Raw genomic sequence first — 55192 nt, forward strand, 5'->3', positions numbered from 1 at the left:
AGTCCGAGATACACAAGCTGCTGCGCAAACTTGCAGCACAAGGTTATGCGGTCATGGTCATCAGCTCAGAGATGCCCGAAGTGATGCACGTCTCTGATCGGATCGTCGCGATGTATTCGGGCCGGGTGATGCGCACCTTCACGTCCGAGGAAGTGACGGAAGACAACCTGATACAGGCCATCTCAGGGATCAGTTCCGGACAGGCTGCCTGATGCTGGCCGATGATGCCAGCTCCGAATGATATCGAACACATCTAATCAATCGAAGGAAACCCCATGAAACTTCTCCGTTACGGTGCCCCCGGATCCGAAAAACCTGGCCTGCTCGACACATCCGGCCGCGTGCGGGATCTGTCACAAGTGGTCCCTGACATCGCTGGTGAAACGCTGCGGCCCGCGGGCCTGAAGGCGCTGCGCGAGATCGACGTTGAAACGCTTCCACTCGTCGACGGCACCCCGCAGGAGAGTTTGCGGCTTGGTGCCTGCGTCGGGGGCATCGGGAAATTCATCTGTATTGGCCTGAATTACGCCGACCACGCCGAGGAAGCGGGTATGGCGATCCCGCCGGAGCCGGTGATTTTCAACAAGTGGACATCGGCTGTCGTCGGCCCGAACGATGCCATTCAGATCCCGCGGGATTCCGTCAAGACTGATTGGGAAGTCGAACTTGGCGTGGTGATCGGAGAACCGGGCACCTACATCGACGAGGCGGATGCCATGAACCACGTCGCAGGCTTTTGTATAATCAACGACGTGTCAGAGCGCGAATTCCAGTTGGAGCGCGCTGGGACATGGGACAAGGGTAAAGGCTGCGACACCTTCGGGCCCACTGGACCATGGCTTGTTACGCCGGACGAAGTGGCCGACCTTAATGATCTGGACATGTGGCTTGATGTTGACGGTAAACGCCAGCAGTCCGGTTCCACTGCGACATTGATCTACAAGGTGCCTCACCTTGTGTCTTATTGCAGCCGCTTCATGAGCCTCCAGCCCGGCGATGTGATCTCGACCGGTACGCCTCCAGGCGTGGGCATGGGCCAGAAGCCGCCCCGATACCTGAAAGGTGGCGAGGTGGTTACACTGGGGATCGCGGGTCTGGGGGAACAACGGTCATCGGTATTGCCCGCCCTTCGCGCGTAAGCGTAATCAGAGGCGCTGTCAGAGCAGAATTGGTTGAGGCGGGGAGAGCTTTGCATTGGCTTCGTGGAACCACAAAAGACACGCCCTTTTTATACGTCGGGAAGAGCCCCAGACATCATCCGCTTGGCTCATTTGATAGGCTTTCCGGCTTTGTTCCGTAATTCTGGGGTTCATTTGTAAGACCGCGGCATGGACCCCAGCCATAAGGCTGTTCAATCTTTGTGGTAAAGACTTGGCCGATTGCTTGTTGCTGTGATCAGCCGCAGACGGATTAATCGAATACGCTCGAAATCAGAGACACGCGTTAAGTTAGCAAACACTTCCTTTAACAAACGCTGCAGGTCATTAAGTATGAAATCTGAAAACTGAAGGGGTTTTAAGTGATTGGTATTTGTTAATAACCCTATGGAAAAGAGTTAAGGCTAATTTTTTTACGGACTGTCTTCCGCCATTACCGGTCTTTGATCAGCGCTGCTCAGCAATGCGTCGGAAACTTGCGATGGACATGACGAACTTATTGACCCGCTTACGGTGCCCCACGGTGCGTTTAAGCGAACTCAACGATGCCTATTTTTTGCGATGGTGCTGGTCTTGCAGCAAGGTCCGTCGCAGATGATCCAGACGTTTTTCTGCGCATCTAGCTCGCCATGTGGTCTTCGCAGAATCTCTGAGCAGTCTCCGCGGCGTTGCGCACGCGATGGCTGCGCTGCCTGTAACGGCCAGCGCAGCGGCTATGCCCTCTAGATCGAAAGCCGTGCGGCGTGGGATCCGCGTTCGCGATAGGGGGTCGTGTCATAATGCGCGCGGTAGCATTTCGAGAAATGCGACGGAGAGGCAAAGCCGCAGGCGAGGGCCACGTTGATCACGCTCATGTCTGTCTGCATCAGCAGGTTGCGGGCTTTTTGCAGCCGCAGTTCCATGTAGTACCGCTTGGGGCTGCGATTCAGATAGCGGCGGAACAGGCGCTCCAACTGGCGGGTCGACATGCCGACAACGCGGGCCAGGGATGACGGGCTGATAGGTTCTTCGATGTTGGCTTCCATCATCTGGATGACCTGGCTCAGCTTGGGGTGCCGCACGCCGATCCGGGTGGGCACGGACAGACGTTGTGTGTCCTGATCTGTCCGGATCGAGCTGTAGATCAGCTGATCTGCGACCGAATTGGCCAGTTCTTCGCCCAAATCGTCGGCAATCAGCTTGAGCATCAGATCAATTGACGATGTGCCGCCCGCCGTCGTCAGGCGGTTGCCATCAACCACAAAGACCGATTTGGTCAGATTCACCTCTTCGAATTCCTCGGAGAAACTATCCTGGTTTTCCCAATGGATCGTCGCTTTCTTGCCGTCCAGCAGACCCGCCTTGGCCAGCGTATAGGCGGCGGTACACAGGCCGCCGACCATGATACCCTTGCGAGCCTCGCGACGCAGCCAGCCCAACAGTTTCTTGGTAGTTGCCCCCTGAACGTCGATGCCGCTGCAGACGATCAGCGTGTCGTCGCGCCGCAAGTCGTCCAGATCGCCGTCCAGCGTGAACTCGGCACCGGCCGAACACCGCACCCGGTCGCCGCCTTCACCGATCAGACGCCAGGCATAGGCTTCGCGGCCCGTCATGCGGTTGGCGATGCGCAGGCATTCCACCGCCGAAGCAAAGCTGAGCATGGTGAAGTTCTCGAGCAAGACAAAGACGAACATGCGCGGCTTGTTGCCATCCATCGGAACGCGTGTGGCAGTACGGTGCTCTGACATCGCTTCACCTTTCGTTTGAACACTTATGCGATTGGCTTGGAACGAAAATATCAAAACCTGACAGAAACTTTGCTCACGGGGCAGGGGCAAGGTCAATAGGGTGAATTTCAGTTCTGGTCACCTGACGCAGGCTTTTGTATACCACAATCTCAAATCTTTGCGCCCTTGACGGGCGTGATGCGTACCTCGGAGGGACAAAATGACCGATTGGACCAAATCAAGCTGGCGCGACAAACCGCGGATCCAGATGCCCGACTATCCAGATCAGGACGCGCTGCACGCGGTCGAGGCCGAGTTGTCCCGCTATCCCCTGTTGGTCTTTGCCGGTGAGGCGCGGCGGCTGAAAAAGCATCTGGCGGCTGCGGGCCGGGGCGAAGCCTTCCTGCTTCAGGGGGGCGATTGCGCGGAAAGCTTTGAACAATTCAGCAGTGACATGATCCGGGATACGTTCAAGGTCATGCTGCAAATGGCGATCGTGCTGACACACGGGGCCAAGGTGCCGGTGATCAAGCTGGGGCGCATGGCGGGCCAGTTTGCCAAGCCGCGTTCAGCCCCGACGGAAATCATTGATGGCGTGGAATTGCCCAGCTACCGCGGCGATATCATCAACGAATTGGACTTTACCCCCGAAGCCCGGATTCCAGACCCGAAGAAAATGCTGCGCGCCTATACGCAAGCGGCTGCGACCCTGAACCTGATCCGCGCCTTTTCGACCGGCGGTTATGCTGACGTGCATCAGGTGCATGGATGGACGCTGGGCTTTACCGAAAGCGAAAAGGCCGAGAAATACCGCGAGATCGCGAACCGTATTTCCGACACGCTGGATTTCATGGCGGCGGCGGGTGTCACGTCTGAAACGGCACATACCCTGCAATCGGTTGAATATTATACAAGCCACGAATCGCTCTTGCTCGAGTATGAGGAAGCGCTTTGCCGTCAGGACAGCCAGACCGGCAAATGGTTGGCGGGTTCGGGTCACATGATCTGGATCGGCGACCGCACGCGGCAGCCCGATGGCGCGCACGTGGAATTCGCCCGCGGCGTGCAAAACCCCATCGGGTTGAAATGCGGCCCGACCATGACCAGCGACGACCTGAAACAGCTGATGAAAACGCTGAACCCGCAAAATGAAGAAGGCCGTCTGACCCTGATCGCGCGGTTCGGTGCTGGCAATGTGGGCGAACACCTGCCGCGCCTGATCAAGACCGTGCAGGAAGAAGGGGCCAACGTGGTTTGGACCTGTGACGCGATGCATGGCAACACGATCAAATCGTCCAGCGGCTACAAGACCCGGCCGTTCGATTCTGTCCTGCGCGAAGTGCGTGAATTCTTTGCTGTTCATGCAGCCGAAGGCACTGTGCCCGGCGGCGTGCATTTCGAGATGACCGGCCAGGATGTGACAGAATGCACTGGTGGCGTACGCGCGGTCCAGGACGAAGACCTGTCCGACCGTTATCACACCGCCTGCGATCCACGTTTGAACGCCAGCCAGTCGCTTGAACTGGCCTTCCTCGTCGCCGAGGAGCTTTCGGGACGTCGGACGGCACATCAGGCGAAGGCCGCCAGCTAAGACGCTGATAAAATTTGAAAAGCCGCGTAACCCACAAGGGCTGCGCGGCTTTTACGTTGGTGTGCTTCGTCCGGCTGGACAGGTTGGTAGGGCGCGTTAGTCTTCTGATTTCACCAGACGCAGATAATGCGGGCGGCGCTTTTTTGCTGCGGCTTCGAAATTCTTTGTCGGTTCGGCAAAGCCCTTTTGCGGGACCGGTTCGGTCGGCACCTCGATGGTCTTGTTCATTTTATCTGCAACAGACGTGATCTGCATCCGCTGGATATCAAAGCGGCATGGCGTGTCGGTCATGTCGCCTTGGGTCATCAGGCAGCCCAACATCCGGCTGGTGTCGCCCATATCGCTTTTCAGCGGCAACAGGATCATCCGCGCGGTCAAATCCCCGACATCGCTTTTCAGGGTCAGCATGGCGGTGGCGGGCAATTCAAAGACTTCTTCCATCATGTCGCTGAACTGGCGGCGCGATGTCGGGGTCAGAAACGCCGTGATCGGCATGCCGCGCACTTCCATGCCCATCAGATCGCTCAGGTGGCTGCCTGCGATGCGCAGACGGGCCACACCCGGGGCGACACGTTCAAGGATAAAGGCGAATTCCAGTGCATTTTCGATGCCACGCGGATCAATATCCGACCGCTTCGGCAGCAATTGATCGCCGCGCAGCGCGTCCCAATAGGCCTCGACCTGCGAAAGTATGGCAAAACTTTGGTCTGGGTTGTAATCTGTCATGCTTACAACATTCTGTGCATTTTTGGTAAAGTTGTCCATCAAACTGCGGTGCCTCTTGTCAATAATCCGTCTGTATCAGACGCAAGCTTAAATCAGTGTCGTGGATTCGCCCACTTGGCGGCACATTCTTGCCTTATTTGTTCTAGTCGACTTCATATATAGTTCTTTTCAAATTTGCAGACAAAATGAATCATCTGGTTAATCTCTTGGCAAGGGCCGGGCGGACGGGCCATCCGGCTTTCGACTTGCCCCAAAATGTGATTTAGCTTTAAAGCCTCGTTATTAGCACATCTGACAGGATAAATCCATGATACGTTCAATGACGGGTTTTGCTTCTGCCAGCGGCGCGCTGGCACCTCATTCGTGGGGATGGGAACTGCGGTCGGTCAATGGCAAGGGGCTGGATTTGCGCCTGCGGGTGCCCGATTGGGTGGACGGGCTCGAGGCCGGGCTGCGCAGCGCGCTTGGTGCGCAGATCGCGCGGGGCAACGTCACCTGCAACCTGCGCATCGCCCGCGACGAAACATCGGGCAGTCTTAGCGTGAACGCGGCGCAGCTGGAAACCGTGCTGGACGCACTGCACCAGATCGAAGCGCGCGCAATGGATGCGGGCGTGTCACTGGCCCCGTCCAAAGCCACCGACATTGTCACCATGCGCGGCGTGTTGGAGCAGGCGACGACCGTGGATAACGTAGAAGCGCTTTCCGCGGCGCTTCTGGCAGAGTTTCCAGCGGTCCTTGCGGACTTCAATGCCATGCGCAGCCGCGAGGGTGCCGCCTTGATGCAGGTGATGATGACGCAGCTGGCCGAGGTCGAAAGCCTGACGGCCCAGGCCGCTGAACTGGCCGAAGCACGCAAGGCCGAGATGGCGACGACCCTTCAGCGCAATCTGGCGCGGGTGCTGGACAACAGCGAAGGCGTAGACGCCGACCGCCTGGCGCAGGAACTTGCCCTGATTGCGGTCAAATCGGACATCACCGAAGAAATCGACCGGCTGATCGCGCATGTCGCCGCGGCGCGCGACCTGTTAAGCCAAGGCGGTGCCGTCGGGCGCAAGCTGGATTTCCTGATGCAGGAATTCAACCGCGAGGCCAATACACTGTGTTCCAAGGCGCAAAACACCGACCTCACACGTGTCGGATTGGCCTTGAAAGCCGTGATCGACCAGATGCGTGAACAAGTACAGAATGTGGAGTAACCCATGAGCGACCGCCGCGGCCTATTGATCATCCTCAGCTCTCCTTCGGGGGCGGGCAAATCGACCCTTGCGCGGAAATTGCGCGACTGGGATGCATCGCTGCAATTTTCCGTATCGGCGACCACCCGCGCGCCCCGTGTGGGCGAAGTCGATGGCAAGGATTACTTTTTCACCGATGAAGAAAAGTTCCGCAACATGGTCAATGACGGCGAGATGCTGGAACATGCGCGGGTCTTTGGGAATTACTACGGCTCACCCAAAGGGCCGGTGCAGAAATCCATCGACAACGGACGCGACGTGCTGTTCGACGTTGATTGGCAAGGCGCACAGCAGATCAGCAACTCGGCCTTGAAACAGCATGTGCTGTCCATCTTTATTCTGCCCCCGTCGATCAGGGAACTGCGCCGCAGGCTCGAGACGCGCGGGCAGGACGACCCCGAAACCATCGCCCTGCGGATGGAGAAAAGCTGGGATGAGATCAGCCATTGGGATGGCTACCATTATGTTCTGATCAACGATGATCTGGTCGATACCGAAGCGCGGCTGAAATCCATTATCACCGCCGAACGCCTGCGCCTGTCCCAACAACCTAAACTGGTGGACCATGTCCGCGCCCTGCAAGCCGAATTCGAGGAGACAAAATGACCCTGTACGCCCTGGCCGATATCGCCCCGACCGTAGACCCTGATGCCTGGGTTGCCCCCGATGCAAATGTGATCGGTAATGTCGTCCTTGAAGCCGACACATCTGTCTGGTTCGGCTGCACCCTGCGCGGCGACAACGAGCCGATCAAGGTTGGCAAGGGCAGCAACGTGCAGGAAAATTCGGTCTTTCACACGGACCCCGGGTGCCCGCTGACGATCGGTAAAAATTGCACCATCGGTCACAAGGTCATGCTGCATGGCTGTACCATCGGGGATAATTCGCTGGTGGGCATGGGCGCTACAATCCTGAACGGGGCCAAGATCGGCAAGAATTGCCTGATCGGGGCCGGGGCGCTGATTACTGAAAACAAGGTGATCCCAGATGGGTCGCTGGTCATGGGCGCGCCGGGCAAGGTCGTGCGTGATCTGGATGCGGCGGCGATTGCCAGTTTGACCGCCAGCGCCAAGCATTACCAGGAAAACGCGCGCCGGTTCCGCAACGATCTGAAACCCGTCTGACCCATGGTGCTTAGGCCGCATTTGCCCGATTTGCTGGCGGCCTTGCCCTTGCCCACGCTGGCGGTAGACCGGGCCGAACGGATCGTGGCGATGAACCCGGCCGCCGAAGCCCTTGTCGGGAAAGGCGCGATCGAGCGTCATTATATCAACGTGCTGCGTCAGCCCACCTTGGTCGATGCCGTGGAGCTGTGCCAGAAGGATGCCACCCCCCGCGAGGCGGATTACCTTGCCAATGACGGCACCAATGACATCACTTACAGGGTGCATGTGCGCAAGGTCGTGGGCATGGATTACGTCCTGCTCAGCTTTATGGATATCACGCAGGTTACCAAGGCAAGCCAGATGCGGCGCGATTTCGTCGCCAACGTCAGCCATGAACTGCGCACGCCTTTGACGGCGTTGATGGGGTTTATCGAAACCCTGCGCGGACCTGCACGCGATGACGCCGCCGCGCGAGACCGTTTTCTGGGCATCATGACGGGCGAGGCCGAGCGGATGAACCGGCTGGTTGGCGATCTGTTGTCGCTGTCGCGCGTGGAATCCGATGAACGGGTCCGGCCCACCGACAAGGTCGATCTGCGATATGTGCTGCAATCTACGCTGCGCAACCTGAACCCTTTGGCGGTCGAGGCGGATGTGACACTGGTGCCGCGCATCGGAGAGGAGCCCTTGCCGTTGATCGGGGATACCGACCAGCTGATGCAGGTGTTCACCAATTTGATCGAAAACGCGATCAAATACGGCGGTTCTGGCAAACCGGTCGACCTTGACGTTGAAACCACCCTGCGCGATCCGTCCCTGCGCGGCCCCGCGGTGCGGATCACGGTAACAGACCACGGCCCCGGCATTGATCCACTGCATCTGCCGCGCCTGACCGAGCGATTCTACCGCGCCGATGACCACCGCAGCCGTGCCTTGGGGGGGACGGGGTTGGGTTTGGCGATCGTGAAACATATCCTGAACAGACACCGCGGTCGGTTGAAAATCACCAGCACCTTGGGGCAGGGCGCGCAATTCACCGTTATTCTGCCCTTTGATACGGCTGAAAACCGCTAGGATCCGATCGTTTTTCGGACGTTGTCATAAAACTGTAATACAACTGTCACAAAAGACCAACGAAGCAGGCCTAGTGCTTGCCCCAAGATCACCATGGGGGTGATCAGAAATTCCAAGCTGACAGGAGACATCATGTCGCTCGTTAAACTCACCACATCCGCCCTGGCCATTTCCGCCGTTTGCGCAACAGCTGCCGTTGCCCGCGATCAGGTTCAGGTTGCCGGTTCCTCTACCGTTCTTCCCTATGCTTCCATCGTTGCCGAAGCGTTTGGCGAAAACTTTGACTTCCCGACGCCTGTCGTTGAATCCGGCGGCTCTTCGGCCGGGCTCAAGCGGTTCTGCGAAGGTGTGGGCGAAAACACCATCGACATCGCGAACGCCTCGCGCAAGATCAAGTCTTCTGAGCAGGAAGTCTGCGCCTCGAACGGCGTGACCGACATCATCGAAGTGCAGATCGGCTATGACGGCATCGTTTTTGCGTCCGACATCGACGGCAACACCTTCGAATTCACCCCCGAAGACTGGTACAAGGCGCTGAGCGCTGAGGTCGTCGTAGACGGTGCCATCGTCGCGAACCCCTACAAGAACTGGTCCGAAGTGAACGCCAGCTTCCCCGACCAGCCGATCCAGGCCTATATCCCCGGCACCAAGCACGGCACCCGTGAAGTGTTCGAAGAAAAGGTGATCCTGGCAGGCTGCGAAGCCACCGGCGATTTCGAAGCCTTCAAAGCCGCCAACGGCGACGACAAGAAAGCCGCTGAAAAAGCCTGCATCGCGCTGCGCACAGATGGCGCGTCGGTCGACATCGACGGTGATTACACCGAAACGCTGGCCCGCATCGAAAGCAACAAGGACGGCATCGGCGTGTTCGGTCTGGCCTTCTACGAAAACAACACCGACAAGCTGTCCGTTGCCACCATGTCCGGTGTGGAACCCACGGTCGAGACAATCTCGACCGGTGATTACCCTGTGTCCCGCCCGTTGTTCTTCTACGTCAAGAAAGCCCACATCGGCGTGATCCCAGGCCTGAAGGAATTCGCAGAATTCTTCGTCGCCGATGAAATCGCAGGTCCGGATGGTCCTTTGGCCGAATACGGTCTGGTGTCCGACCCGGAACTGGCAACGGTTCAGGATACTGTCGCGAACGAAACTGTTCTGGGCAACGGTTCCTAAGCCCTTTAATTTGTCCCGGAGGAGCGTTATGCCTTCTCCGGGGCGTCTGCTGCTGACTGCCACACAGCAAAAGACCGTATTCTGAAAGACGACAAGCCTCTTTTGCAGGGGCACGACTGGGGGCCGCTTGTGGGTAATTTTCTGAATGTGGCACCGACCACGCTGCTGGTGATCGGGGTCCTGATGTTGACCGCACTGGCCTATGTGACGGCGCGCCGCCGGGCCATGACCGCTGCTGGTGGCGATGCGCGTAAACTGCACTCCCTGCCGGGCTACTATGGTTACAATGCCGCGATGCTGACCGCGATCCCGGCCTTTTTCGTACTGGTGATCTGGCTGCTGGTCCAGCCGATGCTGATCCAGAACGCGGTTATTGAAATGATCCCCCAGGACGCGATCAGCGATGGGTCATCGGTAAATCTGGTGATGAGCGATGTGCGCCGTGTCGCCAATGGCCTGACCACCGCCGTTGACGCAGGCGCGCTAAGCGCCGATGCCGCGCGCGATATTTCGGTCACCGATACCGATGTGCGCGGGCTTTTGGCCGATAACGGCGTGGCGCTTGGGTCCGACGTCAATGCCGATGTGCTGGCCGCGGCACAGCGCTACCGCAGCATGCAAACGACGGGGCAATGGCTGATGATCGCGGTGATCGCCGCAGTCGCCCTGGGTGGCGCATTCGTCGCATTGCGCGCCACCACGGTAGATTTCCGCGCCCGCAACATGGTCGAACGCTTTGTGTTGGGGTTGCTGATGATCGCGGCATCGCTGGCCATCCTGACGACCGTTGGCATCGTCTTCTCGATGCTGTTTGAATCGATCAACTTTTTCAAATTGCACCCGTGGCAGGATTTTTTCCTGGGCGACACATGGGCCCCCAATTTCCGTGGTGACAGTGACCTGTCGATCCTGCCGCTGCTGTGGGGAACGCTTTATATCTCGATCATCGCGCTTTTCGTGGCGGTACCCATCGGCCTGTTCGCCGCGATCTACCTGTCGGAATATGCCAACAACAAGGTTCGCGCGCTTGCCAAACCGCTGCTTGAGATCCTTGCCGGTATTCCCACCATCGTCTACGGCCTGTTCGCCTTGCTGACCGTGGGGCCGTTTCTGGTCGATCTGTTCGGACGCGGCGAAGACGGCATTCTGGGCGTGGACTGGATGAGCGGGGCAACTTCGGTTCTGACGGCCGGGTTGGTCATGGGTATCATGCTGATCCCCTTCGTATCCTCGCTTAGTGACGACATCATCAACGCCGTACCGCAGTCAATGCGCGACGGGTCATTCGGCCTTGGGGCGACCCACTCCGAAACCATCCGCCAGGTCGTGCTGCCCGCAGCGCTGCCCGGCATCGTGGGGGCCATCCTGCTGGCGGCCAGCCGTGCGATCGGCGAAACCATGATCGTGGTGTTGGGGGCAGGGGCCATTGCCCGAATATCGCCAAACCCGCTAGAGGCGATGACCACCATCACCACCCGCATCGTCAGCCAGCTGACCGGTGACACAGACTTTGCCAGCCCCGAAACGCTTGTGGCCTTCGCCCTTGGCTTGACGCTGTTCGTGCTGACGCTGGGGCTGAATGTGCTGGCGCTTTATATCGTGCGCAAATACCGGGAGCAGTACGAATGACCGATCACACGACGCCAAAGAATTCCCTGCTGCGTCAAGACGCGCGTACGGTGAAACGCAACCGGGCCGAAACGCGGTTCAAGGCCTACGGGATTGCTGCGATTGCCGTTGGCCTGCTGATGCTTTTGATCTTGCTGACGACCATCATCGGGCGCGGAACCGGCGCGTTTCAGCAGACATTCCTGACGCTGGATGTGCAACTTCTCGAGGCGAAGCTGGACAAGAAAGGCAATCGCGATCTTGAGGATATCAAGAAAGTATCGACCTTCGGCTATGCGCCGCTGATGGCCGCTGCGCTTGAAAAAAAGGTCGCCGACACCGGGATCGAAACCGGGCTGAAGCCCAAGGACATGGCCGCGATCCTGTCGAAAGACGCTGCGGCGCAACTGCGTGACTTCGTGCTGGAGAATACCGATCTGATCGGATCTTCGGTCGAATTCCGCTTTCTGACGAACAGCCGTGTCGACGGGTACCTGAAAGGGCGGGTGACCCGGGAAAGCATTGCTAACGACAAGAACATCAGCACCGCGCAGCTAGATCTGGTCGATGCGCTGATCGCCGATGGCGCGCTGGAAAAGCGCTTTAACCTTGCGTTTATCACCGGTGCCGACGCATCCGACGCCCGCCCCGAAGCCGCCGGCATGGGCGTGTCGATGTTGGGGTCGCTGTTCATGATGCTGGTCGTGTTGGCGCTGGCGCTGCCGATCGGGGTGGCCGCATCGATCTATCTCGAAGAATTCGCGCCGAAAAACTGGATCACCGACATCATCGAGGTGAACATCTCGAACCTTGCTGCGGTACCATCGATCGTGTTCGGTATTCTGGGCCTCGCCGTGTTCATCAACTACATGCATCTGCCCAACTCTGCACCATTGGTTGGCGGGCTGGTGCTGACGTTGATGACGCTGCCCACCATCATCATCTCGACCCGCGCATCCCTGAAATCAGTGCCGCCCAGCATCCGCGACGCGGCTTTGGGGGTCGGGGCGTCAAAGATGCAGTCGGTGTTCCACCATGTGCTGCCCTTGGCTGCGCCCGGCATCCTGACCGGCACCATCATCGGTCTTGCCCAAGCCTTGGGTGAAACTGCGCCGCTCTTGTTGATCGGTATGGTGGGGTTCATCGCGTCAAACCCGCCCGACGGGATCGCGTCCGGCCTGCTGGACCCCAATTCGGCGATGCCGGCACAAATCTACGAATGGGCAAAACGCGCAGACCCCGCCTTTTATGAACGGGCCTGGGGCGGTATCATCATCTTGCTGGTCTTCCTCGTGACCATGAACGCCATCGCCGTCATGCTCCGCCGCCGGTTCGAGAGACGCTGGTAGGAATGGAGACCAAGGCAATGAAAGACAACGTAATATCGGAGACCGACGTGACCACAGACAAGATCAAAATCGCGGCCCGTGACGTACAGGTCTATTATGGCGACAACCACGCCATCAAGGATGTGTCGGTTGATATCCAGGACAAGACCGTCACCGCCTTTATCGGGCCATCCGGCTGCGGCAAGTCCACTTTTCTGCGTTGTATCAACAGGATGAACGACACGATTGATATCTGCCGCGTGCAGGGCGACATCCTGATCGACGGCGAAGACATCTATGACAGCAAGGTCGATCCGGTACAGCTGCGCGCCAAGGTGGGGATGGTTTTCCAAAAGCCCAACCCGTTCCCCAAGTCGATTTATGATAACGTCGCTTACGGCCCGCGCATCCACGGCCTGGCCCGCAACAAGGCCGAGCTGGACGATATCGTGGAACGTGCACTGAAACGCGGTGCGATCTGGAACGAGGTCAAGGACCGCCTGCATGCCCCCGGCACCGGCCTGTCGGGTGGCCAACAGCAGCGTTTGTGCATTGCCCGCGCCGTGGCCACGGAACCCGAAGTGTTGCTGATGGATGAACCCTGTTCGGCGCTTGACCCCATTGCCACGGCCCAGGTCGAGGAATTGATCGACGAACTGCGTCAAAGCTATGCCGTGGTGATCGTGACCCACTCGATGCAGCAGGCTGCGCGGGTCAGCCAGAAAACTGCGTTTTTCCATTTGGGCCATTTGGTCGAATACGGCGAGACGGACAAGATCTTCACCGCGCCCGAGGACCCTCGGACGGAAAGCTATATCACAGGCCGGATTGGATAATATCATGGCAGATCAACACATTGCCTCAGCTTTTGACCGCGATCTGGAAGCAGTTCAGGCGCAAATCATGAAAATGGGCGGGATGGTCGAAGACGCCATCCGGCTTGCCTCGCAATCGCTGGAAACCCGCGATGCGGAACTGGCCGTACAGGTGCGGGCAGGGGACAAGGCCATTGATGCCCTCGAAGAACTGATCAACGAACGCGCCGCCCGCATCATTGCCTTGCGCGCGCCGACCGCCATTGATTTGCGTCTGATCCTGAGTGTGATCAAGATCAGCGCCAGCCTGGAACGTATTGGCGATTATGCAAAAAACATGGCCAAGCGGAATACCGTGCTGGCCCAGCTTCCCGAGGTGAAGGACAGCACCGGGGCCATCCGGCGCATGTGCAAGACGGTCGAATCCATGCTGAAAGATGCACTGGATTGCTATGTTCAGCGCGACGTCGATCTGGCGATGGATGTGATCGCCCGCGATGAAGACGTGGACCAGATGTACAACGCGCTGTTCCGCGAATTCCTGACATTCATGATGGAAGACCCGCGCAACATTACCTCGTGTATGCACCTGCATTTCATTGCGAAAAACGTGGAACGCATGGGTGATCTGGTGACGTCGATCGCCGAACAGGTCGTCTATCTGGTGACTGGCACACAGCCAGACGAGGATCGTCCGAAAGCGGATGACACCTCGACCAAGCTTAAGGGCTAGACCATGTCTGCGGATCAGCCTCAAATCTTGCTGGTTGAAGACGAACCGGCACAACGCGAAGTTCTGGCATACAACCTTGAATCCGAAGGGTATGACGTACGCCGCGCCGAGAATGGCGAAGAAGCGATGCTGCTGGTCGCCGAGGCGCTGCCTGACCTCGTGATCCTGGACTGGATGATGCCGCTGCTTAGCGGGATCGAAGTGTGCCGACAGTTGAAGACCCGCGAAGACACGCGCAACATTCCGGTGATCATGCTTTCCGCCCGTTCCGAAGAGGTGGACGCCGTTCGCGGACTTGAGACGGGGGCCGACGACTATGTGGTCAAACCCTATTCCATGCGCGAGCTGATGGCGCGCGTGCGCACCCAGTTGCGCCGCATACGGCCCGCTGCGACCGGTGGCCAGCTTTGCTATCAGGACATCACGCTGGACCCAGAACGGCACCGCGTCAACCGCGCCACCCAAGAGCTGAAGTTGGGGCCAACCGAATATCGCCTGCTTGTGACCTTGCTAGAACGTCCCGGCCGCGTATTCAGCCGCGATCAGCTTCTGGATCATGTCTGGGGTCGCGATATCTTTGTCGATACGCGGACCGTCGATGTTCACATTGCCCGGCTGCGCAAGGCGCTGACACAGCATGGTGGCGATGATCCAATCCGGACGGTCCGCGGTGCAGGTTATGCATTAGGATAGGGTGCTTAGCCTTTGAAAGATATCACATTTTGCTTCTGATCGCCGATGCCTGAAATGCCCAGTTCCACGACATCTCCGGGCTGTAGATAGACCGGTGGCTTGAAACCCATGCCGACGCCGGGGGGCGTTCCGGTCGCGATCACATCACCGGGCAGCAGCGTCATGAAGCGGCTGAGAAACGAGATGATCTCGGCCACGGAAAACACCATCGTGCTGGTGTTGCCGGTCTGACGCCGGGTCCCGTTCACATCCAGCCACAGGTCCAGGTTCTGTGGATCGGGTACTTCGTCCTTGGTCACCAGCCAAGGGCCGATGGGCGCAAAGGTGTCACAGGACTTGCCCTTGACCCATTGCCCGCCAAATTCGATCTGAAAGGCGCGCTCGGACACGTCGTTAAAGGTGGCATAACCCGCCACATGGGACAGCGCGTCAGCCTCGGACACATGCTGGGCCTTGGTGCCGATGATCACGGCCAGCTCGACCTCCCAATCCGTTTTTTCCGAGTCTTTGGGGATGATGATCGGTTCGTTAGCACCCGTCGCTGCACAAAGCTTGGCGAACAGGATCGGGTGGTCCGGCACGGGCATCCCAGCCTCGGCGGCATGGTCTGAATAATTCAGTCCGATGCACAGGATCCGCCGGATGTCGTTCAGCACAGGGGCGTATTCACCCTCGATCTCGGGCAATGTCTTCGGGTCAATGCGGCGCAAGGCGTCAAGGGCATCCGGGGCCATGCTGGACAATTCAAGGTCAGAGACATGCTCGGACAGATCGCGGTGCTGGCCGTTAGCGTCAAGTATTGCGGGACGAATGCCGGAGGATGTCTTGATACGACAAAGTTTCATCGAAGGTCCTTTGATCAGATATTTTTATGCGCGCTGGTAAACTTTCCAGGTCGTCAGCATATCCCGATGCTGACCCGCATGCCATCAGTTTTCCCGCGCCGTTGACCTGGCAGAACTAGCTTTGCTAACCGATCGGGGCTTGCACATACGGCGCGTAAATATGTGAACTCATGGTGAAGTGCAGTTCTTGATATCTCGTTTTACTCCAACCGGTTCTGTATTTCCATCAGGTTGCTTTCAAAGACCTCAGCGGGCGTCCGGTAGCCAAGGCACTTGCGCGGCGTTGCGTTGAGGCGGTGGCAAATCGACCTCAAATATCGATTTGTCAGCGCCGTCGGTGCGGTTGATCTTGGCAGGTATCGGCGCAGCCTGTTGTTCGTATTCTCAACACTGCCTTTCTGATAGGGCGCTTGCGGGTCACAGAACCAGGCATCCGCACCGATCCCGGCCTTGAGATGCTTCCATGCCGAAAACTCGGTGCCGCGATCAAAGGTGATAGACTGGCGCGCGTCGGCGGGCAGGGGAGCCAACCCGTTGATCAGGGACTCCATGATCGGTTTGGATTGGCGATCTTCATTACGCATCACGACGGCATAGCGGCTGACGCGCTCGACCAATGACGTCACGTTTACCTTCCCATGCTCCTTGCGGAACATCATCAAGTCGCACTCCCAATGGCCGAATTCCAAGCGTTCTGAGACGCGCTCAGGCCTGTGTGACAGGCTTTGAACGTCGAATATGTGGGTTCTGTTGTGCCTGCGGTAACCACGCGGTCGGCGGCGACGGCGATGCTCAGGGAGATGGCGGTAGAACTGTTCCTCGCGACCGTCTTTGGAATAGGCAAAGCGATAGATCGTCTCGTGGCTCACGCGGATCGGGTGCCGTTCGAGCCGCATCCGGCCGGCGATCTGTTCGGGGGACCAGCCAGCCTTCAGGCGGTCTTCGATCGCGGCTTTCAAATCAGGGTGAATGATCATCTTGCGATGGATCGCGCGGCGCTGCTCATATTTGTCCTGAGCGACGAGCGCGTGATACCCATTTAGCTCAGGGAGTTCGTCGTCCGTGTACCGATTACGCTTAATGTCTCGGTAGATCGTGGACGGGTCGCGACCCAGTCGATCCGCGATCTCTGAAATCGGCATTTTGGCTTCAAGCCACTTTGCAAGCTTGCGACGTTCGTCCAGCTTCAGGTGACAGTAGTGGGTTCCCATTCTTCATCCTCCGTGCAACTCTCTGTTTTAGTAAAGAATTTGCACTTCGTTTGTGAATCCACCCATACAAAACCCGTTATTCTCATAATCAACATTATGTAATAAAACGCCCTAGCTAAGTTAGTGTGCTCATCAAGTAGTTTCTGGCTTGTAGTCCTTGATATTCTTAACGAACGTCTCTTTCACTGACTGTATCTTGTCCGGTGTGACAAGCGCACCATTAACAAAGATGACGTTATGCTGCGTGGGCATGTATTCGCTGTCGCGCAAGAACGGGAAGAAACCCAGATCGGCGAACTGGCGTGCCACGTGACTGACGGTCTTCTGACCTTCGAAACGCTCGACTCTTTCAACTTCGGCCATGGCGAAAAGGCATTTGGGTAATGCGGTGTGTGCGCCGGCCAAAAGCTGGCTCAGCGCGCCTTCGACGTCGATCCACAAGGCCGGACGCGCGTCGGCCAGCGATGGCAGGTAGTCTTTGAACGCCGGGTCATGCTCCAGATCGTCAAAGGTAATGCCGGGCACTTCAACGTTTTTCGTCCGGCCGAAATCAAGATTGCGCAGGATGGAATTGGACGTCTTCGTATGCCCGCGTTTGCGGTCCTGGTCTGAATCGCTCAGCACCAGGTCAAGCGGTCCGGTCCGGTCGTTCAGCGCGTAGTTCAGATACAAGACGCCGGCTTCTTCGGCCAAGGGACCGAATTTCGCGACATTGAAAGGGTTCGCCTCGATAGCGACGGCTTTGCGGCCTGCTTTGGCTTTGACGAAACGTTTCGAGGTCGCCGCACGGTGCGCGCCCAGTTCAAGGATGCATGACACATCTTCCAGCTCGAGCAATTCATGAAAGACGCGGACAAGTTCCTGGTTTGAAAATTGCTGGAATTCACGTCCGTAGTCATCGACCATCGGGCCTTGGAGCGCGGCTTGTTCTGCTTCAAATCCTTGGTAATCCATGCAATCGTCAATCCCTGTCTTTACGTTGCGTGCGGTCGTGGCATAGTCCACAGCAAATCTATGTCTGCAATCATGCCACCGCGTTGTAGGCATAATACCCCGCTGAAAGGAATTTACGATGGCCGCCTTGAAACTTTCTTCTGCCGATATGGTTCAAGCTGCACGCGCGCGGATCAAGGAAATCGAAACACCTGATCTGATCGCGATGCTTGATGATCCCGACGTCGTGATCGTTGACCTGCGCGATATTCGCGAGCGCCAGCGCAGCGGTTATATCCCCGGCAGTTTTCATGCGCCGCGCGGCATGATCGAATTCTGGGTCGACCCGGATAGCCCTTATTTCAAAGAGATTTTTGCCGAGGACAAGACATTCGTCTTCCATTGCGCTTCGGGCTGGCGATCAGCCATCACGACCGCAACCCTGCAAGATATGGGGTTCGAGGCAGCGCATCTGCGCGAAGGGTTTTCGACTTGGGAAAAACATGGTGGCCCCGTCGAATTCCCTGAAAAGAAAGACTAAAGAGTTTTAGGACCCTGTGTTCTGTCCAATGAATTAGAAAAGGCAAACTGCATGACTTCGATCCTGATCCTGAATGGTCCCAACCTCAACCTGCTCGGCACGCGCCAGCCCGAAGTCTACGGATCGACGACCTTGGCGGATGTCGAGGCAATGTGCCGCGCGCATGCGACCGCGTTCGATCTCAGCTTTGAGCAGTCCAACCATGAAGGCGTGTTGATCGATCATATCCACGCGGCCAAGGGCGTTCATGCGGGGATCATTCTGAATGCAGGTGCCTATACGCACACTTCTGTCGCATTGATGGATGCGATTGCGTCTGTCGAATTGCCCGTGATCGAGGTTCACCTGAGCAACATCCACGCACGCGAGGCGTTCCGGCATAAATCCTACATCGCCCCGGTCGCTGTTGGCCAGATCTGCGGCTTTGGCGCGCAGAGCTACCTTCTGGCGATTGATGCGATCAAGGGGCATTTAAAGATTTAAAATCATTGCTTTATGGTGCGACCTTAAGGCGCTGAACGAAAAAAGGGCGAGGATGCATCAGCACCCTCGCCCCGATTTTTTCTAGGTTAGCGTGGCTTAGCCTTGAGCAGCTTTTGCAACTTCGGCTGCGAAGTCTTCTTTGACGACTTCGATGCCTTCGCCAACTTCCAAACGCACGAAACCTGTGATCGTTGCGCCAGCTTCTTTTGCTGCGGCACCGACGGTCAGATCAGGGTTTACGACGAATGCCTGGTTCAGCAGTGTCACTTCGGACATGTACTTTTGCATACGGCCAACGATCATCTTTTCGATGACGGCGTCAGGCTTACCGGATTCGCGGGCGATATCCATCTGAACCTGCTTTTCCTTCTCGACCACAGCCGGGTCAAGATCGTCTTCGGACAGGGCAGCTGGGTTTACAGCGGCGATGTGCATCGCAATCTGCTTGCCAAGCGCTTCGTCGCCGCCGGTCATTGCGACCAGAACGCCGATTTTGCCCATGCCGGGTGCGGCTGCGTTGTGAACGTAGGACACAACCAGATCACCATCGATGGACTGCATGCGGCGTACGGACATGTTTTCGCCGATTGTCGCGATTGCGTCTGTGATGACGGTCGAAACAGGCTTGCCGCCCATGTCAGCCGAGTTCAGCGCATCGACATCGGATACAGTCACGGCCACATCGGCAATGCCGGAAACCATTTTCTGGAAGTCAGCGTTCTTGCCGACGAAATCGGTTTCAGAGTTGACTTCGACTGCCACACCGTGACCGCCTTCAACCTTGACCGCGACCAGACCTTCGGCAGCGGTACGACCGGATTTCTTGGCCGCCTTGGCCAGACCCTTGGTGCGCAGCCAGTCAACGGCGGCTTCCATGTCACCGTCTGTTTCAGTCAACGCCTTCTTGGCGTCCATCATGCCTGCGCCGGTGGAATCGCGCAGTTCTTTGACCATGGATGCTGTGATTGCCATCGCTTTGGTTCTCCTTGAATTGGGATGCACAAAGTGCAGGGGCTGCCTGACCTCATGCTTCTGAAATAATGGGGTTCTTTGGCAGGCTGGGGTCAACCCCCTGCCCGCCAACGGGCTTTGTCGCTTAGGACTTTGCCGCTTCGACAGTTTCCTGCTTGGATTCGAGATCCAGCGGGGCATCTGCGCTCATCGCGTCGTTGGAAACAGTCTCGGTCGAGGCTGCGCCGACTTCAACGCCACCGTCGATCAGGGCTTCTTCCTCGGGCGCTTCTTCCATCGCACCGATGTCAACACCGGCGGCACCAAGCTGAGCGGACATGCCGTCAAGTGCTGCGCGAGCGGCCAGATCGCAATACAGGCTGATTGCGCGTGCGGCGTCGTCGTTGCCTGGGATGATGTAGTCGATGCCATCGGGGGAGCAGTTGGTGTCAACCACGGCCACAACCGGGATACCCAGTTTGTTGGCTTCGGCGACGGCCAGTGCTTCTTTTTTCACGTCGATGACGAAGATCAGGTCAGGGCGACCGCCCATTTCACGGATACCGCCCAGCGATGCTTCCAGTTTGAACTGGTCACGTTCCATGCCAAGACGCTCTTTCTTGGTCAGGCCGGCAAAGCCGCGCTCGGATTGTTCGTCAATGGATTTCAGACGCTGGATCGACTTGGAAACAGTCTGCCAGTTGGTCAATGTGCCACCCAACCAGCGGTGGTTCATGTAATACTGTGCGCATTTTTCAGCGGCATCGGCGATTGGCTGTGCAGCCTGACGCTTGGTACCGACGAAAAGGATGCTGCCGCCCTTGGCGACGGTGTCACGGATGACCTGCAGGGCCTGGTCCAGCATTGGAACAGTCTGTGTCAGATCCATGATGTGGATGCCGTTGCGCGCGCCGTAGATGTACGGACCCATACGTGGGTTCCAACGCTGCGTCTGGTGGCCGAAGTGTACGCCTGCTTCAAGCAGTTGGCGCATGGAGAACTCTGGAAGAGCCATGTCTTTATACCTTTCCGGTTTTGCCTCGTCGGGGGTCTCGATTCCCTGATGGAACCAACCGGCGGACATTCAAGGATTTCTCCCTCAAAGGCCCAACCCCGACTGCGGGTTTAAGTGTCGCGCGTATAGAACAGGCACGCGTTGACCGCAAGTATCAACTGCATATCGGTCTGCGTTACTTGCGGAAACGGCGCAAATTCACCTCAGCGGCTAGTAATACACCCTTATAGAGCGAAGCGTGAGGGTTAATTTTCGGTCGTGTTCATAAACGTTAACGAATTCTTCACGAATAAAATGCGAAGGATATCTTCATGCAAAGCACCGTATTAATGAAATTCCCGCCAATGAAACATTCCTCTCCGGCCCAACAGGTCCCGCTTTTGGGGTGGGAGGACAATGCAATGCTGCAATTCTCGCAGGTGGTGCAGAAGCTCCTTGGGTTGCCGGGGGTGCGGATCGAAGACAGGCTGGCGGCCGTCACCGCCGCCGCCTGCAAATTGTTCGATATGGAATATGGTTTTATCACGCTTGTCCGAAAGGAGACCATCGACGTCATCGTTGCCACGCAACCGGACATGATGCGGGATCCGATACGGAAAGATGATCTTGAAACAGCGCTTAGCCAGAGCGTTATTTCCGAAAAGATTCCGCTGTTGCTGGCGGATACCAGACGGTCCGCGCAACGCGGCCTGACGGATTTGACCGGTCGTTGCCCCAGCCGTTTCCTTGGCGTGCCGCTTTTGTTCGATGGAACTGTCTACGGAACGATGGAGCTGTCCGGCGCTGCGCAGTCCCGGCCTTTTGAACCCATCGACCTTGCTGCCGCTTATTTCTTGTCTGCGATCATCGCGACACCGCTGGCGCTGTTGGGGAATTATTGACCGGCCAGATTGGTTTGATGCCCTTCCCTGATCCGGATTTCACAGGCCAGGGCCAGATCCTTGCGGTTGTGATAGTCGCTGACCTTGATGGGGGTGTGGTAGAAGGTGGTCACACTGCCCTGACGCCAGACTGACAGCGTTTCAACCAAATGCCCGCCAAAGGTCATGTCACCCCACCACCCGTAAAACCGCGTGTCGGCACCATGGGGGGCCTTGTAGCTGACACTTACCGGCTGAATCCAAATCGCGTCATGCAGTTCCGGTGTCAGGAAAGCCTGAAACAACGTCGTTTTGAAAGGCAACACCTGCAAGCCGTCGGTACTGGTGCCTTCGGGAAAAAACAGCAGCCGATGATTATGGAGCAGCCGCTGTTGAAATACCTGCGTCTGTTCGCGGGCCCGCTTCGGATTCCGTTCGATAAACACGGTGCCTGTGGCGCGTGCCAGCCACCCGATGCCGGGCCAGCCGGCAACTTCGGACTTTGAGACGAAATAGATCCGCTGCACGGCATTCAGCGTAAAGATATCCAGCCAGCTGGTATGGTTGGCCACCACGGCACCACGATGCTGCATCGGCTTTCCGACGGTCTTGCGGCGGATCCCCATGACAAGAAACGCGGTCCTGCAAACGAACTGCGTGATATGCGGGGTGACGGGCCTGCCTTGTCCGAACAAGGGGCGCTCGATCAGGCGCAACGAAAGAAGCACCGCCAATCCGCCAAACACCAGACCGACCAGCAACAGTGACCGCACCACAACCAGCCCCCACCCCAAAGGATGAATTGCCATCTGCCCGTGCGGCGCATCGCTTTCCCAGCGGCCGCTCACGGTTGGCCGCCGCCGTAAATCTTGGCCTGACGGTCGCTAAGCTGTGTCGTGTCCATCATCAGGCACACGTCGGTCGTGTTGAACGCATGATCGACAAAAGCGCCCTCTCCAACACAGCCACCAAGCCGCAGATAGGCTTTGATCAGGCTGGGCATCTGCACCATGGCCCGACGTCGGTCCAGATCACCCGAGGGGATCAGATCCATGTCCTGATACGCCCCCTGGACGGCACGGACGCGCAGGTCGGCAGGCGCGAGGTAGGCGTGGTGCAGCAAGGACAAGGGCTGCGCCAACGCGGCAACATCCGTCCCGTGAAAACTCGCGACGCCAAACAGGATTTCGATCCGGTGCGTGGCGACATAGCTGGCAAGCCCTGTCCAAAGGTGATGCATGGCCATGCCACCGCGATAATCCCGGTGCAGACAGGACCGCCCAAGTTCAAGAACCTCGCGACCGGACTGTTTCAGCGGGGCAAGATCGTATTCGTTTTCTGAATAAAAGCCACCTGCCCTGTCTGCCATCTCGCGGCGCAAAAGCCGATAGACACCAACGATTTGGGCCGTTTTCCTGTCGATCAGGATCAGGTGGTCGACGAAGGCGTCATATTGATCGACTTCCAGCCGCTGTTCGTGGTCCACCAGCGCCCCGCCGCCGCCTAATTCCGAGACGAATACATCGTACCGGAGGCGCTGCACTGCGCGCAGCTCGTCTTGGGTGCGCGCCAGACGGACCTCAAAATCTGCCGATTTTCCGATGGTCATTGGCGGTCTTGATCCTTGGTCGTGGTGTGAAATGAAATAGGGCCTTGCCGCCCCAAGCGCAATACTTGGGCAAAATGCAGGGCATCAGGGCCAGGATAAACTGTTGGTTTAACCTTTTGCTAAGGAAGAACCTTCATCAAAAACAGGCGTTAATCCGACCCGAAAGCTGTCTATGACCATTTTGCCTTCACTGCGAAAGTTCACGGTGACCTTGCCCGCAATGTTGCTTTGGACCTGCCCCACACCCCAGTCGGGAAAATCAGGGTGGCGCACAAGCATGCCGGGTGTCAGTATGGCGTTGAGATCATCCATTTTCGATCCTTTTCAAGAGAGGCACACCTATGTCCAGGTCAGATCTAGAATTTGCGACCCTGATTGGCAGCCGCATTTGCCATGACCTGATATCGCCCATCGGTGCCATCAACAATGGGCTTGAACTGGTTTCGATGTCGGGCGGCGGTTCAGGTCCCGAGATGGAACTGATCGGCGACAGCGTCGGCAGCGCCAGCGCGCGCATCCGGTTTTTCCGGATCGCTTTCGGTGCGGCAGGTGACCAAAGCCTCGGCAGTGCCGAGGTAACCTCGATCTTGCGGGATCTTTACCGTGAATCGCGGTCGTCGGTGGCTTGGAACATCCCGGATGCACAACCGCGCAGCGATGTGCGCTTGGCCTTTCTTGCGCTGTTATGTCTGGAAACCGGGATGCCCTATGGCGGCGCTGTCGTGGTCGAACGCGATGGCGCAAAATGGGTCATTCGCGGCACTGCCCACAAGCTGATCATCGACCCGGATCTTTGGGCACTGCTTGCGACACAGGACCAAAAGCTGAAACTGAAGCCCGCCCATGTCCAGTTCGGTCTGCTGCCCGCCAGCGCAAGCGATGACGGGCGTCAGATCACGTCGAAGGCGACGGAGACCGAAATCATGATTTCGTTCTGACGCGCTTAGCTGCGCACTGCGCCATTTCCACGCACCAGATATTTGAAGCTGGTCAACTGTTCGGCCCCGACCGGGCCACGGGCATGCATCTTGCCGGTGGCAATGCCGATTTCCGCGCCCATGCCAAATTCACCGCCATCGGCAAACTGGGTGGATGCGTTGTGCATCAGGATCGCTGAATCAAGCCGCGTCATGAACTTGGTCGCGGCGGCGTCGTCTTCTGTGATGATGCAATCGGTGTGGTTGGAACCGTATTCGCGGATATGCGCGATCGCCCCGTCAATGTCAGTAACGGTTTTCGCCGCGATGATCATATCCAGAAATTCATGCCCCCAATCATCCTGCGTGGCAGGCACCGTTCCTTCGATCGCGGCCAGCGTCTCATCCGCGCGCACTTCTACTCCGGCGTCGATCAAGGCTTTGATCACGCCGGTGCCGATGGTGCGGGCGACGTCCTGATGGATCAACAGACATTCCGCCGACCCGCAAATGCCGGTGCGCCGGGTTTTCGCATTCAGCACGACCTTGAGCACTTTTTCAGGGTCCGCATCGGCGTCGATATAGATGTGCACGATGCCTTCGAGGTGGGCAAACACCGGCACGCGCGCCTCGCGTTGCACAAGCCCGACCAGCCCCTTGCCGCCGCGCGGCACGATCACGTCAATCGTGTCGGTCATGGTCAACATCTCGCTGACCGCTGCGCGATCGCGTGTCGGCACCAGTTGGATCGCGTCCATCGGCAGGCCTGCAGCATCAAGCCCCTTCTGCAAGGCCGCGTGGATCGCACGCGAGGAATGAAAGCTTTCGGACCCGCCGCGCAGGATCACCGCGTTGCCCGCCTTGAGGCAGAGCGCCCCCGCATCGGCGGTCACATTGGGCCGGGATTCGTAGATTACGCCGATAACGCCAAGGGGCGTGCGGACACGTTGGATATGGATGCCGCTGGGCTGGTCCCATTCGGTCATTACTTGACCTACGGGATCAGGCTGCGCTGCGATGCTGCACAGACCGTCCATCATGGCGCGAATACGGTCTTCATCCAGCATCAAACGGTCCATCATCGCGTCAGACAGCCCCTTGTCGCGGCCAAACGCCAGATCTTTTGCGTTGGCGTCAAGAATGTCCTGGCGCGTGGCCCAAAGCGCGTCCGCGGCTTTCTCCAGCGCGGTTTGTTTCTGGTCGCGGCTGGCAAAACCCAAGGTCGCCGCCGCGGTTTTCGCGCGGGTGCCGATCTCTGCCATCAAGGCGGGAATGTCGTCGGTCTGTGTGTTGTCCAAGGTCATACCTAAACTCTTCCTGTATTTTTCTGCTAACTTAGTGTGCCTAATGCCTTCGGCGAGGATTTTAGACCATTTGGAACTCAGGACAGTGCAAGATCATCGCGGTGGATGAGCGCTGCACGCCCCGGAAAGCCCAAAATCGCTTCGATTTCAGAGCTTTGGTGGCCCTTGATGAGGTCGGCCTCTTTTGAGCCGTAGCGGGTGAGGCCGTAGCCGATCGGGTGGCCCTGAGGTGTGAGGATGGCAATGCTGTCGCCACGCTCGAACGTGCCGTGCACCGTCGTTACCCCGGCGGGCAGCAGGGATTTCCCGCGTGCCATGGCGGCGACCGCCCCGGCATCAAGGGTAACGCTGCCGCGCGGTTTCATGGAGGTGATCCATTGTTTGCGTGCGGTCTGCGGGTCGGATAGGGCTATGAACCAGGTCGCGTTTGCACCGTTTTCCAGCGCGCTCAGGGGGCGGAAGGTCGAGCCTTCGGAAATCGCCATGGCGCAACCGGCTGCGGTTGCTGTTTTCGCGGCCATCAGTTTGGTTTTCATGCCGCCCTTGGACAGACCGGATCCCGCATCGCCGGCCTGGGCTTCGATCTCGGGGGTGATGGTGGTGACGGTTTCATAGCGGATCGCCGTCGGGTCGTCATTGGGGTTGGCGGAATAGAACCCGTCGACATCCGACAGCAGGATCAGACGATCCGCCCCGACGGTCACAGCGATTTGCGCCGCAAGGCGGTCATTGTCGCCAAAGCGGATTTCATCCGTGGCGACCGTGTCGTTTTCATTGACGATGGGTACTGCACCCAAGGACAGCAGTTGTTCCATCGTGGCGCGACTGTTGAGGTACCTGCGTCGGTCGGCGCTGTCTTCAAGGGTGACCAGCACCTGCGCGGTCGTGATGCCATGAGGCTCGAGCGCTTCTTCATAGGCGCGCGCAAGACGGATCTGACCGACGGCAGCGGCCGCTTGGGATTGCTCAAGCGCCAGGGTGGTCGGGGGCAGACCCAGAACACCACGGCCCAAAGCGATAGAGCCGGAAGAGACCAGCACCACGTCCTTGCCCTGCCCTTTCAGCCACGCCACATCCTGCGCAAGCGAATGCAGCCAGTCGGCCCGCAGCTTGCCGGTGACACGGTCCACCAGTAGGGCGGAGCCGATCTTGACTACAATACGTTTGCCGTCGCTCAGGGTTGCCACGGGGCCTCTTCCTCGACAGTGCGGAAGCGTAGACGGTCGTCATCGATCTGGCCACGCAGGGCGCGCAGCACGTCGGTGACGCCTTCACGGGCGACGCCGGACATCATCATGACTTCGCCGCCGCAGGCTTCTTCCAATTCGGTCCGGGCGATTTCACGCTCTTCCTCGTCTAGGGCGTCGATCTTGTTCAGCACGGTCACGCGGGGCTTGTCCGCCAGATCGCCGCCGTATTTCTCGAGTTCCGTGATGATGGTCTGATAGTCTTCGGCGATGGTCTGCGACGTGCCGTCGACCAAATGCAACAATACGGCACAGCGTTCGACATGGCCCAGGAACAAATCACCAAGGCCGCGCCCTTCGGACGCCCCTTCGATCAGGCCGGGGATGTCGGCAACCACAAATTCCGTATTGTCCACGCCGACAACGCCCAGGTTGGGGTGCAGGGTGGTGAACGGATAATCGGCAATCTTGGGGCGTGCGTTGGATGTCGCGGCCAGAAACGTGGATTTGCCAGCGTTCGGCAGGCCCAACAGGCCCACATCCGCGATCAGTTTCAGGCGCAGCCAAAGCGTGCGTTCAACGCCTTCTTGGCCGGGGTTGGCGCGGCGCGGGGCCTGGTTCGTGGCGGATTTGAAATGCAGGTTGCCCCAGCCGCCATTGCCGCCGCGCGCCAATTCGACGCGCTGGCCAAGTTCGGTCATGTCGGCGATCACGGTTTCCTGGTCTTCGTCCAGCAGTTCGGTCCCGACGGGAACGCGCAAGACGATGTCGTCGCCATCCTTGCCGGTGCGTTGCTTGCCCATGCCGGGCTGGCCGTTGCGGGCGAAGAAATGCTGCTGATAGCGGAAATCGATCAAGGTGTTCAGCCCGTCCACCGCTTCGGCCCAGACCGAACCGCCGCTGCCGCCGTCACCCCCATCGGGACCGCCGTATTCGATGTATTTTTCGCGCCGGAACGACACGCAGCCGCCGCCGCCTGCACCAGAACGGATATAGACTTTGCACAGGTCGAGGAACTTCATTTCAGGGGCCTTTCCGGGGCGCTGGTCTGGTCACAGCTTGATGCTATAGGTCCACGTAGGTACGCAGGTCTCGCGCGCCAGACAATAGGTTTCGGCATTGCCAAGGTAGCGGAATCCCGCATTTGTCAGCACTTTGGCGGATGCGGGGTTGTCGCGAAAGACCGAGGCGAACATGTTTTGGTTTCCCAACGGGTTGGCCTGGACGATCGCGTGCACCGCTTCGGATGCAAGATGGGTGTTCCAGAAGGCTGGCGCAACCCAATAGCCGACTTCGCATTGATCGCGGTCCATTTTCACCAGTGAAATCACGCCCATCACCTCGGCACCGCCGGATTTGAGCCCGTCCATGACCCAGACGTCTTCTGTGCGCGGCTCAGCGGTGGCCCGTTTGATATAGGCCTCGATCACGCCGGGGGGCAACGGATGCGGAATCGACACGGTGTTCATCGCCACGCGCGGGTCACCGGCGTAATGCTGGATCAGGCCTAGGTCCGACAGGCGCACGGGGCGCAGGTCAAATCGTTCCGTTTCAATCAGGGTTTGGACCGGTGTTGTCACAACTGCCATCGTCATATGCTTCCTCCGAACAATACGAACAGGACCGACGCCACCGTCAGGGCAGCCAATGTCCACATCAAATATTTCTCCCAGATCGTCCCCGCAACGGTCTTGGCGATACCCGCGCCCGTCAGTGTCCACAACGGATGCAGAATGATCTGGCACCCCAGCAGCACGGCCGCGACCATCGCGGTAGCGGCAAGGGTTGGCGTGCCGGGCACGACGAAGGCGGTAAAGCTGCCCACGATCATGGCCCAGGCCTTGGGGTTCAGCGGATGCACGATCAACCCCGCCATGAAACCAGGGGCGGATTCCGCCTGACTGCCCTGCCCCAACCGCAAGTTCGCAACCTTCCAGGCCAGCCAGATGATATAGGCGGCTGAGGCGAATTTAAGAGCGGTGAACAACAGCGGAGCCCGTTCGGCCAGTTGCATCAGGCCAAATCCGATGGGCCAGATGATCAGTTGTTTACCAAGCGCCACACCCGCCACAAACGGCAGCGCGGCGCGAAAGCCGAACCGCGCGCCGGTGGCCATCAGCGCCATGTTCGCAGGGCCCGGCGTGCCGATCTGGCTGGCCGCAAACACGATGAAAGAGGTCAACGCGACGCTCATGCCAGGGCCTTTGCTCTGGGTTTTGCAGCTTTGCGCGGCTTTCGGGCGGGATATACGGCGGGGGAATACTCGGGCTTGATCAATCCCATCAGAATGCTGTCATGCCAATCGCCAGCGCAAAATGACGACTGGCGCTCAATGCCCTCTTCGACAAAACCGACCTTGCGGCAGCAGGCCACTGCGCGGGCATTGAAATCAAGCACACGGACAGACAGACGGTGCAGCGCAAGCGCGCCGAACGCATGGGCGGCGATCAGATGGGTTGCGCGGGTACCGATCCCTTTGCCCAAGGCTTTGGGATCGAGTATCCCGATCGCAAAGCTTGCCCGCGCGTCCCAGGTGTTGACGCTGTGAATGCGCAAGGCACCGATCATCCGTTTCTTGTATTCAATGACCCAGGCAAGGGGTTCAACCGCCTGCGCTTCGTACCATTTTTGGGCGTGATCTTTGGTAATTCCGGGCACATGCTTGGGGTCTACGCCGAACATCTGGTGAATTTCGGGGGTATTTCCCAGCTTGAACCGTGCGGCGGCGTCACTGGGTTTGGGCGCGCGCAATCGCACGACGCCATCTGTCAGGTCGGGGCGCAATGGTTGTGTCATAAAAGCCCCTCCTTTCTGGATTGGATGAATAGGGTAGATGAAAAACGGTAAATAAAATGGACTAAATAGAAAAAGGACCGGCGTTTCCGCCGATCCCTGAAATTTTCAAACTCTTGGGGCCCGGCTTACTCTGCGGCTTCCGCCACTGGCAGAACCGAGATGAACGTGCGGTTTTTCAGGCCCTTGTGGAACTGTACCTTGCCGTCGACCTTGGCGAAGATTGTGTGATCCTTGCCCATGCCAACGCCTTCAGCTGGCCAGAATTTTGTGCCGCGCTGACGCACTAGGATGTTGCCGGGAATAACAGCTTCGCCGCCGTATTTCTTTACGCCAAGGCGACGTCCTGCGGAGTCGCGACCGTTACGGGATGAACCGCCTGCTTTTTTATGTGCCATTGGTGTCTCTCCTTAGCCTTTTGACAATTCTTTGGCCTGTGCGATCCAGTCTTCACGACCCACACGACCTTTGAACGACAGTTTCTCTTCGATAGCTTCTACGTCGGCTTCTGTCCACTCGGCGATTTGCGCGAATGTGGTGATGCCTTCGCCGTGCAGCTTGCCCACGATGACGGGGCCAACGCCGGAGATCTTGCTCAGGTCGTCTGCGCCTTCAACGGCTGCTGCCTTGGCCTTTGCGGGCTTTTCAGCAGCAGGTGCCGCGGCTTTCTTTTCGGCCTTCGTCTTCTTCACAGGCTTTGCTGCGTCGAATTTGGCGGCTGCGTTCGCTTCGATTGCTTCAACGGCTGCTGCACTGACCGAACCAGTACCGATGGCTGCTTTCGCGCCGGACTTGCCCGCGCCAGATGCCATGATCTCGCCGATCTTGACCAGTGTCAGCTTCTGACGGTGGCCTTTGGTGCGCTTGGAAGAGTGCTTCCGGCGGCGCTTGACGAAGTGGATAACCTTGTCGCCCTTGATCTGGTCAACGACTTCGGCCTGAACGCCGGCGTCTTCTACCATTGGGGAACCGACAACGGGGCTGTCGCCACCGAGCATCAGAACTTCGTTGAACTGGACTGTTTCGCCCGCGTCAGCAGCCAAACGTTCTACCCGAAGCATATCGCCGGATTGAACTTTGTACTGCTTGCCGCCTGTCTTGATGACCGCAAACATGCGTCTTCCTTTACTGTTTTCGCATCCTGTGGTCCCCATCATGGGTGTTTTCGGGCCTTGGCCCACCTCGGACAGCGCACCCCGTTTCGGGATGATCATAAAATAACAAAGGCACCCGTAACGGGCACCCTTAGGGTTGAAGCTGCCAAATGCACCACCGCTGGCCTCATGTCAAGCGCCGTCGGGGCCGATGCCCGTTAAAGGTCCTGCGCAACCATGTTCAATGCCACGGCGCGTCCAAGCGCATAGGAAATATCCTCGTAAGCGGCACCAAAGCCGTCAAATAACGCGCGGTTCAGGGCGAGCCCCGCATTGGTCCTGGAAAATTCCAGATATTGATCAAGCGCGTCATTCTCAAGCGGAGAATAGGCCAGCAGCAGATATCCATACAGCCAGGCGGTCGTGTCTGCGGTGATCTCGTCCAGTTGGGCAGCAGAATCGGCCAGCATTTCGCTTTCGTTCATCTGGATCGCCCCGCCTTCGGCAAGGCCGCGCATGAACTGGTAGTTGGAATTCATCGCGGCGGTGACATTGCGGTTTATCATGTCGCCGCTGTCGACCAGTGCTTTGATCTGGGCCAGCCGCGCGTCGTCGCTGCCCTCGATTTCGGCATAGCGCTGGCGCGCCGCGGTTTCGATGTCTTCGTCGCCGATGGCTGCGCGGGCCGCGTTTTCAAGCGCGATGATCTCCGCCCCGGTGTCGGAGGCGAAAAAGGCGATCACCTCTTCGCGCTGATCGCCCTGCAATTCGGTATCAAGCCGGGTGCGCAGCATCTCTACGATCCGCTCGGGGCGGTAGATCGCGGCGACTTGCAATTGCCACCCTGCCCCGCCTTTGCCCCCCAGCATATCCTGGTTCAGCGTCTCTGCATTGGCGATCCCTTCGGCCTGAAGGATATGCGCCACCTCTTCGATCTTGAGCACATCCACCAACACAGCCCCCCGCGCATCGGCCCACAAAGGTGTGGCCAGCAGCCAAAACAATGGCGCGATGAAAAGGGAAAGCCGCATCACAAATCCTGACTGGGCTGCATGCCGGCCAAGCGCTGCGCGACGGCCTCGTAACGGTTGGCCATGATTTCGAACTGGACGGCGTTCATCAGCGCATAGACTTCTTGCATGGTCGGATGTTCCAACGCCTCTGCATAGGCTTCAATCTCGGCATCCGAAAATGCCTGATAGGTATAGGCGGAGCTTGCCAGAGCATTTGCCTTGATCGTGGCGCGCATCTCGTCCTCTCCGGCGCGCAGCATCTCGCGCAGGTCGGGTTCCTCCATCTGCAACTTGATCACGCCGGCATTTGCAGCAGCCATCAAGAACCTGATCTGCACCTCTTGGATTGCGCGGATCGAACTGTCTTCGACATCGCTTGCCGCATTCAGCCGTTCCAGCAAGGCGACACGGGGGGACCCGATCCGGTTCAGACCTTCGATGATCGCCTTGCCGGCCTCGGATTTCGTGTCCTCGTCTTCTTTCATGTGCGACGCATTTTCAGCCACGACCAACCTTTTCCCAAGATCGCTGGCATAAAACTCCGCCGCATGGTCAAGGGCTTCATCGCTTAGCGCCTTCGACAGGATATCGCTGCCCATCTGCAACATCAGCTCGGTATCGAAAATCTCGCGCACGAGGCGGGACCATTCAGACCCGAAATCCGCAGCATCGATGCCCAACATCTGCGGCGCGGAATCCGCCGAAAGCCGAATGCTTTCAAGGGCTACATCAAATCCCGTAACTTCAAGAAACGCATCGACATCTGCGCGGTCTGCGGCCCTTGCGGCACTTCCCAGCCCCGCAATCAACAGTGCAAGGGTGAACATCAAAGTAACCGTCCGTCGTGCCAGCGCGCGCATGGGGTAAATCCTTCCAAAATTTGTCCGCACAACCTTAGGCCAAATTCACGAACCGGCAATGAAAATCCCCGTGACCGCGAAAACTGCACCGGCCCCCCTTGTCAGCCTGATAAATCAATACTAAACGGGCGCACCACACCGACGCGGAGAGGTGCCGGAGTGGTCGAACGGGACGGTTTCGAAAACCGTTGAGCCTCTAAAGGGTTCCCAGGGTTCGAATCCCTGTCTCTCCGCCATTTAACTCTAAGTTATTTGTTTAACGCAGTGCGTTACAGTGAAGACGCTGATCATCAACGCACCTGTTTAAGTGCTTGCCGTACTGATGCAATTCCGAGCTAAACTCGCATTGATCCGGCGCGTGGCAGGCTTCAGGCCACGTGACATCATGGTTCATTGATCTTTGCCAAAACAGCTTGCCGTTGTTGAGGCGCTCTTTAAGAACTATCAGGGCTGCACTGACGTGGCGACGGTCTCAGAAAAACACAGGAAGACTGAGACCTGCGATCAGGCGAACAGGAAATCTGTCTCTAACATCCCGGTCGTGTCGACAAAGGTGACCACGTTGACACCCAAGCGCCCATGGCCGACGCTCAGGTCGATTGCAGTGCCACCGGCATCTACCGTCACGAACGTATCGCCTGCGTCGAGCACGCTGTTCCCGTTGCTGTCCAGAGCGTCCCAGTCGATCCGCCGGATCGCGGTCAGGTCAACAATGTCGCCATCATCACTGCGGAAATCCATCACGGTATCCAGACCCGACTTGGTACGGAAAACGAAAGTATCCGCACCTCCGTTTACGTCCATGGGATCTGTGACCTCAGGCCCTGAAATCACGCCGTCGCCATAAAGGATGTCGTTGCCCCTGCCCCCGTCCAGCGTATCGTTGCCCCCGTTCAGGGTCGGAATTGTGGTATTGCTGCCGGATTGCGCCATGCCGTCGCCATAGATGAAATCGTCACCACGACCGCCGATCAGCAGGTCGTCCGCACCGTTCAAGGTGCTGGGGCCACGGCCACCGACGGTGACCCCGTCGCCATAAAGCGTGTCGTCGCCATTGCCGCCATCAAGAACATCAGCGGCCCCGAACAGCGTCGGAATTCCGCTGTCCCGTGCGGCGACGCGCCCGTCGCCCCACAGCACATCGTCGCCGTTGCCCCCGTCAAGGTGATCATGACCGCCGATCATGGAGGCTGTCCCCCCAAACGCCCCGAACGCAGAGCCATCGCCCCAGATTTCATCGTCGCCCTGGCCGCCACTTAGCCAGTCATCCCCCCCCACGAGCATGGATTCGGCAAAGCCACGGGCTTCGGTGTTGCCATCGCCGCGCAGGGTGTCATTGCCCTGCCCGCCAACAATCGTGTCGTGACCGCCGTACAAGAACGCATCGCCCGCATATTCCGAAAAGACGGTACCGTCACCATCAAGGACATCATTGCCGCTTTGGCCATAGACCTTGTCGTTACCGCCGGTCAGCGTTCCGGTGCTTGTGCTGTCTCCGGCACTTGCCCTGACTGCGCCGTCGCCCCGGACGGTGTCATCGCCGCCGCCGCCCCAAAGGGTGTCGTCCGCGCCGACAAGATCGACAGGACCACCGGGCGAGACCAGATCACCGTCGCCCAGCACGACATCATCTCCTCTTAGCCCGAGAATGTGATCTCTGGCCTCCGTTCCGATCAGGGTTTCCGATTTCTGAGTGCCGATAATCTTGGTAATGGGGTTTTTACGGGGCATTTTCGCGATCCTTTGATCCGAGAAGGGGAATGTGCGGGGCATGCAACAGGGCTGCCACACAGATGAACGGTCCAGTTCCAGCACCAACGACCTGCGTCATCGGATGCGCCCGGGGCGCGAACGCCTGGACAGATGGAACCCAAATTATGTCTCTGTGCCGGTCCCCCCTGATGCTATGGCACCAGGTAGGCTGGCAGGGACGAGCATTTGCGATACGTCGCCGTTTCGCAATCCGTGCTTCCGGCGTAGAGGCCGCGACCGATCTGGGCGTTGCTCCCACTGAAGGAGGGCACCTGCCTGTTTGGGGGATATCCTTTCAGACACTCGGGCATCACTCTGGCCAGGTGTCAGGTTCTACGGTCTGTTTGTGCACCCTTTTGCTGACATCGGCGGACACAGCGCGTCTGGTGGGGATCGCAAAACGGATCAGATCTGCGGATGCCCTCCGCAACGTCAGGTTTTGTCCTGTGCGTTTCAGGTGGTCGCACCGCGCATGTCATCAAAGGTGCAGATATTGCTCCACCTCGGTACGGTGCAGTTTGAAATCTGCAGCATCCCCCCGCCAGACGATCTCACCTCTTTCGATGACAAAGTAACGGTCGGAAATCCGGGACAGTTCATCAAGGTTCTTGTCGATCAGAAGGATCGACAGACCGTCCGACTTGAGCCGCCCGAGCATCGTCCATATTTCCTCGCGGATAAGCGGCGCAAGCCCTTCGGTCGCCTCGTCAAGAATGAGCAGATCCGGGTTGGTCATGAGCGCGCGCCCGATGGCAAGCATCTGCTGTTCACCGCCGGACAGCTGGAACCCCAGATTGCGCTTGCGCTGGCCTAGCCGCGGGAAAGCATCGTAGACACGTTCTTCGGTCCAGCCACCGGCGCGCGGTTGCGCGGTTGCGCGCAGGTTTTCACTGACGGTCAGGGACGGAAAGACATGCCGCCCCTCGGGGACCAGACCGACACCCGCCTGGGCGACGCGAAAAGGTGGTGCGCCGGTCATGTCGGTCTGCTGGATCGTGATCTGCCCGGCCGAAGGTTTCAGCAGCCCCATCAGACAGCGGATGGTCGTCGTCTTGCCCATGCCGTTGCGGCCCATGAAGGTGCTGACCTGTCCGCGGGTGATGTCCATATCGACCCCGAACAATACCTGTGTGTTGCCATAGCCTGCATGCAGATCCTTGATGGTGACAAGCGCGTTCATTCTGTACCTTCTCCCAAATATGCGGCGCGTGCGGCAGGGCTGGCGCGGACCTCATCAGGGGTGCCCCGTGCGACGACGGTCCCGTCGACCAGCACGGAAACCGTGTCAGCCAGTTGAAAAATGGCGTCCATGTCGTGTTCCACCAGCAACATCGGCAAGGTGCCGCGCAACTCTGCCAGCAACGTCACCAAAGCGGCGCTTTCGGTGCGGCCAAGCCCCGCCATCGGCTCATCCAGCAGCAGGAACTTGGGGTCACCGGCAAGGGCGATTGCCAGTTCCAGCAGCCGCAATTCGCCATGCGATAAATTGGCGGCGCGGACGTGAGCGCGGTCGCCCAGCCCGACGCGGTTCAATACCGCCTGGGCGGCATCATTCAACGTCGTTTCGCGTGCGGCATCGCGAAAGAACCGCATGCTTGACCCGGATTTGGCCTGTATGGCGATCGCGGTGTTTTCCAGCACGCTGAAGCTGGGCAGCACCGAGGTGATCTGGAACGTGCGCCCCAGCCCCGCCTGCACCCGTTTGGCCACCGACAGGGTCGAAATGTCCTGACCGTCTAGGGATATCTGGCCGGAATCAGGCAGCAATACACCCGAGATCTGGTGGATCAGCGTCGTCTTGCCTGCCCCGTTCGGGCCAATCAGGGCATGGCACTGCCCTGCGCCAATGCTCAGGGATATGTCACGGCTCACGGTAATCGCGCCGAAACTCTTGTTGAGGTTGCGAATTTCCAGCACGCTCATGACAGCTGTTCCCGCGCGGCCTTGGGCATCAACAGATCGCTCAGCCCCCCTTTTGCAAAAAGGACCATCACCACCAGCAACGGCCCGTAGATCAGCCGCCATTCATGGAAAAACCCGCCCAGAACTTCCTCGACGATCACAATGAAGAATGCGCCAAGGATCGCCCCGTTGCGCGAGCCCAGACCGCCCAGAACGATGACGACGATCAGGTCGCCGGACCGCTGCCAGGTTGCCAGTGCCGGGCTGACGAATTCCGCGTGCTGCACCAGCAGCAGGCCCGACACGCCTGCGATCATGGCGGCAATGACATAGGCAATCAGGCGGTACCGGGTCACGGAATATCCCATCACCTCGGCCCGTCCGGGATTGTCGCGCGCGGCCCGCAGCACCCGACCGAACCGAGAGAGGCTGATCCGGTAAACACCCCACCATGTTGCCAGGAGCGTTCCGAGGACGACGAAATACAGCCCACTGCCCCCCTGGACGATATCGCTGCCAAACAGCGTCGCCAGTGACCAAAGCGTCAACCCATCATCACCACCATAGGCAGCAAGGGACGTCAGCGTGAAATAGATCATCTGACCGAAGGCGAGCGTGATCATGAGGAAGTAGACCCCGCTGGTCCGCAAGGCGAGACTGCCTGTGATCAGGGCAACGGTCCCCGTGACGACAAGCGTGATCACCAGCAGGACGAGAATGTTTTCGACGCCATTTTCCAACCCTATGGCCGCCGCATATGCGCCGACGCCGACAAATGCCGCATGGCCCAGACTGATCATGCCGCCGTGGCCAATCAAAAGGTCCAGCGATATCGCGGCGATCGCCAGCAGCATCGCCTTGATCAAAAGACCCGTCAGATATGCGCCGCCCACCAGCGGCAAGACGAACGGCATGGCCAGCAGCAATCCGAAGATCACTGCGGCAACGATCATGGAGCGATCCATCATGCGACCCCCTTGGCAGGCAGCAGACCCTTTGGGCGGAAAATCAGGATTGTGGCCATCAGGATGTAGATCAGCATCGAGGCAAGGGCCGGACCGACCTGATTGGCAAACGAGGGTGAAAAGACGGCTGTCAGCAGCGTGGTGGCAAGGCTGCGCCCCAAGGTGTCGATCAACCCGACCAGCAGCGCCGCGACGAAAGCGCCGCCAATGGAACCGATGCCCCCGATGATGATGACCACGAAGGCGATGATCAGAATATTGTCGCCCATGCCCGGTTCAATGCCAAAGATCGGGGCCGCAATGACGCCTGCAAACCCTGCCAGCATGGCTCCGACACCGAAAACGATCATGAACAGCCGCTGGATATCGACACCAAGCGCCGACACCATTTCGGGGGTCGTGGCCCCTGCCCTGATCAACATGCCGATGCGCGTGTAGCTTACCGTCAGAAAAAGCGCCGCGGCGACAAGCAATCCGGCAAGGATGGTCGCGGCACGGTAGACCGGATACCGCAACTGCTCTGTCAGCTGGATCGAACCCGAGAGGAAATCCGGCGGCGCGATGGACAATGTTGCGGGGCCAAAAAGCACTTTGGCCAGTTCGTTCAGAAAGATAATGATCCCGAAGGTCGCCAAAACCTGATCCAGATGGCTTCTGGTGTAGAGATGGCGAAAAATGAAATGCTCGAGCAACAGGCCAAAGACCAGCGCGGTCCCGAGCGACAGGAAGACCGCCGCGATAAAACTGCCGGTCAGCCCGACATAGAAGACGGCCAGATAGGCCCCCACCATATACTGCACGCCGTGGGCGAGGTTGATAAACCCCATCACCCCGAACACGAGCGTCAGCCCGGCCGCGATCAGAAACAGCAGCATGCCGTACTGAAGGCCGTTCAGGCACAAGATCAAGAAAAGTGTCGTCGACATTGCAGATGTCACCTTTTAAAAAATTGGTGCGGGCACGGATGCGAACAGCCGGACCCGCAGTGTCTTACATTTTGCAATCTTGGTGAAAGCTGTCGGCGTAATCATCCGCGATGGTACGCACGAAGGATGTCTGGAACTTGCCGTCTTCCCGCTTGATCACGTTCAGCATGTGAAAGTCCTGAATGGGGTAATGGTTGTTGTTGAACGAAAAATCCCCCCGCAGCGATGTGAAATCGGCCTCTTTCAGGGCAGCGCGCACGGCGTCCTTGTCGGTCAGGTCGCCGCCGGTCTTGGTGATGGCGCTGTCGATCAGGCTTGCCGCGTCATAGGACTGCATGGCGTAGGACCCGGGGATATAGCCGTATTTCTCTTCGAAGGCGGTCACAAAGGCAGTGTTGGCATCATTGACCAGATCAGGGGCCCACGATCCGGCAGCCAAAAGACCGACGGCTGCGTCCTTCTGCCCGGGCAAGGTGGTTTCATCCGTCGTGAACACCGACATGAATTTCATGCTGTCCGAAAGGCCTGCATTGGCGAACTGGTTGACCAGCCGCACGCCCATGCCACCGGGCATGAAGGTAAAGACCGCATCGGCCCCTGATGTCGACATCCGGGCAAGTTCGGCCGAAAAATCCTGATGGCCGAGCGGGGTGAACACCTCGTCGGTCACGGTACCCTTGAAGGTCTGTTTGAACCCTTCGATGTTGTCGCGACCCGCCTGATAGTTGGGGACCATCGCAAAGATGCTGTCATAGCCTTCTTCGTTTGCAATCATGCCGCTGACTTCGGCGTTCTGGTTGTTCTGGTACGACGTGACAAAGAAGTAGGGGTTGCAGTTCTTTCCCGCAAATGTGGATGGTCCGGCGTTGGGGCTGATCAGAAACGTCTCTGACTGGACGACGGGTTTGAAGATCGCTTGCAGCATGTTCGAAAACACCGTGCCGACGACAAAATCCACCGCATCGCGTTCCACCAGAGATGTCGCCTTGAGCAGCGCGACATCAGGCTTCAGCTCGTCATCCTCGATGATCAGTTCGATCTTATGGCCGCCCAGCATGCCGTCTTTCTGGTCCAGCGCCAGCTGAAAACCGTCGACGATCTGCTGACCCAACGCAGCAGGTGGACCTGACAGCGTCACGACCATCCCGATCTTGACATCCTCGGCCAAGGCCGCCGTTCCCATCGCCGCCCCAAGAGCAATCCCGGCTGCGATATGTTTCATGTTCTTCGTCATTTTATTTTCCCTTTTCGCCCTTTTTCGGGCCCCTGTTGTTGAATGCCCCCGACCGAGGTTGATCGGTCGGGGGCATTGGTTCCTATTGGTGATTTTGGTTGTTGGTTTCTCCTGTCACGCCAAATCCGGCCATAGTCGCATACCCTTTGACGATCGCGTTCCGCTCGGCATGGCTCAGGACATCGTCAATGTCGTCAAACCCCGCGGGGCTGCGTTTCTCGACTTCGTCGATCACGCGTTCGGGGCCGCCGATGCGGTTGGTGCGCACGACTTCGGCGGTTTTCGGCAAGCGATCCAACTCATAGCGATAGAGCGCCTCGCGGGGGTGTTCCGCGCGGGCCAGATGATCCGCCAGGCAGCGCGCATCAAGGATCGCCTGCGCGGCCCCGTTCGATCCGACTGGATACATCGGATGTGCCGCATCCCCCAACAGCGTCACGCGGCCATGGGTCCACCGTGGCAACGGATCACGATCCGCCATCGGATATTCAAAGATCGGCCCGCTGCCGCGCACCAACGCTTCAAGGTCGATCCCCGGCACGTGGAAGCGTTTGGCGTAGGGCAGCACCTTGGCCAGCGGGGCCATCTTGGACCAGCTTTCCGGCGGCGGCGGGGACACACTGCCATCGGCGACGCGGACGTTCACGACCCAGTTCATCAACTGGCGGCCATCCTTTGCAGGTGCGATCGGATACAAGACCAGCTTGCCAGCCAGTCCGCCGGCAATCGCCATTGTCTCGCCGTCTTCCCAGACCGGCCATTCGGCGGCCCCGCGCCACATGACCACCCCTGCCCAGCTGGGCGGCCCTTCGTTCGGAAAGAACTGACGCCGGCCGACGCTGTGAATGCCATCGGCGCAGATCAGCACCTCACTGCGAAAACTGCGCGAGGAACAACCGTCATGGGCATCGGTGAAATGGGCCGTCACGCCCGCTTCGTCTTGAACAAACCCTTGCAGCCGCAAGCCGGTTTGCACGGCCTCTGGCCCCATGCGTTCAACCACCGCATCCAAGAGCAGCTTTTGCAAGCGCCCACGGTGGATGGAAAATTGCGGATGGGCGTGCCCGGCGTGCGTCCCGCGCAATTCCCGCCAGACTTCTTGTCCGGTGCGCGTCAGATAACGCAGTTCGCGGGTGCGCAACCCGACCGCATCAAGCTGGTCCAGCAGGCCGAGTTCGGCAAGTTCGGCGATGGAATGGGGCAGCGTGTTGATCCCGACACCCACTTCGCGCACCTGAGGGGCCTGTTCGATCACCAGCGCCTTGATGCCGCGACTGTGCAGCATCAAGGCCGCCGTCAGACCTCCTATGCCTGCCCCCGCGATCAAGACGGTCATACGGGGGCCCCGTCCGCGTCAGCCGCATCGGGGGGCGGCAGGAAATCGATCGCATGGGCGGCAGAGACCGCGACGACCTCGGCAGGGTCTGCGGTCGGTCCCAGATTATGCAACGCCCAGAAAAGATCATAGAGCCGCAGCGATGGCGTAACCCAGAACAGCGTCTTTATCGTCCGGTCGGATTTGTTAAAGATTCCATGCGGGATGCCACGCGGCAGCTTGACCAGATCGCCAGGCTCGCCCTGCAGCTCCTTGCCATCCAGCAGAAAGTCGAATTTGCCCTCAAGGATATACAGGAATTCATCTTGTTCCGGATGGATATGTGGCGGCACGAATGTTCCGGGGGGCAAGGTTGCATGCCATGACATACAATCCTCTGTCAGTTGTTTGGGCACATAGGTCTGCCCCAGAATGTTCCAGCGGATTGCGTCCAGGCTGTCCTGCGACCGGACGATGCCGGGTTCCATGTTCATCATGTGTCGTCTCCCTTGTCAGCAAGGCCAAGAAGGGCCTGCGTAATGTCCCCCAGCGGGTCCTTGAGCCCCTCCAGAATGGTGAAATGGTCGTGGTTGCCGTCGATATGACAGCGTGTCGGGGTCTCGAGCCCTTCCCACATCAGCGCCATGAGCCGTGACTGGCGGATGAATTCCGGGCGCTCACCTCCGCCAACCCAGCAGGTCAGCGGCATTGCCCCTGCCGGGCTGTGCAAGGCCGCGCTTTCGGACTGTGCTTCGGCCGCATCAAGGTGCAGCGTTTTGTTCAGCGCTGTGTGTCGCAGCGGCCGCAGATCATGCAAACCGCTGATGGACAGGCATCCGGCAATACGTCCCGTCACTGCCTGTGACAGAGGGCTGTCATCACACAGCATGCGGGTGACCAGATGCCCGCCGGCAGAATGACCGGCCAGCACGATCGGACCTTCGACCCGGGACGCAGCCACCGTGATGGCTTGCCCGATCTCTGCCGTGATTGCGCTAATCCTTGCCGCCGGCACCAGCGTATAGCTAGGAATGCACACGGCCCAGCCGTTCGCACGGGCCCCTTCGGCCAGATCGGTCCAATAGGACTTATCCAACCGCATCCAGAAACCACCATGCACAAACACGGCAAGGCCACGCACCGGTCCGTCAGGCCAGACGATATCCAGCTTTTGCCGGGCCCCATCGCCATATGCAATGTCACAGTCCACTTGTCCCGACTGCAATGCCTCACGGTAGGCTGCCGCGCGTTCCAGCCAGAACGCCGGCAAGCTGCCCGACCCCTCGACATGCCCCATGTTGTCAAAGGCATCGTCCCAATCAATCTTTTGCATGCTCAAATTCGTCTCACGCGGCATCCGGAGGCGGCAAGAAGTCGACCTCGTGGAGCGCCGAGATCCGCGTCAGTTCTGCCGGATCCGTGACGCCGTCAAGCTGTGTGAACAGATCGTAGAGCCTGCGCGACGGGGCCACGCCGAAGATGCAGGTCACCGTTTTGCCGGAGCGGTTGAAAATGCCATGTGCCTCGCCGCGTGGCATTCTGATCGTGTCGCCCGCGGATGCCTTGTGAACGTCCTGCATGAATTCAACCTCGAGAGATCCTTCAATGACATATATCCACTCATCCTGATGGGGGTGAATATGCGGGGGTACAAAAGTGTCCGCCGGAAGCGTTGCGTGCCAGACAAATGCCTCATCCGTGTGCAGTTTCGGCACGTAGGTGTGCCCGACAACGTTCCAGCTGTGACCGTTCAGACCATCGCTGGCCTTTGTGACGCCTTTGTCCATCGGTGAATCTCCCTTGATTAATTGATGAACCGACACTGCACCGAAGCCGCAAAACTGTTTATCCAGAAAACGAACGCATGTTGCCGCTAGGTATTTTAAGTTTGAAGTATCTTTGTTTTTGATTAATCTTTGATCAAGGAGTTCGTGCCGATTATGATGCCACCGCTGCAACAGACCTATTTTTCGCACCATCCCGTGCTGCGCACCTGTGATCTGGATGAGGCCCGTGCCCGCGTGGCGCAGCAGTTTTGTGACCACCGCCTTGAGCTTGGCAGCCGGAACAAACCGCTGTCCGTGTCGCATAACGCAGTGCGGGGGCGCAATTTGTCGGTGAACTATCTGTCATACGGTGCGGAAGTCAGCGTTGACCCGGGGCAGTTCAATTCCTTTTACATGTTTCAAATGCCGCTGTCGGGCAAAGCTCACGTCAAACACCGCGGCAGCGAGATGACGGCAGATGCCGACACCGGAACGCTGTTGAATCCCGACCGTACCGCGCGGCTGCGCTGGGGGGCAGATTGCCGGAAACTGCTGTTTCAGATCGACCGCACCCATCTGGAAAACGTGGCGCAATCCTTGACGGGAACGCCGCTGCCGGGGCCGGTGCGCTTTGACATGCGGGTTGATTTTACGTCTACGAACGGTCGGAAATTGCAGCGGGCATTTGCGGCCTGCGCGATGGCAATTGAACGTGGTTCCCTGTTTCAGCCGCAGTATTCGGCGACCGAGCTGCGCATTGAAACTGATCTGGTGGTCGCGCTGCTTACGCTTCAGAACAGCAATGTGTCACACATCATATCCCGCGCCGAAGGGGGGGCAGCCCCCCGCGACATGCGCCGCGCGCTGGATTATATGCACGCCAACCTGAGCGAGCCGATCACAATTCTTGATATCGCCAAGGCTGCCGAGATGAACGTCCGCACGCTGCAAAAGGCATTCCAGCGCAGTTTTGCAAAGACCCCGATGCAAGTCTTGCGCGATGCCCGGCTCGACGCGGCGCATTACCTGCTTTCCGACCGCAACGATGCGCCCAACGTATCCGAAACGGCGTACTCCTGCGGTTTCTCGCATTTGGGCCGCTTTTCTTCCTATTACCGTAGCCGTTTCGGCCATTCCCCCCGAGACGTGAGGGCGCAGTCGCTCAACAGCAGCTGAGCTTCATCAATCCATTTCGAAAGTTCGTTGGCCGAAGTCAAAGCCCCGTCGCGCCTTCAATCCTGGAAATGCGCTTCGCGACAGGGTTCGTCGGGGGTCTGTGATTGCGTGTCAGGTGCCGCCCCTGCCGGTCCGATTATGATATGATGGCTTCTCACTTTTATCTCTCGCACGCGCCCTACGCTCATAATGGTGAGCGGCCCTCAACTAAAACAATCAATCCGGCGTCATTCTGTAGACTGAACCATTGCCCACAGAGATGAACCAGATCGCGCCATCCGGTGCCTCGACGATATCGCGCACGCGCAGGGTTTCTTTTGTCTTGATCTGTTCGACCTCGCGCAGGGGGGATCCTTCAAGCCGCGAGATATAGTCAAACTTCAGCGACCCTACGAACATATCGCCCTGCCACTCGGGGAAGGTCGTGCCCGAATGAACCAGCAGTCCCGACGGCGCAATGGAAGGATCCCAATAGGTGGCGGGTTGTTCCATCCCGGGTTTGGACGTGCCCTCCCCGATCTTGCGGCCCGAATAATGCCGCCCGTAAGAGATCACCGGCCAGCCGAAATTCGCGCCCTTCTTGATCTGGTTCACTTCGTCCCCGCCGCGCGCGCCGTGTTCGGACACCCACAGATTGCCCTCCAGATCCAGTCCCGCCCCTTGCGGATTGCGATGGCCATAGGACCAGATTTCGGGCAAGGCACCCGTCTGGCCGACAAAGGGATTGTCCGCTGGCACAGTTCCGTCGCGATTGACGCGGATGACGGAGCCGTTGTGCAGGCTCAGATCCTGGGCTGTCACGTCATCGCCGCGGTCACCGATGGTCAGAAACAAGGTGCCGTCGGTCCCTTCAACCACGCGGCTGCCGAAATGTCTGCCGACGCCCGATCCTTGCGACATAACGAACAGATCGCGCAAATTCTCGAGCCTCTGCCCGTCTGCCGACAGTTCTGCGGCGGCCAGCGCGGTGCCGGACCCGCCGGATAGCGCCTTGGCATAGCTGAAAAACAACGTTCTGCTGGTGGCAAAATCACGCGCCGGGGTGATGTCCAGCAAACCGCCCTGCCCATTCTGAACAACCTGTGGCGTGCCGGACACCATATTGGCAGCACCATCCGCAAAGCGCAAAAGCTGCCCGTCGATTTCCGTGACCAGCACGGCCCCGTCTGGCAGGACGGCCAGCGCCCATGGCGTGTCCAACCCCGATATGCGCTGTTCGAACTTGATGTCCTGCGCCGCCGCCTGAAGCCCCGAAAAACCCAGGACCAATGCCAGAATGCCTGTCTTGAACATGCCAAACCTCCCTAAACCGGTCTCTTTTAGCAAATAGACCTGAAAATCCTGCAATCCAGCCCCGTTGGGGTATCATGCCCTTAGGTTTCGTCTTTTCTTTTCCGAGGGCCACGCTTAACCTCCCCTTTGAACATAAAGTTCCAACACGGGAGACGACCATGAAAAAGATGCTTATGGCCACAACGGCTGCGGCACTGCTTGCGACGAACGCTTTTGCGGACGCGCATTCCAAAGAAGTTAAACTGGGTATTGTATTCGGCTTTACCGGTCCGATTGAATCGCTGACCGGTCCAATGGCATCCGGCGCAGAAATGGCAATGAAAGAAGTCACAGACAGCGGCAAGCTGATGGGCGGCGCGAAAGTGACTGCGCTGCGTGCGGATTCGGGCTGTATCGATAATGCGCTGGCAGTTGCCGGTGCAGAACGTCTGGTTGCCGAAGGCATCAATGGTCTGATCGGTGCGGATTGTTCCGGCGTGACTGGTGCGGTGTTGCAGAACGTTGCGATTCCGAACGGCATCGCGATGATTTCGCCATCGGCCACATCGCCCGGTCTGTCCACAATGGACGACAACGGGTTGTTCTTCCGCACGTCCCCATCGGATGCGCGTGAAGGTGAAGTCATGGCAGAAATCCTGCAAGAGCGTGGCGTGAAATCCATCGCGCTGACCTACACCAACAACGACTACGGCAAGGGTCTTGCCGATGCGATCCAGACCTCGTTCGAGTCAATCGGCGGTGAAGTCACCATCGTTGCAGCGCACGAAGATGGCAAAGCCGATTACTCTGCTGAAGTTGGCGCGCTGGCCTCTGCCGGTGGCGAGATTCTGGTCGTCGCGGGTTACCTTGACCAAGGCGGTCCGGGCATCATCAACGCAGCACTGGACACAGGTGCATTCGACACATTCGGCCTGCCCGGCGGGATGATCGGTGACACATTGCCCGGTCGGATCGGTGATGACCTGAACGGTTCCTACGGTCAAATCGCCGGTTCCGAAGGTCAGGGCATCGAAGTCTTCACCAAGATGGCAGAAGACGGCGGCTTTAACGGCACATCGCCTTACACACCTGAATCCTATGACGCGGCAGCCCTGTTCCTGCTCGCGATGCAGGCGGCAAACTCCACCGATCCAGCCGAATACGGTCCCAAGATCCTTGACGTGGCCAACGCACCCGGCGAGAAAATCTATCCCGGTGAGCTAGCAAAGGCGCTTGAGTTGATCGCGGCCGGCACGGACGTTGACTATGTCGGCGCATCCGCGGTCGAGCTGATCGGACCCGGTGAATCCGCAGGTACCTACCGCATGATCGAAGTCAAAGACGGCAAGATCGAAACCATCGGTTTCAAGTAAGCCTCTCGACTTGGAAATCACGGCAGTCCGGGCGACCGGGCTGCTGTTTTCAAACGATAACCGCGCATTTACGACGCGGACACAGGGATAGTCATATGATCGTCGTTGACGATGTACACAAACACTTCGGTGGCTTTCATGCTGTCGACGGGGCCAGCCTGACCATTGGCAAAGGCACAATCACCGGATTGATCGGCCCCAATGGTGCCGGAAAAACCACTCTTTTCAATGTGATCGCGGGCGTTCTTCAACCGACGTCTGGCCGTGTGACGATGGATGGTGAAGACATCACCGGTCTGCCGCCCCACGAATTATTCCACAAGGGGCTGCTGCGCACCTTCCAGATTGCGCATGAGTTTTCGTCGATGACCTGCCGCGAGAACCTGATGATGGTGCCGGGCGATCAGGCCGGCGAAACGCTATGGAACACATGGTTCGGCCGCAAACGCATCGCCGATCAGGAACGCGCCCTGCGCGCCAAGGCCGACGAAGTGCTGGAATTCCTGACGGTTGAACATCTGGCGGACCAAAAGGCGGGCCAAATCTCGGGCGGTCAGAAAAAGCTGCTTGAGCTGGGCCGCACCATGATGGTTGACGCCAAGATCGTGTTTCTGGACGAAGTCGGCGCAGGTGTGAACCGCACGCTGCTGAATACCATCGGCGACGCGATCATCCGTCTGAACCAGGAACGCGGCTATACGTTTGTCGTGATCGAACATGACATGGATTTCATCGGCCGCCTGTGTGATCCGGTGATCTGCATGGCCGAAGGCAAGGTGCTGGCCCAAGGCACCCTGCCCGAGATCAAGGCCAACGAGCAGGTGATCGAGGCCTATCTGGGTACGGGCCTGAAGAACAAGACCGCAACCGCATGAAACAGGCGATCGCAGCCCTGACATTTGGTGCCGTGATGGCGCTGCCGCAGGCGGCGTTCGCCTGCGCGCAACTGTCTGCCACAGTGTGGATGTGCGACCGGGGCACGGCGTGGGAAACTGCGAAATGGGACGTGATCGGCGACGGAACCACGCGCTATCTGGGCGAGGTGATCCTGAACTTTACCGAAGAATGGCCCGGCCACGAGATAACGGACATCTCTGCCACGCTGGAAGAGCAATTTACGACCTATGCCGCGTGGATTGCCGCAGAGAATCCTACGCCACCAGAGGTGTTGCAGGTCGACAAGATCGTCACACCCCAGGGACATACGTTGCGGCATCTGCAATATGACGAAATCGACGGATCGCGCACGATGAGCGCCGTGATGCTGTCCGAAGTGGGCGCGGCGCGGATCATGCTATACCTCGACACGAGCGACAGCATGCCCTTGGAAGAGATGGAAAAAATGTCTTTCGATGTGGCGATGATGCTACGCGATACCTGTGCGGACGAAGTGTCCTGCGCACAAGATTATACACCGCCCACCAGCGGCACCGAGTGAAAGAGACTGATATGAGCGACCCATATGGCGACCGGGGGAACAAGGACCTCTCGATCGGGAATCCCAAGGGCCAAGGCACAGCGCAGCCCGTGAAACAGGGCGGCAAAAGCCATGCGGCCCCCGGTGGCCCGTTCCTGATTGGCGACGCGATGACTGGCGGCTACGGCAAGGGGCCCGACATCTTGCACGATTGCACCATTGCCGTCGAAAAAGGCGAAATTGCCGTGATCGTCGGCCCAAACGGTGCCGGTAAATCAACGGCGATGAAGGCTGTGTTCGGAATGCTGGACGTGCGTCAGGGCCATGTGCGACTGGACGGCGAAGACATTACCGCGCTGTCGCCACAAGACCGCGTGGCTAAAGGCATGGGGTTTGTGCCGCAAACCTCGAATATCTTCACCTCGATGACGGTCGAGGAAAACCTCGAGATGGGGGCGTTTATCCGCCGCGACGATTTCCGCGATACGATGGCGCAGGTCTATGACCTTTTCCCGATCCTCAAGGAAAAGCGTTTTCAGGCGGCGGGCGAATTGTCAGGCGGTCAGCGACAGCAGGTCGCCGTGGGCCGCGCGTTGATGACCCAGCCCAAGGTTCTGATGCTGGATGAACCTACTGCAGGCGTCAGCCCCATCGTGATGGATGAACTGTTCGACCGCATCATTGAAGTCGCCCGCACCGGTATCCCCATCCTGATGGTCGAACAGAACGCCCGCCAAGCGCTTGAAATCGCCGACAAAGGCTATGTTCTGGTACAAGGGGCGAATGCGTTCACCGGCACCGGCAAGGAACTGTTGAACGACCCCGAAGTCCGCAAGTCGTTCCTGGGGGGATGATGATGCGTCTGATCTTTTCCCTTGCATTGATGGCGTGCGCCCCCGCTTTGGCGCAGGTCAGCGATGCCGTCGATGATCACGACGATGGCGCGGCGGCGGAAAGCCTGACGCTTGACACAGCGCCGTTCCGGCAGGAAGTCGCGATCACCTGTGATTTCAAGACTGAATGCGTCGAAGACGAACCCTGCACCGAAACCGAATTCAAGCCGCAGATCACCGGGATCGCGGGCGGGCTGACGCCGGATGATCTGGTGGTGCAATCGACCATGACCACCGATGCGGAAACGGTTGAATTGCTGGGCGTGAAATCAGGCAAGGCGCTGTCCTTGTCGGGGGGCAGCTTTGCTGCGCGCCACCTGCTCAGCATCACTGAAACCGGTGCCACCCGCTATACTGTGCACTACGCTGACGGCCCTTTCGTCATCAGCTATCTAGGGACTTGTAACTGATGGATTTTTTGAACGCTCTCGTTGCTCTGGCCAATTACGTTTTGGTCCCGGGCATCGCCTACGGGTCGCAACTGGCGCTTGGCGCGCTTGGGGTGACGCTGGTTTACGGCATCTTGCGGTTCTCGAATTTTGCCCATGGCGACACCATGGCGCTTGGGGCTATGTCGGCGGTGCTGATCACTTGGGGGTTCCAGGCGATGGGGCTGCATCTGTGGGTGCTGCCCACGGCGTTGATCGCCCTGCCCTTTGCGATCCTGATCACTATCGGCCTGCTTCTGGGCACCGACCGGATGGTCTATCGCTTCTACCGCGAGAAAAAGGCCAAGCCGGTGATTTTCGTGATCGTGTCCTTGGGGATTACCTTTATTTACAACGGGATCACGCGGTTCATCATCGGGTCCGATGATCAGAACTTTGCGGATGGCGAACGGTTTATCATCTCGGCGCGGACGTTCAAAAAGATGACGGGGCTCGAAGAAGGTCTGGCGATCAAGACCACCCAGGGCCTTACGGTGATCACGGCGATCATCGTGGTCGCTGTGCTGTTCTGGTTCCTGAACAAGACGCGGTCCGGCAAATCCATGCGCGCTTATTCCGACAACGAAGATCTGGCCTTGCTGTCCGGTATCAATCCTGAACGCGTGGTGATGATCACATGGATCATCGTGGCCTGTCTAGCGACCACTGCGGGGGTCTTGTACGGGCTGGACAAGTCGTTCAAGCCATTCACCTATTTCCAACTGCTGCTGCCGATCTTTGCTGCGGCCATCGTGGGCGGTCTGGGCAACCCTGTGGGGGCGATCGCAGGCGGTTTCGTCATCGCCTTCTCCGAAGTCACGATCACCTATGCGTGGAAGAAAGTGCTGGGATATATGATGCCTGCGGGGCTGGAACCCGACGGGTTGGTACAGCTGATGTCCACCGACTATAAATTCGCCGTCAGCTTCGTGATCTTGCTGATCGTGCTGCTGTTCAAGCCTACGGGTCTTTTCAAGGGGCAATCGGTATGAACGAGACGCTTAAAAACACCGCACTTTTCGCGATCATCGCTGGCCTGATCGTTTTCACCGGCTTCCAGCAAAGCTGGAACGCGGCGCTGTTGATCATCTCGATGGGCTTGATTTCAAGCATCATGGCCCTGGGTGTAAACCTGCAATGGGGCTTTGCGGGGCTGTTCAACGTCGGCATCATGGGGTTCGTCGCCCTGGGCGGTCTGGCTGCGGTGCTGATCAGCATGCCCCCGACCGAGGGCGCTTGGTCGGCAGGCGGTTGGGGCGTCGCGGGCGCGCTGGTTCTGGGCGCGGCGACAATCGGCGCGGCAATCGTGACGATGAAACGTATGGCCAAAGGCTGGCTGCGCACGCTTGTGATGCTGGCTATTCTGGTGGGCGGTTTCTTTTTGTTCCGCGCCGTTCTTGACCCTTCGGTTGCGGCCATCGAAGACATCAATCCCGCGGAAACCGGGTATATTGGCGGTCTTGGCCTGCCCGTGATCCTTGCATGGCCTGTGGGCGGATTGTTTGCTGCCGGGGCCGCATGGCTGATCGGCAAGACGGCTTTGGGGCTGCGGTCGGATTATCTGGCAATCGCGACGCTGGGCATCGCCGAGATCATCATTGCCGTGCTCAAGAACGAAGACTGGCTGTCGCGCGGCGTGAAGAACGTGATCGGCATTCCGCGGCCCGTGCCCTATGAAATCGACCTGCAAAACAATGCGGGCTTTGTTGAACGGGCTGCCGGTTTCGGCCTGGACCCTGTCGAGGCATCGACGCTTTGGGTTAAGGTCCTGTATGTGGCGTTGTTCGCCGGCGTGCTGGTGCTTCTGCTGTGGCTTAGCCAGCGGGCGCTGAATTCGCCTTGGGGCCGGATGTTGCGCGCGATCCGCGACAACGAGGTCGCCGCCGAGGCCATGGGCAAGGATGTCACCGCGCGGCATTTGCAGGTGTTTATCCTTGGGTCGGCCATCTGCGGGATTGCAGGGGCGATGATGACCACGCTGGACAGCCAGTTGACGCCGGGGTCCTACCAGCCGCTGCGCTTTACCTTTCTGATCTGGGTGATGGTGATCGTTGGCGGGTCCGGCAACAACTTCGGGGCCGTGCTGGGCGGTTTCCTGATGTGGTATCTGTGGGTGATGGTCGAGCCGATGGGCCTTTGGCTGATGCATTTGGTCACGTCGGGCATGCCGGACGGTTATTGGCTGAAAGACCACCTGATTGAATCAGCGGCCCATATGCGGTTGATGACGATGGGGGCTGTGTTGCTGCTGGTCTTGCGCTTCAGCCCGCGCGGGTTGATCCCTGAAAAGTAGGTTCTGCATCGCGGTCAAAGAAAAAGGCCTTATCCCTTGGGGGATAAGGCCAGCCTTCGGCGAGGATTTTTGTCCATTTGGAAATGACGGTCAGCGTCCCTTGAACAAGCCGCCCAGAATGCCGCGAACGATGCGGCGGCCTGTTGTGCCCTTGAGTTCCTTTATGACCACGCTGGCAAGTGCGCCGCCAAAGCTGTCGTCTGATTTTTCCGTATGTTTGGAGGTCGAGCGTTTTACTCCTTTGCCGGCATAGCGCCGGGCGGCGTTGAATTCGCGCAGGGCCGGTGTGGTGTCGTCGGCTTTCTCTGCATCCTCTTCGGCCTGTGCTGCGGCTTTGGCAGCGTCTTCGGCGCGTTGTTTCAGCATTTCATAGGCAGAGTCCCGGTCAAGGCGGGTGTCGTATTTGCCTGCCATCGGACTTTGTGCCATCAGCGCTGCGCGCGTCGCGGGCGCGATCGGCCCAAGCTGCGAAGACGGCGGGCGGATCAGGGTGCGTTCCACCACACCCGGAACGCCCTTCTTCTGCAGCATGGAGGTGACCGCTTCGCCGACGCCGACCTCGCGGATGGCTTCTTCGGTATCGAAGCGCGGGTTCTCGCGGTAGGTCTGCGCGGCCAGGCGCAGTTCCTTGCGGTCTTTCGCGGTAAAGGCGCGCAGGGCGTGCTGGATGCGGTTGCCAAGCTGGCCAAGGATATCGTCGGGCACGTCGGCGGGGTTTTGGGTGATGAAATAGACCCCAACCCCTTTGGACCGGATCAGGCGCGCGACCTGTTCGACCTTGTCGATCAGCGCTTTGGGCGCGTCGTCGTACAGCAGGTGGGCTTCGTCAAAGAAAAACACCAGCTTGGGTTTGTCGGGGTCGCCGACTTCGGGCAGTTCTTCGAAAAGCTCCGACAGCAGCCAGAGCAGGAAGGTCGCATATAGCTTGGGAGAACTCATCAACTGGTCTGCGGCAAGAATGTTGATGAAACCGCGCCCGTCCGTGTCCGTGCGCATCAGATCGCCAAGCGCAAGCGCCGGTTCGCCGAACAGGTCTGCTGCGCCCTGGTTTTCAAGCACCAGCAGCCGGCGCTGGATCGTGCCGACCGAAGCCGCGGATACATTGCCGTAGCGCAGTGCCAAGGTTGACGCGTTTTCACCGACCCAGACCAGCAGGGATTGCAGATCTTTAAGGTCGAGCAGGGGCAGCCCGTCTTCGTCCGCGACACGGAAGGCAATGTTGAGGATGCCTTCTTGCGCTTCGCTGAGACCCAGAAGCTGGCCCAGCAGCAGCGGGCCCATTTCCGAAATTGTCGTGCGTACCGGATGGCCCTGTTTGCCGAACATATCCCAGAATGCGACCGGAAACGCCGCGTAGGTGAAATCATCGAACCCGATCTTGGCCGCGCGCTCCATGAAGGGACCGTGCAATTTGTGCGTGTCGGACCCGGCCACGGCGAGTCCTGACAAATCGCCCTTCACGTCAGACAGAAAGACCGGAACGCCAGCCGCAGAAAACCCTTCGGCGAGGATTTGCAAGGTCACTGTCTTGCCGGTGCCCGTGGCCCCCGCGATCAAACCATGGCGGTTGGCGTAGCCAATATTGAGGAATTGCTGCGTGCCGTAATCTTGGCCGCCGCCCCCGATAAAGATATCTTTGGTCACGTGATCATCATCCTCCAAGGCCCCGCCGATGCGGGCAAAGTGCCGCCCGAGCATACAAACTTAACCTTTGGACGCCATAGTCAAATTGTTCCGGGCCTACTTGTCCTTTCGGCCCGTGAACACTTCCTCCCTGTCAGACTGGCCGTGCCTTCGGGTACGGCCCTTTTTTCGGTCGTGAGCAGAAAATGATTTGGCTAATCTATCCATCCGTAAGCATATTTTCCTGTTGACCGTTGGCAACGGCTTTCGTAACGTCTGCTTAATAAGTCGGCCCAGTCCGACGGGGAGAAAAGAAGAACAGGGAAAAGGGCGCTTTGCGTCCTTTTTTCTATTTGGGGGGACCGGCTTGGCCATGATCAGCAAGAACTTGCCAGAAACCACGGCGTTTTATTGGGATCTTGCCTGACAACGCTGATTTAACATGGTAATCGGCGATAAGTTTAACGGATTTGGAACGAGCATGAATAAGTACCTTACGATCCTTCCGCTGTGTGCGGCCATGATGATGCCTATGGCAGGTTTTGCACAGACGGCAACCACTGAGACGACAGATACCGCGGCACCCAAGACAACTGAAACTGCCCCGGCGGCGTCAGATGCACCGGCCGCTTCGGGCGTCGAGGCACAGTTGAGCATGGGTGACGACGGTGAAGCCGCGACCGATCTGGGCAAGCCCTATACCAAAGAAGAGGTCGGGTCCTGGGAAATTCGTTGCATCAAGACCGAAGAAGACGTCGACCCCTGCCAGATGTACCAGTTGCTGGATGACGGTCAGGGCGCACCTGTCGCGGAGTTTTCGTTGTTCCGTCTGCCCGAAGGTGGCAAGGCGCAGGCCGGTGCGACCGTTGTCGTGCCGCTCGAGACATCCTTGCAGTCGCAACTGAGCGTCGCCGTCGACGGCGGCAAGGAACGCCGCTATCCCTTCGCCTTTTGCAACCCCGTCGGATGCTATGTGCGCATGGGTCTGACTGCGGATGATGTTGCGGCGTTCAAGCGCGGCAAAGAGGCGAAGATCACCATCGTCCCTGCCCTTGCACCGGACCAGAAGGTTCAGCTGACCCTGTCATTGGACGGCTTTACCTCAAGCTTTGACAAATCATCCGTGATTGAACGCTGAAAACTGCGTTTTTGACACAAACCAAGGGCCGTCTCTGACCGAGGCGGCCTTTTTCGTTTCTGCATAGCGTTCAGGGCGTGCCCTTAAACCCTGCGCAGGGCGATCACGGCATTCATGCCGCCAAAGGCGAACGTGTTGGTCAGCACCACGGAAACCTTTGCATCGCGGGTCTCGTTCGGAACCACGTCCAGTGCGCAATCCGGATCGGGTTGCTGATAGCCGATCGTGGGGGCGATTACCCCGTCGCGCAGCGCCATGATGCAGGCCAGCAGTTCGACGGCACCGGTACCGCCGATCAGATGGCCATGCATGGATTTGGTCGAACTGATCATCAGCTTTTGCGCATGGGGCCCGAAAACATCTTGCACGGCGGCGCATTCGGTCCTGTCATTGGCGGCTGTGCCGGTGCCATGGGCGTTGATATAGCCCACGTCCTGCGGATTGATCTGTGCGTCTTCCAGCGCCCCCGCCATGGCGCGCGCGGCCCCGTCCCTGGATGGCATCACGATATCGGACGCATCCGAAGACATGGCGAAGCCTGCGACCTCGCACAAGATTTCAGCCCCTCGGGCGCGGGCATGTTCGTATTCCTCGAAGACAAAGATGCCAGCTCCTTCGCCCTGCACCATGCCGTTGCGGTTGGCGGAGAACGGGCGGCAGGCGTCGCGGCTCATCACGCGCAGACCTTCCCACGCTTTGACGCCGCCGAAACACAGCATCGATTCCGATCCGCCCGTCACCATTGCAGGGGCCATGCCCGACCGGATCATGGCAAAGGCCTGGGCCATGGCGTGATTGGACGATGCGCAGGCCGTCGAGACGGTAAAGGACGGCCCCCTGAGGTTATATTCCATACTGACATGACTGGCGGCAGCGTTGTTCATCAGCTTGGGTACGACAAAGGGGTGGACGCGGTTTTTGCCTTCCTCATAGACGGCGCGGTAATTGTCGTCCCACGTGCTGACACCGCCCCCCGCCGTGCCCAGAACCACGCCGGATTTCTCAGCCAATGCGCCCGAAAACGTCAGGCCTGACTGGGCGATCGCCTCGGCTGCGGCGGCTAGGGTGAATTGCGTGAAACGGTCATATAGCGAAATTTGCTGCCGGGTGTAGCGCGTGTCTGCGTCAAAGCCCTTGACCTGACCGCCGATCCGGA

At 58.7% G+C, this 55192-nt stretch carries 58 protein-coding genes, 1 tRNA gene and 1 pseudogene (1 of these 60 running past the window's edge); 27 read left to right on the forward strand and 33 right to left on the reverse strand.

Features of this window, described 5'->3' with window-relative positions:
- Together RGAI101_RS22330 and RGAI101_RS02835 are read left to right on the forward strand one after the other, a co-directional pair.
- Positions 1-212: pseudogene (locus RGAI101_RS22330) on the forward strand (sugar ABC transporter ATP-binding protein); the annotation flags it as partial.
- A gap of 63 nt (positions 213-275) precedes the next feature.
- The gene (locus tag RGAI101_RS02835; RefSeq protein ID WP_008229411.1) at positions 276-1139 is read left to right on the forward strand and encodes a fumarylacetoacetate hydrolase family protein; all 864 of its coding nucleotides are present in this window, start codon (positions 276-278) and stop codon (positions 1137-1139) included.
- A 740-nt stretch (positions 1140-1879) separates the two neighbouring features.
- Here RGAI101_RS02835 and RGAI101_RS02840 read toward each other — a convergent pair.
- Positions 1880-2884, reverse strand: a complete 1005-nt coding sequence (locus RGAI101_RS02840) for a GlxA family transcriptional regulator (protein WP_037227203.1) — start codon at positions 2882-2884, stop codon at positions 1880-1882.
- Between the two features lie 199 nt (positions 2885-3083).
- Between RGAI101_RS02840 and RGAI101_RS02845 the strand changes: the two genes are divergently transcribed.
- On the forward strand, positions 3084-4454 hold the full coding sequence (locus RGAI101_RS02845; RefSeq protein ID WP_008225251.1) for a class II 3-deoxy-7-phosphoheptulonate synthase: 1371 nt from the start codon (positions 3084-3086) through the stop codon (positions 4452-4454).
- A 96-nt stretch (positions 4455-4550) separates the two neighbouring features.
- On the opposite strand, the gene RGAI101_RS02850 is transcribed toward RGAI101_RS02845, so the two are convergent.
- Entirely contained in the window at positions 4551-5180 is a 630-nt protein-coding gene (locus RGAI101_RS02850) for a PAS domain-containing protein (protein ID WP_254655235.1), read from the reverse strand.
- A 307-nt stretch (positions 5181-5487) separates the two neighbouring features.
- On the opposite strand from RGAI101_RS02850, the gene RGAI101_RS02855 reads away from it, so the two are divergent.
- From RGAI101_RS02855 to phoB, 10 genes are all read left to right on the forward strand, one after another.
- Positions 5488-6378 (forward strand): YicC/YloC family endoribonuclease, encoded by an 891-nt coding sequence (locus RGAI101_RS02855; protein ID WP_037227206.1) that lies wholly within the window; start codon positions 5488-5490, stop codon positions 6376-6378.
- A gap of 3 nt (positions 6379-6381) precedes the next feature.
- On the forward strand, positions 6382-7023 hold the full coding sequence (gene gmk / locus RGAI101_RS02860) for a guanylate kinase (RefSeq protein WP_008226535.1): 642 nt from the start codon (positions 6382-6384) through the stop codon (positions 7021-7023).
- Positions 7020-7541, forward strand: coding sequence for a gamma carbonic anhydrase family protein (locus RGAI101_RS02865; RefSeq protein WP_008228718.1), 522 nt, complete (start codon positions 7020-7022; stop codon positions 7539-7541). The genes gmk and RGAI101_RS02865 overlap by 4 nt, the downstream gene beginning before the upstream one ends.
- 3 nt (positions 7542-7544) lie before the next feature.
- Complete coding sequence (locus RGAI101_RS02870; protein WP_008226594.1) at positions 7545-8597, forward strand: sensor histidine kinase; 1053 nt, start codon at positions 7545-7547, stop codon at positions 8595-8597.
- A 132-nt stretch (positions 8598-8729) separates the two neighbouring features.
- Positions 8730-9770, forward strand: coding sequence for a substrate-binding domain-containing protein (locus tag RGAI101_RS02875; RefSeq protein WP_037227215.1), 1041 nt, complete (start codon positions 8730-8732; stop codon positions 9768-9770).
- A gap of 129 nt (positions 9771-9899) precedes the next feature.
- Positions 9900-11399: a phosphate ABC transporter permease subunit PstC gene (pstC, locus tag RGAI101_RS02880; protein ID WP_302621177.1), complete on the forward strand. Its 1500-nt coding sequence runs from the start codon at positions 9900-9902 to the stop codon at positions 11397-11399.
- Positions 11396-12727 carry a phosphate ABC transporter permease PstA gene (gene pstA, locus RGAI101_RS02885; RefSeq protein WP_008226181.1) on the forward strand — a complete coding sequence of 444 codons (1332 nt, stop codon included), beginning with the start codon at positions 11396-11398 and terminating at the stop codon, positions 12725-12727. Before pstC ends, pstA begins: the two co-directional genes overlap by 4 nt.
- Before the next feature lie 17 nt (positions 12728-12744).
- The gene (gene pstB / locus RGAI101_RS02890) at positions 12745-13542 is read left to right on the forward strand and encodes a phosphate ABC transporter ATP-binding protein PstB (protein ID WP_037228934.1); all 798 of its coding nucleotides are present in this window, start codon (positions 12745-12747) and stop codon (positions 13540-13542) included.
- Between the two features lie 4 nt (positions 13543-13546).
- Complete coding sequence (gene phoU, locus RGAI101_RS02895) at positions 13547-14254, forward strand: phosphate signaling complex protein PhoU (RefSeq protein ID WP_008225632.1); 708 nt, start codon at positions 13547-13549, stop codon at positions 14252-14254.
- A 3-nt stretch (positions 14255-14257) separates the two neighbouring features.
- Positions 14258-14947 carry a phosphate regulon transcriptional regulator PhoB gene (phoB, locus tag RGAI101_RS02900; protein WP_008228918.1) on the forward strand — a complete coding sequence of 230 codons (690 nt, stop codon included), beginning with the start codon at positions 14258-14260 and terminating at the stop codon, positions 14945-14947.
- Positions 14948-14952: 5 nt separating this feature from the next.
- Here phoB and RGAI101_RS02905 read toward each other — a convergent pair whose 3' ends face one another.
- From RGAI101_RS02905 to RGAI101_RS02915, 3 genes are all read right to left on the reverse strand, one after another.
- The gene (locus RGAI101_RS02905; protein ID WP_008228741.1) at positions 14953-15792 is read right to left on the reverse strand and encodes a fumarylacetoacetate hydrolase family protein; all 840 of its coding nucleotides are present in this window, start codon (positions 15790-15792) and stop codon (positions 14953-14955) included.
- Between the two features lie 200 nt (positions 15793-15992).
- Positions 15993-17003 (reverse strand): IS30 family transposase, encoded by a 1011-nt coding sequence (locus RGAI101_RS02910; RefSeq protein WP_008228879.1) that lies wholly within the window; start codon positions 17001-17003, stop codon positions 15993-15995.
- A gap of 132 nt (positions 17004-17135) precedes the next feature.
- A complete protein-coding gene (locus RGAI101_RS02915; RefSeq protein ID WP_198133670.1) occupies positions 17136-17957 on the reverse strand; it encodes an FkbM family methyltransferase in 822 nt (273 codons plus the stop codon).
- A gap of 118 nt (positions 17958-18075) precedes the next feature.
- On the opposite strand from RGAI101_RS02915, the gene RGAI101_RS02920 reads away from it, so the two are divergent.
- Together RGAI101_RS02920 and aroQ are read left to right on the forward strand one after the other, a co-directional pair.
- A complete protein-coding gene (locus RGAI101_RS02920; protein WP_008225209.1) occupies positions 18076-18477 on the forward strand; it encodes a rhodanese-like domain-containing protein in 402 nt (133 codons plus the stop codon).
- A gap of 51 nt (positions 18478-18528) precedes the next feature.
- On the forward strand, positions 18529-18960 hold the full coding sequence (gene aroQ, locus RGAI101_RS02925) for a type II 3-dehydroquinate dehydratase (protein ID WP_008227672.1): 432 nt from the start codon (positions 18529-18531) through the stop codon (positions 18958-18960).
- 96 nt (positions 18961-19056) lie between these two features.
- Here aroQ and tsf read toward each other — a convergent pair whose 3' ends face one another.
- Together tsf and rpsB are read right to left on the reverse strand one after the other, a co-directional pair.
- Entirely contained in the window at positions 19057-19932 is an 876-nt protein-coding gene (gene tsf / locus RGAI101_RS02930; protein ID WP_008228596.1) for a translation elongation factor Ts, read from the reverse strand.
- Between the two features lie 124 nt (positions 19933-20056).
- Positions 20057-20926 (reverse strand): 30S ribosomal protein S2, encoded by an 870-nt coding sequence (gene rpsB, locus RGAI101_RS02935; protein WP_037227219.1) that lies wholly within the window; start codon positions 20924-20926, stop codon positions 20057-20059.
- Between the two features lie 311 nt (positions 20927-21237).
- Here rpsB and RGAI101_RS02940 point away from each other — a divergent pair, with 311 nt between their 5' ends.
- Positions 21238-21807 carry a GAF domain-containing protein gene (locus RGAI101_RS02940; protein ID WP_008227059.1) on the forward strand — a complete coding sequence of 190 codons (570 nt, stop codon included), beginning with the start codon at positions 21238-21240 and terminating at the stop codon, positions 21805-21807.
- Here the strand turns inward: RGAI101_RS02940 and RGAI101_RS02945 are convergent.
- The 3 genes from RGAI101_RS02945 to RGAI101_RS02955 form a co-directional block, all read right to left on the reverse strand.
- Positions 21801-22634, reverse strand: a complete 834-nt coding sequence (locus RGAI101_RS02945; RefSeq protein WP_008225220.1) for a lysophospholipid acyltransferase family protein — start codon at positions 22632-22634, stop codon at positions 21801-21803. The genes RGAI101_RS02940 and RGAI101_RS02945 overlap by 7 nt on opposite strands.
- A complete protein-coding gene (locus tag RGAI101_RS02950) occupies positions 22631-23395 on the reverse strand; it encodes a GNAT family N-acetyltransferase (protein WP_008228260.1) in 765 nt (254 codons plus the stop codon). The genes RGAI101_RS02945 and RGAI101_RS02950 overlap by 4 nt, the downstream gene beginning before the upstream one ends.
- A gap of 108 nt (positions 23396-23503) precedes the next feature.
- Entirely contained in the window at positions 23504-23707 is a 204-nt protein-coding gene (locus RGAI101_RS02955; protein ID WP_008225895.1) for a DUF3553 domain-containing protein, read from the reverse strand.
- A 29-nt stretch (positions 23708-23736) separates the two neighbouring features.
- Between RGAI101_RS02955 and RGAI101_RS02960 the strand changes: the two genes are divergently transcribed.
- Positions 23737-24333 carry a histidine phosphotransferase family protein gene (locus tag RGAI101_RS02960; RefSeq protein WP_008229292.1) on the forward strand — a complete coding sequence of 199 codons (597 nt, stop codon included), beginning with the start codon at positions 23737-23739 and terminating at the stop codon, positions 24331-24333.
- A gap of 5 nt (positions 24334-24338) precedes the next feature.
- Here the strand turns inward: RGAI101_RS02960 and RGAI101_RS02965 are convergent, their stop codons facing one another.
- The 10 genes from RGAI101_RS02965 to RGAI101_RS03010 form a co-directional block, all read right to left on the reverse strand.
- On the reverse strand, positions 24339-25616 hold the full coding sequence (locus RGAI101_RS02965; protein WP_008228555.1) for a glutamate-5-semialdehyde dehydrogenase: 1278 nt from the start codon (positions 25614-25616) through the stop codon (positions 24339-24341).
- A gap of 77 nt (positions 25617-25693) precedes the next feature.
- Entirely contained in the window at positions 25694-26803 is a 1110-nt protein-coding gene (gene proB / locus RGAI101_RS02970) for a glutamate 5-kinase (RefSeq protein WP_008229180.1), read from the reverse strand.
- Complete coding sequence (gene obgE / locus RGAI101_RS02975; RefSeq protein WP_008227216.1) at positions 26791-27825, reverse strand: GTPase ObgE; 1035 nt, start codon at positions 27823-27825, stop codon at positions 26791-26793. Before obgE ends, proB begins: the two co-directional genes overlap by 13 nt.
- Positions 27826-27855: 30 nt before the next feature.
- Positions 27856-28398: a GNAT family N-acetyltransferase gene (locus RGAI101_RS02980; RefSeq protein WP_008228932.1), complete on the reverse strand. Its 543-nt coding sequence runs from the start codon at positions 28396-28398 to the stop codon at positions 27856-27858.
- Positions 28395-28997, reverse strand: coding sequence for a LysE family translocator (locus RGAI101_RS02985; protein WP_008228518.1), 603 nt, complete (start codon positions 28995-28997; stop codon positions 28395-28397). Before RGAI101_RS02985 ends, RGAI101_RS02980 begins: the two co-directional genes overlap by 4 nt.
- The gene (locus RGAI101_RS02990) at positions 28994-29599 is read right to left on the reverse strand and encodes a GNAT family N-acetyltransferase (RefSeq protein ID WP_008226001.1); all 606 of its coding nucleotides are present in this window, start codon (positions 29597-29599) and stop codon (positions 28994-28996) included. The genes RGAI101_RS02985 and RGAI101_RS02990 overlap by 4 nt, the downstream gene beginning before the upstream one ends.
- Before the next feature lie 125 nt (positions 29600-29724).
- Complete coding sequence (gene rpmA / locus RGAI101_RS02995; protein WP_008225807.1) at positions 29725-29994, reverse strand: 50S ribosomal protein L27; 270 nt, start codon at positions 29992-29994, stop codon at positions 29725-29727.
- Between the two features lie 12 nt (positions 29995-30006).
- Complete coding sequence (locus RGAI101_RS03000) at positions 30007-30711, reverse strand: 50S ribosomal protein L21 (RefSeq protein ID WP_037228937.1); 705 nt, start codon at positions 30709-30711, stop codon at positions 30007-30009.
- Positions 30712-30908: 197 nt separating this feature from the next.
- On the reverse strand, positions 30909-31721 hold the full coding sequence (locus RGAI101_RS03005; RefSeq protein WP_008226586.1) for a DUF2059 domain-containing protein: 813 nt from the start codon (positions 31719-31721) through the stop codon (positions 30909-30911).
- Positions 31721-32563 carry a DUF2059 domain-containing protein gene (locus RGAI101_RS03010; protein WP_037227230.1) on the reverse strand — a complete coding sequence of 281 codons (843 nt, stop codon included), beginning with the start codon at positions 32561-32563 and terminating at the stop codon, positions 31721-31723. The genes RGAI101_RS03005 and RGAI101_RS03010 overlap by 1 nt, the downstream gene beginning before the upstream one ends.
- A gap of 145 nt (positions 32564-32708) precedes the next feature.
- Between RGAI101_RS03010 and RGAI101_RS03015 the strand changes: the two genes are divergently transcribed.
- A tRNA-Ser gene (locus RGAI101_RS03015) sits at positions 32709-32799 on the forward strand.
- 268 nt (positions 32800-33067) lie between these two features.
- Here RGAI101_RS03015 and RGAI101_RS03020 read toward each other — a convergent pair.
- The 10 genes from RGAI101_RS03020 to RGAI101_RS03065 all read right to left on the reverse strand — a co-directional run bounded on the left by RGAI101_RS03020 (position 33068) and on the right by RGAI101_RS03065 (position 42444).
- A complete protein-coding gene (locus RGAI101_RS03020; protein ID WP_050763171.1) occupies positions 33068-34294 on the reverse strand; it encodes a calcium-binding protein in 1227 nt (408 codons plus the stop codon).
- A 499-nt stretch (positions 34295-34793) separates the two neighbouring features.
- Positions 34794-35495 carry an ABC transporter ATP-binding protein gene (locus RGAI101_RS03025; RefSeq protein ID WP_008228411.1) on the reverse strand — a complete coding sequence of 234 codons (702 nt, stop codon included), beginning with the start codon at positions 35493-35495 and terminating at the stop codon, positions 34794-34796.
- Positions 35492-36238, reverse strand: coding sequence for an ABC transporter ATP-binding protein (locus tag RGAI101_RS03030; protein WP_008228382.1), 747 nt, complete (start codon positions 36236-36238; stop codon positions 35492-35494). The genes RGAI101_RS03025 and RGAI101_RS03030 overlap by 4 nt, the downstream gene beginning before the upstream one ends.
- Positions 36235-37185 (reverse strand): branched-chain amino acid ABC transporter permease, encoded by a 951-nt coding sequence (locus RGAI101_RS03035; RefSeq protein ID WP_157044617.1) that lies wholly within the window; start codon positions 37183-37185, stop codon positions 36235-36237. Before RGAI101_RS03035 ends, RGAI101_RS03030 begins: the two co-directional genes overlap by 4 nt.
- Positions 37182-38108, reverse strand: coding sequence for a branched-chain amino acid ABC transporter permease (locus tag RGAI101_RS03040; RefSeq protein ID WP_008227103.1), 927 nt, complete (start codon positions 38106-38108; stop codon positions 37182-37184). Before RGAI101_RS03040 ends, RGAI101_RS03035 begins: the two co-directional genes overlap by 4 nt.
- A 64-nt stretch (positions 38109-38172) precedes the next feature.
- The gene (locus RGAI101_RS03045) at positions 38173-39330 is read right to left on the reverse strand and encodes an ABC transporter substrate-binding protein (protein ID WP_157044618.1); all 1158 of its coding nucleotides are present in this window, start codon (positions 39328-39330) and stop codon (positions 38173-38175) included.
- 94 nt (positions 39331-39424) lie between these two features.
- Positions 39425-40678 (reverse strand): flavin-dependent oxidoreductase, encoded by a 1254-nt coding sequence (locus tag RGAI101_RS03050; protein ID WP_008228524.1) that lies wholly within the window; start codon positions 40676-40678, stop codon positions 39425-39427.
- Positions 40675-41154, reverse strand: a complete 480-nt coding sequence (locus tag RGAI101_RS03055; RefSeq protein WP_037227232.1) for a cupin domain-containing protein — start codon at positions 41152-41154, stop codon at positions 40675-40677. Before RGAI101_RS03055 ends, RGAI101_RS03050 begins: the two co-directional genes overlap by 4 nt.
- Positions 41151-41990 carry an alpha/beta hydrolase gene (locus tag RGAI101_RS03060; protein ID WP_008228231.1) on the reverse strand — a complete coding sequence of 280 codons (840 nt, stop codon included), beginning with the start codon at positions 41988-41990 and terminating at the stop codon, positions 41151-41153. Before RGAI101_RS03060 ends, RGAI101_RS03055 begins: the two co-directional genes overlap by 4 nt.
- 13 nt (positions 41991-42003) lie before the next feature.
- Entirely contained in the window at positions 42004-42444 is a 441-nt protein-coding gene (locus RGAI101_RS03065; protein WP_008229469.1) for a cupin domain-containing protein, read from the reverse strand.
- A gap of 153 nt (positions 42445-42597) precedes the next feature.
- Here RGAI101_RS03065 and RGAI101_RS03070 point away from each other — a divergent pair, with 153 nt between their 5' ends.
- Positions 42598-43599 carry an AraC family transcriptional regulator gene (locus RGAI101_RS03070; RefSeq protein ID WP_157044619.1) on the forward strand — a complete coding sequence of 334 codons (1002 nt, stop codon included), beginning with the start codon at positions 42598-42600 and terminating at the stop codon, positions 43597-43599.
- 216 nt (positions 43600-43815) lie between these two features.
- Here the strand turns inward: RGAI101_RS03070 and RGAI101_RS03075 are convergent, their stop codons facing one another.
- A complete protein-coding gene (locus RGAI101_RS03075) occupies positions 43816-44892 on the reverse strand; it encodes a PQQ-dependent sugar dehydrogenase (protein WP_008226516.1) in 1077 nt (358 codons plus the stop codon).
- A gap of 158 nt (positions 44893-45050) precedes the next feature.
- Between RGAI101_RS03075 and RGAI101_RS03080 the strand changes: the two genes are divergently transcribed.
- The 7 genes from RGAI101_RS03080 (at position 45051) to RGAI101_RS03110 (ending at position 51275) form a co-directional block, all read left to right on the forward strand.
- Complete coding sequence (locus RGAI101_RS03080) at positions 45051-46244, forward strand: ABC transporter substrate-binding protein (protein WP_008228264.1); 1194 nt, start codon at positions 45051-45053, stop codon at positions 46242-46244.
- A 95-nt stretch (positions 46245-46339) separates the two neighbouring features.
- Positions 46340-47119, forward strand: a complete 780-nt coding sequence (locus tag RGAI101_RS03085) for an ABC transporter ATP-binding protein (protein ID WP_008224916.1) — start codon at positions 46340-46342, stop codon at positions 47117-47119.
- Positions 47116-47682, forward strand: a complete 567-nt coding sequence (locus tag RGAI101_RS03090; protein WP_157044620.1) for a hypothetical protein — start codon at positions 47116-47118, stop codon at positions 47680-47682. The genes RGAI101_RS03085 and RGAI101_RS03090 overlap by 4 nt, the downstream gene beginning before the upstream one ends.
- Before the next feature lie 11 nt (positions 47683-47693).
- Complete coding sequence (locus RGAI101_RS03095) at positions 47694-48515, forward strand: ABC transporter ATP-binding protein (protein ID WP_083791996.1); 822 nt, start codon at positions 47694-47696, stop codon at positions 48513-48515.
- A gap of 2 nt (positions 48516-48517) precedes the next feature.
- Positions 48518-48964, forward strand: a complete 447-nt coding sequence (locus tag RGAI101_RS03100; protein ID WP_037227234.1) for a hypothetical protein — start codon at positions 48518-48520, stop codon at positions 48962-48964.
- A complete protein-coding gene (locus RGAI101_RS03105; RefSeq protein ID WP_008227781.1) occupies positions 48964-49974 on the forward strand; it encodes a branched-chain amino acid ABC transporter permease in 1011 nt (336 codons plus the stop codon). Before RGAI101_RS03100 ends, RGAI101_RS03105 begins: the two co-directional genes overlap by 1 nt.
- A complete protein-coding gene (locus tag RGAI101_RS03110) occupies positions 49971-51275 on the forward strand; it encodes a branched-chain amino acid ABC transporter permease (protein WP_008225023.1) in 1305 nt (434 codons plus the stop codon). The genes RGAI101_RS03105 and RGAI101_RS03110 overlap by 4 nt, the downstream gene beginning before the upstream one ends.
- A gap of 90 nt (positions 51276-51365) precedes the next feature.
- Here the strand turns inward: RGAI101_RS03110 and RGAI101_RS03115 are convergent, their stop codons facing one another.
- A complete protein-coding gene (locus tag RGAI101_RS03115; RefSeq protein ID WP_008229344.1) occupies positions 51366-52973 on the reverse strand; it encodes a helicase HerA-like domain-containing protein in 1608 nt (535 codons plus the stop codon).
- Between the two features lie 406 nt (positions 52974-53379).
- On the opposite strand from RGAI101_RS03115, the gene RGAI101_RS03120 reads away from it, so the two are divergent.
- Positions 53380-54036 (forward strand): invasion associated locus B family protein, encoded by a 657-nt coding sequence (locus tag RGAI101_RS03120; protein WP_008226825.1) that lies wholly within the window; start codon positions 53380-53382, stop codon positions 54034-54036.
- An 83-nt stretch (positions 54037-54119) separates the two neighbouring features.
- On the opposite strand, the gene RGAI101_RS03125 is transcribed toward RGAI101_RS03120, so the two are convergent.
- Positions 54120-55192 carry the 3' portion of a beta-ketoacyl-[acyl-carrier-protein] synthase family protein gene (locus tag RGAI101_RS03125; RefSeq protein ID WP_008229447.1) on the reverse strand. It continues 136 nt past the right edge of the window, so 1073 of the gene's 1209 nt are visible here — the last part of the coding sequence; its start codon lies off the right edge, out of view; it ends in the stop codon at positions 54120-54122.

Origin of the sequence: Roseobacter sp. GAI101 (assembly GCF_000156335.1) — a bacterium.
Classification (GTDB): domain Bacteria; phylum Pseudomonadota; class Alphaproteobacteria; order Rhodobacterales; family Rhodobacteraceae; genus Sulfitobacter.

Excerpts from the sequence above, each read along its gene's own strand:
- RGAI101_RS02835 (WP_008229411.1), top strand. The coding sequence starts at position 276 with ATGAAACTTCTCCGTTACGGTGCCCCCGGATCCGAAAAACCTGGCCTG.
- RGAI101_RS02840 (WP_037227203.1), bottom strand. The coding sequence starts at position 2,884 with ATGTCAGAGCACCGTACTGCCACACGCGTTCCGATGGATGGCAACAAG.
- RGAI101_RS02845 (WP_008225251.1), top strand. The coding sequence starts at position 3,084 with ATGACCGATTGGACCAAATCAAGCTGGCGCGACAAACCGCGGATCCAG.
- RGAI101_RS02850 (WP_254655235.1), bottom strand. The coding sequence starts at position 5,180 with ATGACAGATTACAACCCAGACCAAAGTTTTGCCATACTTTCGCAGGTC.
- RGAI101_RS02855 (WP_037227206.1), top strand. The coding sequence starts at position 5,488 with ATGATACGTTCAATGACGGGTTTTGCTTCTGCCAGCGGCGCGCTGGCA.
- gmk (WP_008226535.1), top strand. The coding sequence starts at position 6,382 with ATGAGCGACCGCCGCGGCCTATTGATCATCCTCAGCTCTCCTTCGGGG.
- RGAI101_RS02865 (WP_008228718.1), top strand. The coding sequence starts at position 7,020 with ATGACCCTGTACGCCCTGGCCGATATCGCCCCGACCGTAGACCCTGAT.
- RGAI101_RS02870 (WP_008226594.1), top strand. The coding sequence starts at position 7,545 with ATGGTGCTTAGGCCGCATTTGCCCGATTTGCTGGCGGCCTTGCCCTTG.
- RGAI101_RS02875 (WP_037227215.1), top strand. The coding sequence starts at position 8,730 with ATGTCGCTCGTTAAACTCACCACATCCGCCCTGGCCATTTCCGCCGTT.
- pstA (WP_008226181.1), top strand. The coding sequence starts at position 11,396 with ATGACCGATCACACGACGCCAAAGAATTCCCTGCTGCGTCAAGACGCG.
- pstB (WP_037228934.1), top strand. The coding sequence starts at position 12,745 with ATGAAAGACAACGTAATATCGGAGACCGACGTGACCACAGACAAGATC.
- phoU (WP_008225632.1), top strand. The coding sequence starts at position 13,547 with ATGGCAGATCAACACATTGCCTCAGCTTTTGACCGCGATCTGGAAGCA.
- phoB (WP_008228918.1), top strand. The coding sequence starts at position 14,258 with ATGTCTGCGGATCAGCCTCAAATCTTGCTGGTTGAAGACGAACCGGCA.
- RGAI101_RS02905 (WP_008228741.1), bottom strand. The coding sequence starts at position 15,792 with ATGAAACTTTGTCGTATCAAGACATCCTCCGGCATTCGTCCCGCAATA.
- RGAI101_RS02910 (WP_008228879.1), bottom strand. The coding sequence starts at position 17,003 with ATGGGAACCCACTACTGTCACCTGAAGCTGGACGAACGTCGCAAGCTT.
- RGAI101_RS02915 (WP_198133670.1), bottom strand. The coding sequence starts at position 17,957 with ATGGATTACCAAGGATTTGAAGCAGAACAAGCCGCGCTCCAAGGCCCG.
- RGAI101_RS02920 (WP_008225209.1), top strand. The coding sequence starts at position 18,076 with ATGGCCGCCTTGAAACTTTCTTCTGCCGATATGGTTCAAGCTGCACGC.
- aroQ (WP_008227672.1), top strand. The coding sequence starts at position 18,529 with ATGACTTCGATCCTGATCCTGAATGGTCCCAACCTCAACCTGCTCGGC.
- tsf (WP_008228596.1), bottom strand. The coding sequence starts at position 19,932 with ATGGCAATCACAGCATCCATGGTCAAAGAACTGCGCGATTCCACCGGC.
- rpsB (WP_037227219.1), bottom strand. The coding sequence starts at position 20,926 with ATGGCTCTTCCAGAGTTCTCCATGCGCCAACTGCTTGAAGCAGGCGTA.
- RGAI101_RS02940 (WP_008227059.1), top strand. The coding sequence starts at position 21,238 with ATGCAAAGCACCGTATTAATGAAATTCCCGCCAATGAAACATTCCTCT.
- RGAI101_RS02950 (WP_008228260.1), bottom strand. The coding sequence starts at position 23,395 with ATGACCATCGGAAAATCGGCAGATTTTGAGGTCCGTCTGGCGCGCACC.
- RGAI101_RS02955 (WP_008225895.1), bottom strand. The coding sequence starts at position 23,707 with ATGGATGATCTCAACGCCATACTGACACCCGGCATGCTTGTGCGCCAC.
- RGAI101_RS02960 (WP_008229292.1), top strand. The coding sequence starts at position 23,737 with ATGTCCAGGTCAGATCTAGAATTTGCGACCCTGATTGGCAGCCGCATT.
- RGAI101_RS02965 (WP_008228555.1), bottom strand. The coding sequence starts at position 25,616 with ATGACCTTGGACAACACACAGACCGACGACATTCCCGCCTTGATGGCA.
- obgE (WP_008227216.1), bottom strand. The coding sequence starts at position 27,825 with ATGAAGTTCCTCGACCTGTGCAAAGTCTATATCCGTTCTGGTGCAGGC.
- RGAI101_RS02980 (WP_008228932.1), bottom strand. The coding sequence starts at position 28,398 with ATGACGATGGCAGTTGTGACAACACCGGTCCAAACCCTGATTGAAACG.
- RGAI101_RS02985 (WP_008228518.1), bottom strand. The coding sequence starts at position 28,997 with ATGAGCGTCGCGTTGACCTCTTTCATCGTGTTTGCGGCCAGCCAGATC.
- RGAI101_RS02990 (WP_008226001.1), bottom strand. The coding sequence starts at position 29,599 with ATGACACAACCATTGCGCCCCGACCTGACAGATGGCGTCGTGCGATTG.
- rpmA (WP_008225807.1), bottom strand. The coding sequence starts at position 29,994 with ATGGCACATAAAAAAGCAGGCGGTTCATCCCGTAACGGTCGCGACTCC.
- RGAI101_RS03000 (WP_037228937.1), bottom strand. The coding sequence starts at position 30,711 with ATGTTTGCGGTCATCAAGACAGGCGGCAAGCAGTACAAAGTTCAATCC.
- RGAI101_RS03005 (WP_008226586.1), bottom strand. The coding sequence starts at position 31,721 with ATGCGGCTTTCCCTTTTCATCGCGCCATTGTTTTGGCTGCTGGCCACA.
- RGAI101_RS03010 (WP_037227230.1), bottom strand. The coding sequence starts at position 32,563 with ATGCGCGCGCTGGCACGACGGACGGTTACTTTGATGTTCACCCTTGCA.
- RGAI101_RS03020 (WP_050763171.1), bottom strand. The coding sequence starts at position 34,294 with ATGCCCCGTAAAAACCCCATTACCAAGATTATCGGCACTCAGAAATCG.
- RGAI101_RS03025 (WP_008228411.1), bottom strand. The coding sequence starts at position 35,495 with ATGAACGCGCTTGTCACCATCAAGGATCTGCATGCAGGCTATGGCAAC.
- RGAI101_RS03030 (WP_008228382.1), bottom strand. The coding sequence starts at position 36,238 with ATGAGCGTGCTGGAAATTCGCAACCTCAACAAGAGTTTCGGCGCGATT.
- RGAI101_RS03035 (WP_157044617.1), bottom strand. The coding sequence starts at position 37,185 with ATGATGGATCGCTCCATGATCGTTGCCGCAGTGATCTTCGGATTGCTG.
- RGAI101_RS03040 (WP_008227103.1), bottom strand. The coding sequence starts at position 38,108 with ATGTCGACGACACTTTTCTTGATCTTGTGCCTGAACGGCCTTCAGTAC.
- RGAI101_RS03045 (WP_157044618.1), bottom strand. The coding sequence starts at position 39,330 with ATGAAACATATCGCAGCCGGGATTGCTCTTGGGGCGGCGATGGGAACG.
- RGAI101_RS03050 (WP_008228524.1), bottom strand. The coding sequence starts at position 40,678 with ATGACCGTCTTGATCGCGGGGGCAGGCATAGGAGGTCTGACGGCGGCC.
- RGAI101_RS03055 (WP_037227232.1), bottom strand. The coding sequence starts at position 41,154 with ATGATGAACATGGAACCCGGCATCGTCCGGTCGCAGGACAGCCTGGAC.
- RGAI101_RS03060 (WP_008228231.1), bottom strand. The coding sequence starts at position 41,990 with ATGCAAAAGATTGATTGGGACGATGCCTTTGACAACATGGGGCATGTC.
- RGAI101_RS03065 (WP_008229469.1), bottom strand. The coding sequence starts at position 42,444 with ATGGACAAAGGCGTCACAAAGGCCAGCGATGGTCTGAACGGTCACAGC.
- RGAI101_RS03070 (WP_157044619.1), top strand. The coding sequence starts at position 42,598 with ATGATGCCACCGCTGCAACAGACCTATTTTTCGCACCATCCCGTGCTG.
- RGAI101_RS03075 (WP_008226516.1), bottom strand. The coding sequence starts at position 44,892 with ATGTTCAAGACAGGCATTCTGGCATTGGTCCTGGGTTTTTCGGGGCTT.
- RGAI101_RS03080 (WP_008228264.1), top strand. The coding sequence starts at position 45,051 with ATGAAAAAGATGCTTATGGCCACAACGGCTGCGGCACTGCTTGCGACG.
- RGAI101_RS03085 (WP_008224916.1), top strand. The coding sequence starts at position 46,340 with ATGATCGTCGTTGACGATGTACACAAACACTTCGGTGGCTTTCATGCT.
- RGAI101_RS03090 (WP_157044620.1), top strand. The coding sequence starts at position 47,116 with ATGAAACAGGCGATCGCAGCCCTGACATTTGGTGCCGTGATGGCGCTG.
- RGAI101_RS03095 (WP_083791996.1), top strand. The coding sequence starts at position 47,694 with ATGAGCGACCCATATGGCGACCGGGGGAACAAGGACCTCTCGATCGGG.
- RGAI101_RS03100 (WP_037227234.1), top strand. The coding sequence starts at position 48,518 with ATGCGTCTGATCTTTTCCCTTGCATTGATGGCGTGCGCCCCCGCTTTG.
- RGAI101_RS03105 (WP_008227781.1), top strand. The coding sequence starts at position 48,964 with ATGGATTTTTTGAACGCTCTCGTTGCTCTGGCCAATTACGTTTTGGTC.
- RGAI101_RS03110 (WP_008225023.1), top strand. The coding sequence starts at position 49,971 with ATGAACGAGACGCTTAAAAACACCGCACTTTTCGCGATCATCGCTGGC.
- RGAI101_RS03115 (WP_008229344.1), bottom strand. The coding sequence starts at position 52,973 with ATGCTCGGGCGGCACTTTGCCCGCATCGGCGGGGCCTTGGAGGATGAT.
- RGAI101_RS03120 (WP_008226825.1), top strand. The coding sequence starts at position 53,380 with ATGAATAAGTACCTTACGATCCTTCCGCTGTGTGCGGCCATGATGATG.